53 protein-coding genes, 1 tRNA gene and 1 pseudogene (2 of these 55 cut by a window edge) are annotated in these 55,207 nt (G+C 68.1%); 23 read left to right on the top strand and 32 right to left on the bottom strand.

From position 1 onward, the window contains the following. On the top strand, positions 1–1,232 hold the 3' portion of the coding sequence (gene macB, locus AC07YS_RS14355; RefSeq protein WP_495268270.1) for a macrolide ABC transporter ATP-binding protein/permease MacB. The gene continues 751 nt to the left of window position 1, outside the view; the window shows 1,232 of its 1,983 coding nt (coding positions 752–1,983); its start codon lies beyond the left edge, outside the window; the stop codon is at positions 1,230–1,232. Then, positions 1,225–2,613 carry an efflux transporter outer membrane subunit gene (locus tag AC07YS_RS14360; protein WP_495268271.1) on the top strand — a complete coding sequence of 463 codons (1,389 nt, stop codon included), beginning with the start codon at positions 1,225–1,227 and terminating at the stop codon, positions 2,611–2,613. The genes macB and AC07YS_RS14360 overlap by 8 nt, the downstream gene beginning before the upstream one ends. Before the next feature lie 233 nt (positions 2,614–2,846). Here AC07YS_RS14360 and AC07YS_RS14365 read toward each other — a convergent pair whose 3' ends face one another. Genes AC07YS_RS14365 through AC07YS_RS14380 form a run of 4 tightly spaced genes read right to left on the bottom strand, consistent with a single transcriptional unit; the run spans position 2,847 to position 6,258 of the window. Beyond that, positions 2,847–3,626, bottom strand: coding sequence for a glycosyltransferase family 2 protein (locus AC07YS_RS14365; protein ID WP_495268272.1), 780 nt, complete (start codon positions 3,624–3,626; stop codon positions 2,847–2,849). Beyond that, positions 3,590–4,387: a lysophospholipid acyltransferase family protein gene (locus AC07YS_RS14370; RefSeq protein WP_495268273.1), complete on the bottom strand. Its 798-nt coding sequence runs from the start codon at positions 4,385–4,387 to the stop codon at positions 3,590–3,592. Before AC07YS_RS14370 ends, AC07YS_RS14365 begins: the two co-directional genes overlap by 37 nt. Before the next feature lie 36 nt (positions 4,388–4,423). Next, positions 4,424–5,464 (bottom strand): chorismate transformation FkbO/Hyg5 family protein, encoded by a 1,041-nt coding sequence (locus AC07YS_RS14375; RefSeq protein ID WP_495268274.1) that lies wholly within the window; start codon positions 5,462–5,464, stop codon positions 4,424–4,426. A gap of 2 nt (positions 5,465–5,466) precedes the next feature. Then, positions 5,467–6,258, bottom strand: a complete 792-nt coding sequence (locus AC07YS_RS14380; RefSeq protein ID WP_062470103.1) for a class I SAM-dependent methyltransferase — start codon at positions 6,256–6,258, stop codon at positions 5,467–5,469. Between the two features lie 118 nt (positions 6,259–6,376). Here AC07YS_RS14380 and AC07YS_RS14385 point away from each other — a divergent pair, with 118 nt between their 5' ends. Genes AC07YS_RS14385 through rng form a run of 8 tightly spaced genes read left to right on the top strand, consistent with a single transcriptional unit; the run spans position 6,377 to position 13,329 of the window. Further along, positions 6,377–7,102 carry a YebC/PmpR family DNA-binding transcriptional regulator gene (locus AC07YS_RS14385; RefSeq protein WP_056580425.1) on the top strand — a complete coding sequence of 242 codons (726 nt, stop codon included), beginning with the start codon at positions 6,377–6,379 and terminating at the stop codon, positions 7,100–7,102. A 43-nt stretch (positions 7,103–7,145) separates the two neighbouring features. After that, positions 7,146–8,444: a phosphoribosylamine--glycine ligase gene (gene purD / locus AC07YS_RS14390; RefSeq protein WP_062470106.1), complete on the top strand. Its 1,299-nt coding sequence runs from the start codon at positions 7,146–7,148 to the stop codon at positions 8,442–8,444. Further along, positions 8,444–9,364, top strand: a complete 921-nt coding sequence (gene hemF / locus AC07YS_RS14395) for an oxygen-dependent coproporphyrinogen oxidase (protein WP_495268275.1) — start codon at positions 8,444–8,446, stop codon at positions 9,362–9,364. The genes purD and hemF overlap by 1 nt, the downstream gene beginning before the upstream one ends. Beyond that, entirely contained in the window at positions 9,361–9,993 is a 633-nt protein-coding gene (gene nadD / locus AC07YS_RS14400; protein ID WP_495268276.1) for a nicotinate (nicotinamide) nucleotide adenylyltransferase, read from the top strand. The genes hemF and nadD overlap by 4 nt, the downstream gene beginning before the upstream one ends. Then, positions 9,993–10,688 (top strand): ribosome silencing factor, encoded by a 696-nt coding sequence (gene rsfS, locus AC07YS_RS14405; protein WP_062470113.1) that lies wholly within the window; start codon positions 9,993–9,995, stop codon positions 10,686–10,688. Before nadD ends, rsfS begins: the two co-directional genes overlap by 1 nt. Then, entirely contained in the window at positions 10,685–11,152 is a 468-nt protein-coding gene (gene rlmH, locus AC07YS_RS14410; RefSeq protein WP_070060813.1) for a 23S rRNA (pseudouridine(1915)-N(3))-methyltransferase RlmH, read from the top strand. Before rsfS ends, rlmH begins: the two co-directional genes overlap by 4 nt. Before the next feature lie 40 nt (positions 11,153–11,192). Then, positions 11,193–11,795, top strand: coding sequence for a Maf family protein (locus AC07YS_RS14415; protein WP_139701686.1), 603 nt, complete (start codon positions 11,193–11,195; stop codon positions 11,793–11,795). 7 nt (positions 11,796–11,802) lie between these two features. Continuing rightward, on the top strand, positions 11,803–13,329 hold the full coding sequence (gene rng / locus AC07YS_RS14420; RefSeq protein WP_056580445.1) for a ribonuclease G: 1,527 nt from the start codon (positions 11,803–11,805) through the stop codon (positions 13,327–13,329). 33 nt (positions 13,330–13,362) lie between these two features. Here rng and AC07YS_RS14425 read toward each other — a convergent pair whose 3' ends face one another. From AC07YS_RS14425 to AC07YS_RS14435, 3 genes are all read right to left on the bottom strand, one after another. Next, on the bottom strand, positions 13,363–14,694 hold the full coding sequence (locus AC07YS_RS14425) for an MFS transporter (RefSeq protein ID WP_095745436.1): 1,332 nt from the start codon (positions 14,692–14,694) through the stop codon (positions 13,363–13,365). A gap of 121 nt (positions 14,695–14,815) precedes the next feature. Then, complete coding sequence (kce, locus tag AC07YS_RS14430) at positions 14,816–15,748, bottom strand: 3,5-dioxohexanoate:acetyl-CoA acetone transferase (protein WP_495268277.1); 933 nt, start codon at positions 15,746–15,748, stop codon at positions 14,816–14,818. 51 nt (positions 15,749–15,799) lie between these two features. Next, positions 15,800–16,582 carry an SDR family oxidoreductase gene (locus tag AC07YS_RS14435; protein ID WP_495268278.1) on the bottom strand — a complete coding sequence of 261 codons (783 nt, stop codon included), beginning with the start codon at positions 16,580–16,582 and terminating at the stop codon, positions 15,800–15,802. A gap of 99 nt (positions 16,583–16,681) precedes the next feature. Here AC07YS_RS14435 and AC07YS_RS14440 point away from each other — a divergent pair, with 99 nt between their 5' ends. Continuing rightward, positions 16,682–17,443, top strand: coding sequence for a GntR family transcriptional regulator (locus tag AC07YS_RS14440; protein WP_495268279.1), 762 nt, complete (start codon positions 16,682–16,684; stop codon positions 17,441–17,443). A gap of 3 nt (positions 17,444–17,446) precedes the next feature. On the opposite strand, the gene msbA is transcribed toward AC07YS_RS14440, so the two are convergent. Further along, a complete protein-coding gene (gene msbA, locus AC07YS_RS14445) occupies positions 17,447–19,231 on the bottom strand; it encodes a lipid A export permease/ATP-binding protein MsbA (RefSeq protein WP_495268280.1) in 1,785 nt (594 codons plus the stop codon). A gap of 163 nt (positions 19,232–19,394) precedes the next feature. Between msbA and tolB the strand changes: the two genes are divergently transcribed. The 5 genes and pseudogenes from tolB (at position 19,395) to AC07YS_RS14470 (ending at position 23,029) form a co-directional block, all read left to right on the top strand. Beyond that, the gene (gene tolB / locus AC07YS_RS14450; protein ID WP_095745431.1) at positions 19,395–20,711 is read left to right on the top strand and encodes a Tol-Pal system beta propeller repeat protein TolB; all 1,317 of its coding nucleotides are present in this window, start codon (positions 19,395–19,397) and stop codon (positions 20,709–20,711) included. 36 nt (positions 20,712–20,747) lie between these two features. Continuing rightward, a complete protein-coding gene (gene pal / locus AC07YS_RS14455; RefSeq protein ID WP_062470142.1) occupies positions 20,748–21,266 on the top strand; it encodes a peptidoglycan-associated lipoprotein Pal in 519 nt (172 codons plus the stop codon). Further along, complete coding sequence (gene ybgF, locus AC07YS_RS14460) at positions 21,266–22,018, top strand: tol-pal system protein YbgF (RefSeq protein ID WP_095745430.1); 753 nt, start codon at positions 21,266–21,268, stop codon at positions 22,016–22,018. Before pal ends, ybgF begins: the two co-directional genes overlap by 1 nt. A gap of 63 nt (positions 22,019–22,081) precedes the next feature. After that, a pseudogene (locus AC07YS_RS14465) lies at positions 22,082–22,902 on the top strand (tRNA threonylcarbamoyladenosine dehydratase). Positions 22,903–22,953: 51 nt separating this feature from the next. Further along, positions 22,954–23,029: transfer RNA gene (locus tag AC07YS_RS14470), tRNA-Lys, on the top strand. A 79-nt stretch (positions 23,030–23,108) separates the two neighbouring features. Here AC07YS_RS14470 and AC07YS_RS14475 read toward each other — a convergent pair. Together AC07YS_RS14475 and AC07YS_RS14480 are read right to left on the bottom strand one after the other, a co-directional pair. Continuing rightward, complete coding sequence (locus tag AC07YS_RS14475) at positions 23,109–23,966, bottom strand: type 1 glutamine amidotransferase domain-containing protein (protein WP_495268281.1); 858 nt, start codon at positions 23,964–23,966, stop codon at positions 23,109–23,111. 15 nt (positions 23,967–23,981) lie between these two features. Beyond that, entirely contained in the window at positions 23,982–24,689 is a 708-nt protein-coding gene (locus AC07YS_RS14480) for a type 1 glutamine amidotransferase domain-containing protein (RefSeq protein ID WP_495268282.1), read from the bottom strand. 122 nt (positions 24,690–24,811) lie between these two features. Between AC07YS_RS14480 and AC07YS_RS14485 the strand changes: the two genes are divergently transcribed. Further along, positions 24,812–25,714 (top strand): LysR family transcriptional regulator, encoded by a 903-nt coding sequence (locus AC07YS_RS14485; protein ID WP_495273772.1) that lies wholly within the window; start codon positions 24,812–24,814, stop codon positions 25,712–25,714. A gap of 15 nt (positions 25,715–25,729) precedes the next feature. Here the strand turns inward: AC07YS_RS14485 and AC07YS_RS14490 are convergent, their stop codons facing one another. The 3 genes from AC07YS_RS14490 to AC07YS_RS14500 all read right to left on the bottom strand — a co-directional run bounded on the left by AC07YS_RS14490 (position 25,730) and on the right by AC07YS_RS14500 (position 28,396). Continuing rightward, the gene (locus tag AC07YS_RS14490; protein ID WP_159271705.1) at positions 25,730–26,794 is read right to left on the bottom strand and encodes an asparaginase; all 1,065 of its coding nucleotides are present in this window, start codon (positions 26,792–26,794) and stop codon (positions 25,730–25,732) included. A 102-nt stretch (positions 26,795–26,896) separates the two neighbouring features. Further along, entirely contained in the window at positions 26,897–27,130 is a 234-nt protein-coding gene (locus AC07YS_RS14495) for a hypothetical protein (protein WP_369628980.1), read from the bottom strand. Between the two features lie 540 nt (positions 27,131–27,670). After that, positions 27,671–28,396 carry a helix-turn-helix domain-containing protein gene (locus tag AC07YS_RS14500; protein WP_083259139.1) on the bottom strand — a complete coding sequence of 242 codons (726 nt, stop codon included), beginning with the start codon at positions 28,394–28,396 and terminating at the stop codon, positions 27,671–27,673. Positions 28,397–28,466: 70 nt separating this feature from the next. Here AC07YS_RS14500 and AC07YS_RS14505 point away from each other — a divergent pair, with 70 nt between their 5' ends. Next, positions 28,467–28,697: a helix-turn-helix domain-containing protein gene (locus AC07YS_RS14505; RefSeq protein ID WP_062470169.1), complete on the top strand. Its 231-nt coding sequence runs from the start codon at positions 28,467–28,469 to the stop codon at positions 28,695–28,697. Between the two features lie 16 nt (positions 28,698–28,713). Here AC07YS_RS14505 and AC07YS_RS14510 read toward each other — a convergent pair whose 3' ends face one another. The 11 genes from AC07YS_RS14510 to AC07YS_RS14560 all read right to left on the bottom strand — a co-directional run bounded on the left by AC07YS_RS14510 (position 28,714) and on the right by AC07YS_RS14560 (position 42,150). Continuing rightward, positions 28,714–29,226: a hypothetical protein gene (locus AC07YS_RS14510; RefSeq protein ID WP_495268284.1), complete on the bottom strand. Its 513-nt coding sequence runs from the start codon at positions 29,224–29,226 to the stop codon at positions 28,714–28,716. A gap of 91 nt (positions 29,227–29,317) precedes the next feature. After that, a complete protein-coding gene (locus AC07YS_RS14515; protein WP_495268285.1) occupies positions 29,318–31,321 on the bottom strand; it encodes an ABC-F family ATP-binding cassette domain-containing protein in 2,004 nt (667 codons plus the stop codon). Between the two features lie 141 nt (positions 31,322–31,462). Beyond that, positions 31,463–32,344, bottom strand: coding sequence for a 50S ribosomal protein L3 N(5)-glutamine methyltransferase (gene prmB / locus AC07YS_RS14520; RefSeq protein ID WP_495268286.1), 882 nt, complete (start codon positions 32,342–32,344; stop codon positions 31,463–31,465). Further along, on the bottom strand, positions 32,341–33,528 hold the full coding sequence (dapE, locus tag AC07YS_RS14525; RefSeq protein WP_495268287.1) for a succinyl-diaminopimelate desuccinylase: 1,188 nt from the start codon (positions 33,526–33,528) through the stop codon (positions 32,341–32,343). The genes prmB and dapE overlap by 4 nt, the downstream gene beginning before the upstream one ends. Before the next feature lie 25 nt (positions 33,529–33,553). Beyond that, positions 33,554–34,702 carry a PilT/PilU family type 4a pilus ATPase gene (locus AC07YS_RS14530; protein WP_062470184.1) on the bottom strand — a complete coding sequence of 383 codons (1,149 nt, stop codon included), beginning with the start codon at positions 34,700–34,702 and terminating at the stop codon, positions 33,554–33,556. Between the two features lie 88 nt (positions 34,703–34,790). After that, positions 34,791–35,624, bottom strand: coding sequence for a 2,3,4,5-tetrahydropyridine-2,6-dicarboxylate N-succinyltransferase (gene dapD / locus AC07YS_RS14535; protein WP_095745420.1), 834 nt, complete (start codon positions 35,622–35,624; stop codon positions 34,791–34,793). Positions 35,625–35,672: 48 nt separating this feature from the next. After that, complete coding sequence (dapC, locus tag AC07YS_RS14540; RefSeq protein ID WP_495268288.1) at positions 35,673–36,884, bottom strand: succinyldiaminopimelate transaminase; 1,212 nt, start codon at positions 36,882–36,884, stop codon at positions 35,673–35,675. A gap of 58 nt (positions 36,885–36,942) precedes the next feature. Beyond that, the gene (locus tag AC07YS_RS14545; RefSeq protein ID WP_495268289.1) at positions 36,943–37,938 is read right to left on the bottom strand and encodes a DUF3829 domain-containing protein; all 996 of its coding nucleotides are present in this window, start codon (positions 37,936–37,938) and stop codon (positions 36,943–36,945) included. A gap of 121 nt (positions 37,939–38,059) precedes the next feature. After that, on the bottom strand, positions 38,060–38,707 hold the full coding sequence (locus AC07YS_RS14550) for a LysE family translocator (RefSeq protein WP_062470196.1): 648 nt from the start codon (positions 38,705–38,707) through the stop codon (positions 38,060–38,062). Positions 38,708–38,738: 31 nt separating this feature from the next. Further along, positions 38,739–40,085 carry an amino-acid N-acetyltransferase gene (argA, locus tag AC07YS_RS14555; RefSeq protein WP_062470199.1) on the bottom strand — a complete coding sequence of 449 codons (1,347 nt, stop codon included), beginning with the start codon at positions 40,083–40,085 and terminating at the stop codon, positions 38,739–38,741. Between the two features lie 43 nt (positions 40,086–40,128). After that, entirely contained in the window at positions 40,129–42,150 is a 2,022-nt protein-coding gene (locus AC07YS_RS14560) for an AAA family ATPase (protein ID WP_495268290.1), read from the bottom strand. A 351-nt stretch (positions 42,151–42,501) separates the two neighbouring features. Between AC07YS_RS14560 and hrpA the strand changes: the two genes are divergently transcribed. Continuing rightward, positions 42,502–46,467, top strand: coding sequence for an ATP-dependent RNA helicase HrpA (gene hrpA, locus AC07YS_RS14565; RefSeq protein WP_495268298.1), 3,966 nt, complete (start codon positions 42,502–42,504; stop codon positions 46,465–46,467). A gap of 45 nt (positions 46,468–46,512) precedes the next feature. Here hrpA and AC07YS_RS14570 read toward each other — a convergent pair whose 3' ends face one another. The 8 genes from AC07YS_RS14570 to lptF all read right to left on the bottom strand — a co-directional run bounded on the left by AC07YS_RS14570 (position 46,513) and on the right by lptF (position 52,470). Next, a complete protein-coding gene (locus tag AC07YS_RS14570; protein WP_082817953.1) occupies positions 46,513–46,671 on the bottom strand; it encodes a DUF3309 family protein in 159 nt (52 codons plus the stop codon). Positions 46,672–46,770: 99 nt separating this feature from the next. Then, a complete protein-coding gene (locus tag AC07YS_RS14575; protein WP_307588468.1) occupies positions 46,771–47,220 on the bottom strand; it encodes a DUF3592 domain-containing protein in 450 nt (149 codons plus the stop codon). An 11-nt stretch (positions 47,221–47,231) separates the two neighbouring features. After that, positions 47,232–47,606, bottom strand: a complete 375-nt coding sequence (locus AC07YS_RS14580; RefSeq protein WP_495268291.1) for a rard protein — start codon at positions 47,604–47,606, stop codon at positions 47,232–47,234. 28 nt (positions 47,607–47,634) lie between these two features. Continuing rightward, entirely contained in the window at positions 47,635–48,816 is a 1,182-nt protein-coding gene (locus AC07YS_RS14585; protein WP_495268292.1) for a pyridoxal phosphate-dependent aminotransferase, read from the bottom strand. A gap of 32 nt (positions 48,817–48,848) precedes the next feature. Beyond that, a complete protein-coding gene (locus AC07YS_RS14590) occupies positions 48,849–49,790 on the bottom strand; it encodes a CysB family HTH-type transcriptional regulator (RefSeq protein WP_062470216.1) in 942 nt (313 codons plus the stop codon). 63 nt (positions 49,791–49,853) lie between these two features. Continuing rightward, positions 49,854–50,225, bottom strand: a complete 372-nt coding sequence (locus AC07YS_RS14595) for a sirohydrochlorin chelatase (protein WP_307635757.1) — start codon at positions 50,223–50,225, stop codon at positions 49,854–49,856. Then, complete coding sequence (lptG, locus tag AC07YS_RS14600) at positions 50,222–51,328, bottom strand: LPS export ABC transporter permease LptG (RefSeq protein ID WP_159276862.1); 1,107 nt, start codon at positions 51,326–51,328, stop codon at positions 50,222–50,224. Before lptG ends, AC07YS_RS14595 begins: the two co-directional genes overlap by 4 nt. Then, on the bottom strand, positions 51,325–52,470 hold the full coding sequence (gene lptF / locus AC07YS_RS14605; protein ID WP_062470224.1) for an LPS export ABC transporter permease LptF: 1,146 nt from the start codon (positions 52,468–52,470) through the stop codon (positions 51,325–51,327). Before lptF ends, lptG begins: the two co-directional genes overlap by 4 nt. Positions 52,471–52,491: 21 nt before the next feature. Here lptF and AC07YS_RS14610 point away from each other — a divergent pair, with 21 nt between their 5' ends. The 4 genes from AC07YS_RS14610 to AC07YS_RS14625 form a co-directional block, all read left to right on the top strand. Beyond that, positions 52,492–54,051 carry a leucyl aminopeptidase gene (locus AC07YS_RS14610; protein ID WP_495268293.1) on the top strand — a complete coding sequence of 520 codons (1,560 nt, stop codon included), beginning with the start codon at positions 52,492–52,494 and terminating at the stop codon, positions 54,049–54,051. Continuing rightward, entirely contained in the window at positions 54,048–54,491 is a 444-nt protein-coding gene (locus tag AC07YS_RS14615) for a DNA polymerase III subunit chi (protein ID WP_369628967.1), read from the top strand. The genes AC07YS_RS14610 and AC07YS_RS14615 overlap by 4 nt, the downstream gene beginning before the upstream one ends. Next, the gene (locus tag AC07YS_RS14620) at positions 54,491–54,919 is read left to right on the top strand and encodes a hypothetical protein (RefSeq protein ID WP_139701649.1); all 429 of its coding nucleotides are present in this window, start codon (positions 54,491–54,493) and stop codon (positions 54,917–54,919) included. The genes AC07YS_RS14615 and AC07YS_RS14620 overlap by 1 nt, the downstream gene beginning before the upstream one ends. Positions 54,920–55,055: 136 nt before the next feature. After that, positions 55,056–55,207, top strand: partial view of a branched-chain amino acid ABC transporter substrate-binding protein gene (locus AC07YS_RS14625; RefSeq protein WP_062470234.1) — the beginning only. 1,054 nt of this gene lie beyond the right edge of the window; the window shows 152 of its 1,206 coding nt (coding positions 1–152); its start codon is at positions 55,056–55,058; the stop codon falls past the right edge of the window.

Raw genomic sequence — 55,207 nt, forward strand, 5'->3', positions numbered from 1 at the left:
GCCCCACGCTGGGCATCGCGCGCTTCAGCACCGGCTGGGCGCGTTTCTCCGAAGCCTTCCGCATGGCCTGGCGCTCGATGATGGCGCACCGCATGCGCACGGCGCTGACCATGCTGGGCATCATCATCGGCATCACCTCGGTGGTGTCGATCGTGGCCATCGGGGAGGGCGCCAAGCGCTTCGTGCTGGCCGACATCAAGGCCATCGGCACCAACACGCTCGACATCTACCCGGGCCACGACTTCGGCGACGACAAGGCCGCGAGCATCCGCACGCTGCTGCCGGCTGACCTGCAGGCCATCGCCGCGCAGCCCTACGTGCACAGCGTCACGCCAACCACCATGCGCAGCCTGCGCCTGCGCTACCGCAGCGCCGACGTCAACGGCAACGTGAACGGCGTCAGCGACAACTTCTTCAGCGTGCGCGACATCCAGATGGCCAGCGGCACGGACTTCGACGCCAGCGACGTGCGGCACCAGTCGCAGGTGGTGGTGATCGACCAGAACACGCGGCGCAAGCTCTTTCCCGACGGCACCGACCCGGTCGGCAAGATCATCCTGGTGGGCAGCCTGCCATGCACCGTGATCGGCGTGGCGCAGGAAAAGAAGAGCATGTTCGGCGAGAACAAGTCGCTCAACATCTGGCTGCCCTACAGCACGGGCGCGAGCCGCCTCTTCGGCCAGCAGCACTTCGACAGCATCACCGTGCGCATCCGCGACGACCAACCGACCAAGGCGGCCGAAGAGAGCATCGTGCGGCTGCTCACGCTGCGCCACGGCGGCAAGGACTTCTTCACCTTCAACATGGACAGCATCGTGAAGACGGCCGAGCGCACGAGCCAGTCGCTCACGCTGCTGCTGTCGCTGATCGCGGTGATCTCGCTGGTGGTGGGCGGCATCGGCGTGATGAACATCATGCTGGTGTCGGTGACCGAGCGCACCCGCGAGATCGGCATCCGCATGGCCGTGGGCGCGCGCCAGAGCGACGTGCTGCAGCAATTCCTGACCGAGGCCGTGCTCGTGTGCCTGGTCGGCGGTTTCATCGGCGTGATGCTGTCGTACGGCATCAGCTTTGTGTTCTCGCTGTTCGTGAAGCAATGGCAAATGATCTTTTCGCTCGGGGCCGTGGTGTCGGCCTTTTTGTGTGCGTCGCTCATCGGCGTGCTGTTCGGGTACCTGCCGGCGCGCAACGCCGCGCGGCTCGACCCCATCGAGGCACTGGCCCGTGAGTAGCGCGCGCCTGACCCTGGGGACGCTCGCTATCGCGCTGGCGCTTAGCGGCTGCACGCTGTTCCAACCGGAGCGGCGCGAACAGCGGCCGCTCGGCGTGCCGCAGGCCTGGCAGCAGCAACAGCCCCTGCCGCAGAACGCAGCAGCCGTGCCGCAGGCCCGCTGGTGGACCGCCTTCCACGATGCGCGGCTCGACACCCTGATCGACAGCGCCCTGCGCACCAACAACAACCTCGCCGCCGCCGGCATCCGCGTGCAGCGGGCGCAGCTGCAGGCCGGCCTGGCGAACACCAACCTCACGCCGGGCGTGACGGGGCAACTGGGCACCCAACGCAGCTTCGACCTGAAGCGCGGCGGCGTGGCCGCATCGAGCGCGAGCTCCTTGCTGAGCCTGAGCTACGAAGTTGACCTGTGGGGCCGCCTGTCGGCGCAGCGCAGCGTCGCCGACTGGGAGCTGCAGGCCACCCAGTCCGACCGCGAGGCCACGGCGCTGGCGCTGGTGGGCACCACGGCCGGGCTGTATTGGCAGACCGGCTACCTGAACCACCGCATCGCGCTGAGCGAAGCCGGCATGGCCGATGCACGGCGCATCCAGGCGCTGGTGCGCGCCAAGTACGCGGCAGGCGCCGTGTCCGGGCTCGACGTCGCGCAGGCCGGCCAGAACCTCGCGAGTCAGGAGGCGGCCCACACGCAGCTGCTGCAGCAGCGTGTCGAGGCGCGCAACGCGCTGGCCATCCTGTTCGACATGCCGCCCGACACCCCCAGGGAAGAACCGTCGCAGCTGCCTGACACCGCCTTGCCCGTGATCGATGCCGGACTGCCCGCCAACCTGCTGGGCCGCCGGCCCGACCTGCGCGCCGCGGAGCAGCGCCTGCGGTCCGCGCTGGCGAACGTCGATGCCACGCGCACCAGCTTCTATCCGGTGCTGAGCCTCACGGGTTCGCTGGGCGCGGGGAGCAATGCACTGGGCGAGGTGCTGAAGAACCCGATCGCCACGCTGGGCGCCGGTTTGGTGTTGCCCTTCCTGCAATGGAACACCGCGCGGCTGACCGTCGCCGTGTCGCAGACGCAGTACGAAGAAGCGGTCGTCGGGTTCCGCCAGTCGCTGTACACCGCGCTGTCCGAGGTCGAGAACACGCTGTCGTCGCGCACCCAGCTGCAGGACGAAAGCGTGAAGCTGGCCCTGGCGTTGCAGCAAGCGCAACGCGCGGAAGCCTTGTCGGAAGTGCGCTATCGCGCCGGCGCCACCGCGTTGCAGCCGGTGCTCGATGCCAAGGACAAGCGCCGCGCCGCGGAGGTGTCACTGGCACAGAACCGGCTGAACCAGCTCAACGCCACGATGACGTTGTACAAGGCGCTGGGCGGCGCGGCCACCGTCGAGTAGGAAGAGAGGAGCGGCTCCCAAGCCACGGCAGGTGCCCGGCTGGCGGTGCGGTGTGGGCGGCCCCTCTGTGCCGCCGAGGAGCGCAGCGTTTCGCGGATCAGGGCTCGCAGCTGTTTGAGCGCAGCGAGTTCTGCGAGACCCCGCGAAACGCGAGTACCGCAGGGGAGCCCGAAGGGCCGGCACAGTGGGGCCGACCGCGCCGTACCGCCAGCCGGGCGCCCTTCAAAAGAGGCCTAGGCCTGAAACGGCGGCGCCCCCCGCAGCTTCCGAACAAGCAACCCAGGCAGCCGCAAGACAAACTCCACCATCAACCGCGTGTGCATCCAGGTCAGCAGCACGTTGTCCCGCCCATAGCGAAAGTGCGACACCCCGCCTTCCTCCGCCGTCAGGTACTTCACAGGCGCATCGATGTTCACCGGCTTGACCCCGCGCCAGGCCAGCCGCACGACCGCCTCGGTATCGAAGTCGAAGCGCCGCATCCACGGTTGCCGCGCCATCACAGCGATCAGGTCGACCACCGGGTACACGCGAAAACCGTAGAGCGAATCTCCAACCCCCGCGAACAACGTCTCGAGCTGCGTCCAGCCGTTCGACACCCGCCGCCCGCGCACCCGCAGCAGCGGCGCACTGGCGTCGAACACCGGCCGGCCCAGCACCATCGTCTCGGGCCGCGCCAGCGAGGCTTGCATGAAAGAGGGGATCAGGTCCGCCGGATGCTGCCCGTCGGAATCCATCGTGAGCGCGTGCGTGAAGCCGGCGTCCTTCGCGGCCCGCAAGCCGTGCAGCACTGCCGAGCCCTTGCCCTGGTTCTGCGGCAGCACCCACACGCGCAGGCCCGGATCGCCGGCCGCCATCTGCTGCAGCCGCTCGCCCGTGCCGTCGTCGCTGCCGTCGATCACCACCCACACCGGGTTCCATTGGGCCCGCGCGGCGGCGACCGTCGAGAACAGGCGCTCGCCCGTGTTGTAGCTGGGGATCAGGACAAGGTGGGTGCGCGAGGCGTCTGCTGGCATTCGGGGGACGCGTCGGTGGCGCGCTGCTCCATGTGTTGACGGAAATAGTGCTCCAGCTCGACCTGCAACGCATCGCTGTCCTGCGTTGGTGCAAAGCGCTTGCCCAGCCGCAGCGTGAAGACGATGGGCAGCGGCGGCACGCGCCACAGCGGCCAGCCCTTGCCGAGGTAGGGCGAGTCGGTGTCGATGAACACGGTCTGGATCGGCGCCTGCGCCAGCTTGGCGATCAGCGTGGTGCCGGGGCGGAAGGGGTTCAGCGGCGGCGTCACCGTGCGCGTGCCTTCGGGAAAGATCACGAGCTGGCCGCCCTGGCGCAGGTCGTTGACCGCCAGTCGCACCATCGTGCGGGCCGACCTGTTGCTGATGTAGCGCGCCAGCCGGGCCCCGGCGCCGAGGAAGATGTTGCCCATCAGCTCGGCCTTCATGATGCAGGCGCTGCGCGGCAGCCGCGCCACCAGCAGCAGCGCATCAAGCATGGTCGGGTGGTTGGCCACGAAGATCACGCCGGGTTCGTTGCGCATCGGGTCCAGGCACGAGGCGTCGATGCGCATCATGCCGGTGACCGAGGCGAGCCACCAGAACATCCGGTAGGCAAAGGCGATGGTCATGCGGCCCAGCGCGCGCGCCGGCGCGGCCGGCATCACCGGGTACAGCAGCATGGCGACCAGGTTCCAGACGAGCGAGATCAGGCCGAGGAACAGCAGCAGCGCATAGAGCATCAGCGCGAGCGGGATCGACGTGAGAAGACGCAGCACGTTCATGGGTGGTGTCGGTCGGGCAGGCGAACGGCGGGCCGCTCAGGCGGCCTGCAGCCGGCCGGCGGCGACCGTGTGGGCCTCGATCTCGACCAGCAGATCGCTGCGGCAGATGTCGGCTTCCAGGTACACCGCATGGCGGGCCATCGGCGACTGGGCGCCGAGCGCGGCTTCGATCACCTCGCGCACGGCCTCGGTGTCCGACGGATGCCGCACGTACACCACGCAGTCGAGCGCATCGAGCGAGAAGCGCGCCGTGGTCTGCGCATGGGCGGAGGCGATCACGGCCTCCAGGTTGCGCAGCGTTTCGCGGGCCTGCTCACGCACGTCGCCGTGGTGCACCGTTTCGTGCCCGACGATGCTCGCCGTGCCCGAGATGAAGAGCGCCACCTGGCCGTCGCCGATGTCCGCCAGCGCGGCGCGCGAGAAGGTCGGCGAGCGCGGGCCGTAGGTTTCGGGATAGCGGTAGGCCGACACCTGCCGCGGGTTCTCGACCGGCAGCGGCGCGGCGCGTCCCGCGAGAAAACGGATCGACAGCGCGCCCTGGCGGATGCCCAGCGCGCAAGCAGCCGGCGCGCCCTCGAAGGCGGCGCGGCCGGCTTCGAAGAAAGCCTCTTGCCGGCCGAGGTTGAACTGGCGGTACCGCTCCAGTCCGCCGCCATCGGCGTTGATGCGCGGCAGGTAGTTCCAGATGCGCTGCAGGTGCGGCGTGTAGGCCTGGTCGAGCGTGCGGAACAGGTCGCGGTAGGCGCGCTGTGCAAGCTCGGTCAGGCTCTGGCCCTCAACGGCTTCATCGAGGTCGATGGCGCCCAGCAGCCAGTGCCCGTCGGTGCGCCAGCGCGCAATGCCGGTGGTGCCCGACCGGACCTGGGTGCCGTCGCCCACGTGCCACACATCGGCCATCGCGCCTTGCGGCGACAGCACGCGCGCGTTGACCGTGGGCATCCAGGCGACACCGTGCGGCGTGCCGTAGCCGAGCGCGGCGAAGGGCGCATGGCTGTGCGTGGCCAGCGCAAGGCTGTCCGGCAGCGAGAGGCGCTCCACGCGCAGGGGGGAATGAAGGCGGTCGTCCTGGGGGCGCACGTTCAGCGAACCTCGTCGGCGGTGGATTCGGGCTTGCGGCCGGTGTAGGCAGAGAAGACCCCGAGGCTCGCATGCCGGCGCACGTCGCTGAAGCCGGCGGCGCCCAGTGCCTGCATGACGCGCTCGGGCGGGATGCAGGCCTCGATCGTGTCCCAGTAATAGCGCCACAGCTCCGAGGTGTCGCTGCGGCGGCCGACCACGCGGGCGATCAACGGCACCACGGCGCGCATGTAGCCCTTGAGCAGCGCGGTGGCGATGCGGCCCTCGGGCTTGGTGATCTCGAGCACCACCACGCGCCCGCCCGGGCGCAGCACGCGATGGAACTCGGAAAAGGCGGCGGCCACGTCGCTGATGTGGCGCATGGCGTAGCCCATGCTCACGAAATCGCAGCTGGCGTCGGGCCGGGGCAGGGCCTCGGCGACGCCTTGAATCAATTCGACGCCGGGCAGCCGGACCTGGCCCATCATGCCCACGCTGGGGTCGACGCCGGTGAGCTTGCCGGTGGAGCCGATGAGCTTCAGCGCTTCGCGGGCGACGAGCCCGGTGCCGATGCCCACGTCGAGCACCTGGGCGCCCGCCGTGAGGCCGGCCTGCTTCAGTGCATCGCGCCGGTACGAGGGGCCGGTGCCGAAGGCCAGCACGGCTTCGATGCGGTCGTAGTCCGCGGCCGTGCTGTCGAAGATGCGCCGCAGGAACGCCTGGTGCTCCGCTTCGGTGTTGTAGTACAGCGGCAGCGGGGCGTGCGGCGGCAGGGCGTCGGGATTTCCCGTACCGGCAATGGGCGATGGCGTCATCGAACAATTATCACCAAAAGGTCCGGGCCGAAATCCCGGGCGCCGGGGGAGCGTTGTGTGCGCCGGACAGTAAACTCCACACTTGCTTTGAAAACACACGACAGCGAGAGAGAAAGCCATGGCCGGACATAGCAAGTGGGCAAATATTCAGCACCGCAAGGGCCGCCAGGACGAGAAACGGGGCAAGCTCTGGACCCGCGCCATCCGTGAAATCACGGTGGCGGCACGCGCCGGCGGCGCAGACCTCAGCGCCAACCCCCGGCTGCGGCTGGCGGTCGAAAAGGCCAAGGCGGTCAACCTGCCCATCGACACCGTCAAGCGCAACATCGACAAGGCCACGGGCAACCTCGAAGGCGTCAATTACGAAGAAATTCGTTACGAAGGGTACGGCATCGGCGGCGCGGCGATCATCGTCGACACCATGACCGACAACCGCGTGCGCACCGTGGCCGAAGTGCGCCACGCCTTCTCCAAGCACGGCGGCAACATGGGCACCGAAGGCTCGGTGGCCTTCCAGTTCAAGCACTGTGGCCAGATCATCTTCGCGCCCGGCACCAGCGAGGACAAGGTCATGGAAGTGGCCCTCGAAGCCGGCGCCGAGGACGTGATCACCGACGACGACGGCGCCATCGAGGTGCTCACCGCCATCGGCGACTTCGAGGCCGTGAAAAACGCGCTCGAAGCCGCAGGCCTGAAGCCCGACGCCGCCGAAATCACGATGCGCGCCGAGAACACCGTGGACGTGACCGGCGAAGACGCCGCCAGGATGCAAAAGTTGCTCGACGTGCTCGAGGACCTGGACGACGTGCAGGACGTGTATCACAACGCCGCACTGTCCGACTGAACGAATGAATGATGGATCCACAGCGACAAACGAAAGCCCGCGAATGAAGGTACTGGTGATTGGAGGAGGGGGCCGCGAGCACGCACTGGCGTGGCGGCTGGCGCAGGGCAACCGGGTCAGCCGCGTCTACGTGGCGCCCGGCAACGGCGGCACCGTGAGCGACGAACGCTACGACTGCATCGACATCACCGAACCCGCCGCGTTGCGCGAGTGGGCGATGGCCGAAAAAATCGCGCTGACCGTGGTCGGCCCCGAGGGACCGCTGGCGGCCGGCGTGGTGGACGAGTTCCGCGCGCACGGCCTGCGCATCTTCGGCCCGACGCAGGCGGCTGCGCAGCTCGAAAGCTCCAAGGCCTTCTCGAAGGCCTTCATGAAGCGCCACAAGATCCCGACGGCCGAATACGAGGCCTTCACCGACGCAGCTGCCGCCCATGCGTACATCGACGCCAAGGGCGCACCGATCGTCGTCAAGGCCGACGGCCTGGCCGCCGGCAAGGGCGTGGTGGTTGCCATGACGGCGCAGGAAGCCCATGAGGCCGTCGACTTCATGCTGGTCGACAACAAGTTCGGCGTGTCGCACAACGAAGGCGGCGCACGCGTCGTCATCGAAGAATTTCTGCAAGGCGAAGAAGCCAGCTTCATCGTGATGTGCGACGGCAAGAACGTTGCCGCGCTGGCCACCAGCCAGGACCACAAGCGCCTGCTCGATGGCGACGAAGGCCCGAACACCGGCGGCATGGGCGCGTACTCGCCCGCACCGGTCGTCACGGCCGAGGTGCATGCGCGTGCCATGCGCGAGATCATCCTGCCGACCATCCGCGGCATGGAAAAGGACGGCATTCCGTTCACCGGCTTCCTCTATGCCGGTCTCATGATCGACGCGGCCGGCCAGCCCAAGACGCTCGAATTCAACTGCCGCATGGGCGACCCCGAGACGCAGCCGATCATGATGCGCCTGAAGTCCGACCTGTTCGAGGTGTTCTGGCACGCCACCGACGGCACGCTCGACCAGGTCGAGCTGCAGTGGGACCGGCGCGTGGCGCTGGGCGTGGTGATGGCCGCGCACGGCTACCCGCTGTCGCCGCGCAAGGGCGACCGCATCAGCGGCATCCCGGCCGAGGCGCCCGATGCCGTGGTGTTCCACGCGGGCACCACGCTCGAGAACGGCGAACTCAAGACCAGCGGCGGCCGCGTGCTCTGCGTGACCGTGCTGGCCGACAGCGTCAAGCAGGCGCAGCAGCGCGCCTACGAGGTCGCGGCGCGCGTGCAGTTCGACGGTGCGCAGTACCGCAAGGACATCGGCTACCGCGCCGTCAACGCGCGCAACACGCCCCACGCCTGATGCCAGCCACCCAGCCGAAGGCGGTCGGCGACTACCTGCGCGGACTGCAGCAATCGATCATCTCGGCGATTGAGGCGGCGGACGGCGGCAGCGCGGTGCGCGACGCCTGGCAGAAAGAGCCCGGCGAGCCGCTGCAGGGCAACGGCCTGACCTGCATCCTCGAAGGCGGCGCGCTGTTCGAGCGCGCCGGTGTCGGCTTCTCGCAGGTGCGCGGCGCCAAGCTGCCGCCCTCGGCCACGCAGAACCGCCCCGAGCTCTCGGGCGCGCCGTTCGAGGCCATGGGTGTGTCGCTGGTGTTCCACCCGCGCAATCCTTATGTGCCGATCGTCCACATGAACGTGCGCATGCTGGCCGCGCAGCCTGCGGGCGGCGGCGAGCCCGTGTGCTGGTTCGGCGGTGGCATGGACCTCACGCCGTGCTACGGCTTCGAAGAAGACGCGGTGCATTTCCACGCCGTGTGCCGCGATGCGCTCGCCCCCTTCGGGGCCGACAAGTACCCGCGCTTCAAGACCTGGTGCGACGAGTATTTCTTTTTGAAGCACCGCAACGAGCAGCGCGGCATCGGCGGCATCTTCTTCGACGACTTCGCCGAGGGCGGCATCGAGAACGGCTTTGCGCTGATCCGTTCGGTCGGCGATGCTTTCCTGCAGGCCTACCTGCCGATCGTCGAGCGCCGCCGCGACATGCCGTACGGCGAGCGCGAACGCGAGTTCCAGCTGTACCGGCGCGGGCGCTACGTCGAGTTCAACCTCGTGTGGGACCGTGGCACGCACTTCGGCCTGCAGTCGGGCGGACGCACCGAATCGATCCTGCTGTCGATGCCGCCGCTCGCGAGCTGGGCCTACCGGCAACAGCCCGAAGCGGGCAGCCCCGAAGCCGCGCTGTACAGCGACTTCATCGTGCGCCGGGACTGGGTGTGAGCCCCACCGGTTCCGCTTCGCGCATCGGCGTCTTCGGCGGGGCCTTCGACCCGCCGCACAACGCGCACGTCGCCCTGGCTGAAGCTGCATTGGCACAACTCGACCTGACGGAGTTGCACGTCATTCCCACGGGGCAGGCCTGGCACAAGAGCCGCACGCTCACGCCGAAGGAAGATCGCCTGGCGATGGCGCGGCTGGCCTTCGGCAACCTGCAAGGCAAGGTCGTCATCGACAGCCGCGAGGTGTTGCGCGACGGCCCGACCTACACGCTCGACACGCTGCATGAATTGCAGAAAGAGCAGCCCGGCGCACAGCTCGTGCTGGTGATGGGCGCGGACCAGGCGGCGGCCTTGCCGACCTGGCACGGCTGGCAGGATATACTCGGCATTGCTATCGTTTCTGTAGCGTATCGCGCACTATCGACGGGTGACGTCACTCGTTTTGATCCGAAACAGCTGCCCGGCCTCCCGGCTGGCGCGCGTTTCGAGGCGCTTGAACTGCCTGCCGCCATGGACACCAGCGCCACCGATATCCGGCGGCGTGTGGCGTCGGGTGTGGACATTTCCTCGCTGGTTCCGCCCACGGTTGCACGCTATATTGACCAACACCACCTCTACCGCTCTGCCTGATGACCACTGAAGCCGCCGCCAAAAAAGACATCCAAAAACTCCAGCGAGCCATCATCGATGGTCTCGAAGACGTCAAGGCGCAGGACATCCAGGTATTCGACACGGAGCACCTCTCGCCGCTGTTCGAGCGCGTGATCGTGGCGTCGGGCACCTCCAACCGCCAGACCAAGGCACTCGCTTCGAGCGTGCGCGACGCCGTGCGTGAAGCCGGCTTTGCCAAGCCGCGCACCGAGGGCGAGGAAAACGGCGAGTGGATCATCGTGGACTGCGGCGCGGCCGTGGCGCACATCATGCAGCCCGCCATCCGCCAGTACTACCACCTCGAAGAGATCTGGGGCGACAAGCCGGTGCGCGCCAAGCTCGGCGCCACCAAGCCCGCGCTGGCCACCGCCTCGTCCGTCGTCAAGGGCGCCGAAGAGAAGAAGACGGCCGCTGCTAAGACGCCGAGCCTGCGCCGTTCGAGCGCCGCCAAGACCGCGATCCGCGCAGCCGAGCAGGAAGCCAAGGCCGCCAAGGCGCCGGCGAAGAAGGCCGCATCGAAGACCGCAGGCAAGACCGCCGCCAAGAAGGCCCCCGCGAAGAAGTCCGCCACGGGCACCGCGCGCGTGCCGGTGAAGGTCGTCGGCAAGCCGGCCGCCAAGAAGACCGCTGCGAAGAAGGCGCCGGCCAAGAAGGCACCCGCCCGCCGCGCATGAAGCTGCTGGTGGTCGCCGTCGGGCAGCGCATGCCCGACTGGGCGCAGACTGCCTGGGACGACTACGCCAAGCGCTTCCCGCCCGAGCTCAAGCTCGAGCTGCGCGCCGTCAAGACCGAGCCGCGCGGCTCCAAGACACTCGAAACGCTGTACGCCGCCGAGCGCGAGCGCATCGAGGGCGCCATCGCCCGCGGCATGCGCATCGTCGTGCTCGACGAGCGCGGCACCGCGCTCACCACCAAGGCGCTGGCTGCACGGCTGCAGACCTGGCAGGGCGAGGGCGACGACGTGGCGCTGGTCATCGGTGGCCCCGACGGGCTCGACCCGGCCTTCAAGGCCGCGGCGCACGAACGCATCCGCCTGTCCGACCTGACCCTGCCGCATGCCATGGCGCGCGTGCTGCTGGTCGAGCAGCTCTACCGGGCGTGGTCGGTCAACGCGGGCCATCCGTACCACCGGGAATGACCACGGGGCCGGCGGTGGGGCCCACCTCGGAGACCTGAACTTGCCTGACTTCATCTACCTCGCGTCGCAAAGCCCGCGCCGCGCCCAATTGCTCGGCCAGCTCGGCGTGCGCCACGAACTGCTGCTGGCCGGCGCCGACGAAGACGCGGAGGCGCTCGAGGCCTTGCTGCCGAACGAATCGCCGACCGCCTACGTGCAGCGCGTGACCGCGCTGAAGCTCGACGCCGCCGTCGCGCGCCGCAAGCGCCTGGGCCTGGCCGATGCGCCCGTGCTCTGCGCCGACACCACGGTCGCGCTCGGCCGCACCATCCTCGGCAAGCCCGAGGACGCACGCGACGCCGAGCGCATGCTGGCGCACCTGTCCGGCGCCACGCACCGCGTGCTCACCGCAGTCGCACTGCAGAACGGCCGTCGCCGCCATGCGGCGCTCAGCGTGTCGCGCGTGCGCTTCGCCACGCTCACCAAGAAACAGGTCGCGGCCTACGCCGCCAGCGGCGAGCCGCTCGGCAAGGCCGGCGCCTACGCCATTCAGGGCGCGGCGGCTGCGTTCGTGGAGCACATCAGCGGCTCCTATTCGGGCATCATGGGACTCCCCATGTTCGAGACCGCGCAGCTGCTTCGAGGCGTCGGTTTCAATACTTAAGACATCCATGCAAGACATCCTGATCAACTGGTCTCCGCAGGAGACCCGTGTGGCGCTGGTCGAGCACGGCGCGGTGCAAGAGCTGCACGTCGAGCGCACGCTCGAGCGCGGGCTGGTCGGCAACATCTACCTGGGCAAGGTCTCGCGCGTGCTGCCGGGCATGCAGTCGGCCTTCATCGACATCGGCCTGGAGCGCACCGCCTTCCTGCACGTGGCCGACATCGTCTCGCCGTTCACGCCGGGCTCGCGCCCGAGCGCCACGCCGCCCGAGCGCGACCACCGCAACGGCGGACCGATGGTGCCCATCGAGAAGCAGGTGTTCGAAGGCCAGTCGCTGCTGGTGCAGGTCATCAAGGACCCGATCGGCACCAAGGGCGCGCGGCTGTCCACGCAGATCAGCATCGCGGGTCGGCTGCTGGTGTTCCTGCCGCAGGACAACCACATCGGCGTGTCGCAGAAGATCCCGCCCGATCAGCGCGAGTCGCTGCGCAACCGCATGCTGGCGCTCATCGAAGCGGCCGCGGCCGCCGAGAGCGGCGGCGTGGTGCCTGTGAACACGGGCGGCTTCATCCTGCGCACCAACGGCGAAGACGCGGCCGATGCCGAACTGGCCGAAGACATCGCCTACCTGCGCAAGACCTGGACGCGCATCCGCGAGGCCTCGAGCCGGATGCCGGCCATGTCGCTGCTGCACCAGGACCTGAGCCTGCTGCAGCGCGTGCTGCGCGACATGACGAGCGAAGACACGCAGACCATCCGCATCGACTCGCGCGAGCAGTTCGAGGTGCTGCTGAAGTTCGGCCTCGAATTCATGCCGCAGGCGGCCGGCAAGCTGCAGCACTACAAGGGCGAGCGGCCGATTTTCGACCTGTATTCGGTGGACGAGGAAATCGCGAAGGCACTGGGCCGGCGCGTCGATCTGAAATCGGGCGGCTACCTCGTGGTCGACCAGACCGAGGCGCTGACCACGGTCGACGTGAACACCGGCGGCTTCGTCGGTGCGCGCAACTTCGACGACACCATCTTCAAGACCAACCTGGAGGCCGCGCAGGCGATTGCGCGGCAGCTGCGCCTGCGCAACCTGGGCGGGATCATCATCGTCGACTTCATCGACATGGCACGCGACGACCACCGCGAGCAGGTTCTGGCCGAGTTCCGCAAGCAGCTCGCACGCGACCGCGTGAAGACCACGGCCGGCGGTTTCTCGCAGCTCGGCCTGGTCGAGATGACCCGCAAGCGCACGCGCGAATCGCTGGCCCACATGCTGTGCGAGCCCTGCGTGGCCTGCGGCGGGCAGGGCATCGTGAAGACCGCGCGCAGCGTGGCCTACGACGTGATGCGCGAGATCCTGCGCGAGGCGCGGCAGTTCACGCCGCGCGAGTTCCGCATCGTCTCGTCACCGCAGGTCATCGAGCTGTTCCTCGACGAAGAGAGCCAGCACCTCGCGGGGCTGAGCGACTTCATCGGCAAGCCGATCTCGCTGCAGTCGGAGCCGGCGATCGGGCAGGGGCAGTACGACATCGTGCTGCTCTGAGGGGTGGATGGCGCTGCCCGTTGCAACGACGGGTCAGCGCTTCGATTCCTGGCCTTGCCGCATCCAGACGCTGGCCAGCGCGGCGGCCACCAGCATGCCGGCGATCAGCAGCAGCCCGTTCTTCGTACTGCCCGTGCTCTGCTCGATCCAGCCCATCACCGACGGGCCGATGAAGCCGCCCACGAGGCCGCAGGTGTTGACCAACGCGAGTCCACCTGCCAGCGCCACACCGGCCAGCCGTGACGACGCGAACAGGAAGATCACGGACTGCACCACGAAGAACATCGAGCCCGTGAGGCAGAAGCCGGCCAGCGCGACGGCCGGGCTCGCGAAGGCTGCGATCAGCAAGCCCACCGCCATCGAGACCAACCCGACCAGCAGCAGGAGCCTGCCGCGCTGCGGCGTGACCGCGAGCCGCGGCAGCGCAATGGCGCCGACGGCGGCGGCCACCCAGGGCAGCGAGTTGAGCGCGCCGATCTCCAGCGGCGAGAGCTTGCCGTAGGTGCCGATGATGCTCGGCAGGAAGAAGATCACCGTGTAGATGCTGATCTGGTGGCAGAAGTAGACAAAGATCGCCAGCCAGATCTGCCGGTCGACCAGGCAGGCGCGGAACGACTCGCCGACCTGGCCGTTGGCGACGTCCTCGGCGCGTTCGGCGGCAAGCTGGCGTTCGATGGCCTGTGCCTGCGGGCGCGTGAGCCAGCTGGCGCTGGAGGGGCCGTCGGGCAGCTTGCGCCAGACCACGAAGGCCAGCGCCACGGCGGGCAGGCCTTCGAGCACGAACATCCACTGCCAGCCATGCCAGCCCCACAGGCCGTCCATCTGCAGCAGCGCGCCGCCGACCGGGCCGCTGAGGATGTTCGCGATGCACACGCCGAGCAGGAAGTAGCCCGTGGCGCGTGCGCGGTCCTTGCGACCGAACCAGTAGTTCAGGTACAGCATCACACCCGGGAACAGGCCGGCTTCCGCCGCGCCGAGCAGGATGCGCATCACGTAGAACGAGGTCTCGCCCGTGACGAAGGCCATGCCGGCCGACAGCAGGCCCCAGGTGATCATGATGCGGGCGATCCACCAGCGGGCCCCCACGCGGTGCATCACGAGGTTGCTGGGCACTTCGAGCAGTGCGTAGCTCAGGAAGAACAGCCCGGCGCCCAGCCCGTAGGCGGCCGCCGAGATGCCGATGTCCACGGCCATGTGGCTCTTGGCCAGCGCGATGTTGGTGCGGTCGATGAAGCTGATCACATAGGCCAGCACCAGCAGCGGCATGAGCTTGCGGAAGATCAGCGCATTGAGCGAGGCCTGTTCGTCGACGGCCTGGCGGGCGCGCAGGCCCGGCGGCGTGGCGGGGATGGATGGGTGTTGCATGGGATGTCTCTCTCCTGTCCTGTCGTGTTCTGGCGGAAGGTCGCCGGCGGGCGCCGGCGGGCGTGCAGATGCGGCCCGGTCATGGGCCGGGCCGAGTCGGGTCGGTGGTTCTGGCGCAGGGCTAGAAGTCGACGTTCGCCGCGCCCTTGAGGCCCAGGATCTCGCGGGCTTCGGCGGGTGTCGCGATGTCGATGTTCAGCGCCTCCAGCACGGCGCGGATGCGCAGCACCTGTTCGGCGCTCGACGCGGCGAGCCGGCCCGGGCCGATCCACAGCGAGTCTTCGAGCCCGACGCGCACGTGCGCGCCCATGGCGGCGCCGATGGTGGCCAGCGGCAGCTGGTTGCGGCCGGTGCCGAGGATCGACCATTCGAAGCGGTCGCCGAACAGCCGCGCGGCGGTGCGGCGCATGTGCATCAGGTCTTCGGGGTCGGCGCCGATGCCGCCCAGGATGCCGAAGACCGTCTGCACGAAGACCGGCGCCTGCACCAGCCCGCGGTCCAGGAAGTGCCGCAGGTTGTTGAGGTGGCTCACGTCGTAGCACTCGAACTCGAAGCGCGTGCCGTTGGCGTTGCCGAGCTTCAGGATGTTCTCGATGTCGGCGAAGGTGTTCTTGAAGATCAGGTTGCGGCTGTTCTCCAGGTGCTCGCGCTCCCATTCATGCGCGAAGGACTTGAAGCGCTCCAGCATCGGAAAGAGGCCGAAGTTCATCGAGCCCATGTTGAGCGACGCGAGCTCGGGCTTGAAGGTGGTGGCCGGGCGCATGCGCTCCTCGACGCTCATGTGCGGGCTGCCGCCGGTGGTGATGTTGATCACCGCATCGGTCGCGGCCTTGATCTTCGAGAGGAAGGGGCGGAACAGGTCCGGGTCCTGCGAAGGGCGGCCGTCCTTCGGGTCGCGCGCATGCAGGTGCAGGATCGCGGCGCCGGCGCGGGCGGCTTCGGTGGCGGCTTGCGCAATCTCGTCGGCCGTCACGGGAAGGTGCGGTGACATGCTGGGCGTGTGGATGGCGCCCGTGGGGGCGCAGGTGATGATGGCTTTGGGGCGTTGGGCCATGAGGTGTCCGGAAAGAAGAAGTGGGAAAGAAAGGGAGCGCGAGCGGATGGATCAGCTCAGTGCTTGCGTGTGGCCGTCCACCACGAGCTCCTGGCCCGTGACGCTGGCGGCCAGGTCGCTGGCGGCGAACAGCACCATGTTCGCGATGTCCGTGGCCGTGACCATGCGGCCCAGCGCGGCCTGCGCGGTGTAGGCGCGCGTCACTTCGTCGAGCGGCTTGCCCAGCGCTTCGGCCTTGGCGGCGATCACGGCACGGATGCGCGGACCGTCGACCGCGCCCGGCAGGATCGCGTTGACGCGGATGCCGTCGGGGCCGAGTTCGAGCGCCAGCGTTTTCGTGAAGCCGATGACGGCCCACTTCGAGGCGGAGTAGGGCGAGCGCCCCGGCATGCCCAGGTGCCCGGCGGCCGAGGACAGGTTGATGATGGCGGGCAGGCGGCCCTTGCGCAGGCGCGGCACGGCCAGTCGCACGCAGAGGAACTGGCCGGTGACGTTGACGGCCATCGTGCGTTCCCAGTCGGCGAGCGAGACGGTCTCGACCGGGCCGGTGGGGCCGGCCACGCCGGCGTTGTTCACCAGCACGTCGAGGCCGCCGAGTTCGCGGTCCACGGCCTCGAACAGGCGGGCCACGTCGTCCTCGTTGGACACGTCGGCGACGCAGCGGCCCACCTCGGGCAGTTCACGCGCCAGCTGGTCGAGGCTGGCAGCCTGCACGTCGCAGACGAAGACCTTGGCGCCCGCCGCCACGAAGCTGCGCACGATGTCCAGGCCGATGCCGTTGGCACCGGCGGTGACGAGCACGCGCCGGCCGGCGAGGGAGTTGTTGTTCCACATGCTGAAGAGATCCTTGAGGTCGATTTCGGAATGACGTGGATCGTATATCTGTGATCACAGATAAATCATAGGGAATACCCCGGCCATATACTTCGACGCATGAGCCTCACCGATCTCGTCACCCCCCTGAAGCGCCAGACGCTCAGCGCCAACGTCTACGACCAGTTGCGCGACCTCGTGATGAGCGGGCAGATGATGCCGGGCGAGCAGATTTCATTGCGCAGCGCGGCCGAGGCGCTGGGCGTGAGCGTGATGCCGGTGCGCGAGGCGATGCAGCGCCTGGTGGCCGAGCAGGCGCTCGAACTCACGCCCAGCCGTACCCTGCGCGTGCCCCGGATGACGGCGGCGCAGTTCAAGGAAATCACCACCATCCGCACCAACCTCGAAGGCCTGGCCACGGAGCTGGCGGCCTCGGCGTCGGGCGCGGTGGCGCTGCGCGACATCACGCGCTGGCACGACGAGTTCGCGGCCGAGATGAATGCGGCGAGCCCCGACGGCTCGAAGCTCGTCACCTTCAACAAGGAGTTCCACTTCGCGGTCTATGCCGCGGCCGACATGCCGGTGTTGTTGCAGATGATCGAGGCGCTGTGGCTGCGCATCGGCCCCATCCTCAACTACGACCTGCGGGCCGGCTCGCGCCGCGTGGGGGACAAGGTGGCGATGGCGCACCATGCGGCGCTGCTGGCCGCGCTGAAGCGCCGCGACGGCGCCAAGGCCCGGGCCGCGCTGCAGGGCGACATCGAAAGCGCTGCGGAGTTCATCCTGTCGACGGGCGTGCTGGTGTCCGATGGCACGCTGCCGCCGCAGAACGCGGCGCCGGCGGCGAAGAAGGCGCGCGGCGCGGCAGGCACCGCGCGCTGAGGGTCAGAGCGTCGGGTCCTGCCCCGGTGCCGCGCTGCGCACCGCCAGCGTCTGCAGCCGCGCATAGAGTCCGTCGCTCGCCATGAGCTGCTTGTGGCTGCCTTGCTCGGCGATGCGGCCTTGCTCCATCACGATGATGCGGTCGGCATGCTGGATGGTCGACAGGCGGTGCGCCACGATCAGCGTGGTGCGGCCCTGCATCAGGCGCTGCAGGGCGTCCTGCACCAGCCGTTCCGATTCGGTGTCCAGGGCCGACGTGGCTTCGTCGAGCAGCAGCACGGGCGCGTTCTTGTACAGCGCGCGGGCAATCGCCAGCCGCTGGCGCTGGCCGCCCGACAGCTGCGTGGCGTTGTGGCCCAGCACAGTGTCGATGCCCTGCGGCAGGGTCTCGACGTGCGTGCTCAGGTTGGCCGCCTCGAGGCAGGACTGCACACGCGCGATGTCGATGTCGCCACCCAGCGCCACGTTGGCGGCGAGCGTGTCGTTGAGCATGACCACGTCTTGGCTCACCATCGCGAACTGGGCGCGCAGGCTCTTGAGCTGCCACTCGCTGGTGTCGTGGCCGTCGAGCAGCACTTGGCCGCCGCTGGGCTGCACGAAGCGCGGCAGCAGGTTGACCAGCGTGGTCTTGCCCGAGCCCGAGGGGCCGACGAAGGCCACCACCTGGCCGGGCTCGATGATGAGGTTCACGCCGTCGAGCGCGCGCTGTTCGTCGTCGCCGCGGTAGCTGACCTGCACGTTGCGCAGCTCGATGTGGCCTTGCGCGTGCGCAATGCTGAAGGTGCCCTGCGATTCGGGCGCCACTTCGTCGATAAGGATCAGCCCACGCTCCAGCGCTGCAAGGCCGCGCGTGATCGGCCCGGCCACTTCGGCCAGGCGGCGGATCGGTGCGATCAGCATCAGCATGGCCGTGATGTAGGCGACGAAGCCGCCCACCGTGAAGCCCTGCTTGCCGCTTTGCCAGAGGGCGATCATCACCACCACCGACAGCGCCAGCGAAGCCATCATCTGCGTCAGCGGCGTGGTGGCGGCCTGGGCGATGGTCGATTTCACGGCCAGGCGATTCAGGCGCTGGCTCAGTTGTTCGAAGCGGCGCTCCTGCGCCTGCTCCGCGCCGTGCAGCCGCACCACGCGGTGGGCCAGCACGTTTTCCTCGACCACGTAGGCCAGCTCGTCGGTGGCCTGCTGGCCTTGCTGCGTGAGCTTGTACAGGCGCTTGGAGAACACCTTCATGATCCAGGAGATGCTGGGCACCAGGAAGGCGACGATGAGTGTGAGCTTCCAGTTCAGGTAGACCAGATAGCCCAGCAGCGCGATCAGCGTGAAGCCGTCGCGCGACAGGCCGAGCAGCGCCTGCACCAGCAGCATGGCGCCGGTCTGCACCTCGTACACGACGGTGTTCGACAGCGCACTGGCCGACTGCCGCGCGAACAGCGCCAGCTCGGCGCCGAGCAGCCGTTCGAACAGCACGCGGCGCAGCTTCTGCATGCCTTCGTTGGCGATGCGCGAGAGCGCGTACTGCGAAATGAACTGCGCGATGCCGCGCACGGCGAACAGAAGCAGCACGGCGGCCGGAATGAACCACAGCGGCATCTCGCCGCGCGTGAAGCCCCGGTCGAGCAGCGGCTTGAGCAGGGCGGCCATGAGCGGCTCGGTGAGCGCGGCCAGCAGGGCGCCGATCAGCCCCACGGCCCACCATTGGCGCGAACTGCCGAACCAGGTCATGAGTCGCGCCAGCCGGCGCATGAGGGGAGGGCGGGCGCTCTCGCTGCCGGGGGATGCTTGCATATGGCGGCGGATTTTACGGGGCGGCTCCAGCCGCCTTTCAGAGGCCCTGTAGGACCATATCGCCGGATAAACGTTTTGTGACGGCGTGTCCAAACCAGTGTGTAACATGTGGCCCGTGAAACGCCGGGGAGAAACTTTTTACCCGGAAACCTCTCCGAACCGCATGAACAAGCCGTTGCCAGATCTTTCCCCAACTCCTTCTTCATCGTTGATTGCACGCCGCAGCCTCATCGCGGCCCTTGCTGCCTCTCCCATGCTTCCCGCCATGGCCCAGTTCCGGGTCGAGGTCTCGGGCGTGGGGCTGACGCAGCTGCCGATCGCGCTCGTGCCTTTCCGGGGGCAGGACGCCTCGCCCCAGAAGATTTCCGACATCGTCCAGGCCGACCTCGAACGCAGCGGCCAGTTCCGCGGCGTCGATGCCTCGGGCCAGGCGCTGGACGAGTCCTCGCGCCCCGACCTCGCCCTGTGGCGCCAGCGCACCGCCGATTCGCTCGTGGTGGGCAGCGTGAGCCGGCTGGGCGACGGCCGCTACGACGTGCGCTTCCGCCTGTGGGACGTCGTGAAAGACCGCGACCTCGGCGGCCAGAGCTACACCGTGCCGCAGGGCGACCTGCGCCTGGCGGCCCACCGCATCGCCGACTACGTGTACGAGAAGCTGACCGGCGAGAAGGGCATCTTCTCGACCCGCATCGCCTACGTCACCAAGGGCGGCAGCCGCTACTCGCTGTGGGTGGCCGACGCCGACGGCGAGAACGCACAGGCTGCGCTCGCCAGCCCCGAGCCGATCATCTCGCCCTGCTGGTCGTCCAACGGCCAGCAGCTGGCGTACGTGTCCTTCGAGTCGCGCAAGCCCGTGGTCTACGTGCACAACGTGGCCAGCGGCCAGCGCCGGCTGCTCGCCAACTTCAAGGGCTCCAACAGCGCTCCGGCCTGGGCGCCCGACGGCGGTTCGCTGGCCGTCACGCTCAGCCGCGATGGCGGCTCGCAGCTGTACACCATCCCGGCCAGCGGCGGCGAACCGCGCCGCCTCACCCAGAGCTCGAGCATCGACACCGAGCCGGTGTACTCGGCCGACGGCAGCACGATCTACTTCGTGAGCGACCGCGGCGGTGCGCCCCAGATCTACAAGATGAGCGCCAGCGGCGGCAACCCGACGCGGGTCACCTTCAGCGGCACCTACAACATTTCTCCATCTGTCAGCGGCGATGGCCGGTGGTTGGCCTACATCTCGCGGGTCGGCGGTGCGTTCAAACTCCACGTGATGGAGTTGGCCAGCGGCAATGTCGCCGCGATCACCGACACCACGGCCGACGAGAGCCCGAGCTTCGCACCCAACAGCAAGCTGATCGTCTATGCCACGCACCTGCAGGGCCGCGAGGCGCTCATGACGACCACGCTGGACGGAAAGATCAAGGCCCGCCTCGCGGGTCAGGCGGGAGACATCCGTGAACCGGACTGGGGTCCGTTTCAAAAGCAATAAGCATTGACCAGATAAATTTACTTGAGGAGTTCGCAAATGTTGAAACGTACGATCTATTCGCTCGCCATCGTGGCGCTCATCGCCGGTTGCTCGTCGGGCACCAAGCTCAACGAAACGCCGGTCACCGACCGCAGCGGCACGGCCGGCGGCCAGCAAGGCGGCGCAACCGCCGTGGCCCCGGTGACCATCGACCCGAACGCCAACACGGCGCAAGGTCCGGTCGGCGTGGCACGCATCGTGTACTTCGACTACGACAGCTACACGGTCAAGCCCGAGTTCCAGTCGGTGATCGACGGCCATGCGCGCTTCCTCAAGGGCGCCACGCAACGTCGCATCTCGATCGAAGGCCACACCGACGAGCGCGGCGGCCGCGAGTACAACCTGGCCCTCGGCCAGAAGCGTTCCGAAGCCGTGCGCCGCGCGCTCACGCTGCTGGGCGTGAACGACAGCCAGATCGAAGCCGTGAGCTTCGGCAAGGAAAAGCCCGCAGCCCAAGGCTCGGGTGAAGAAGTGTGGGCGCAGAACCGCCGCGCTGAAATCCGCTACACCCGGTGATGCAACCACGTGCCCTGTGGCGAGGCGCGGCCCTCGCCGCCGCCTTGCTCTGCGCGTCGGCCGGCTCGCAGGCCGCGCTGTTCGAGGACGACGAGGCGCGCCGCGCCATCCTCGACCTGCGCCAGCGCGTCGAAGCCATGCGCCAGCAGACCGACCAGCGTCTGGCCGACGAAAATGGCCAGCTGCGTCGCAGCCTGCTCGACCTGCAAAGCCAGATCGAGCAGATGCGCGGCGAACTGGCACGCATGACCGGCCAGAACGAGCAGCTCACGCGCACGCTGAGCGAAATGCAGTCGCGCCAGACCACCATCGACGACAAGCTCAAGCAGAACGAGCCCTCCAAGGTCTCGATCGACGGGCGCGAGTTCAACGCCGATCCGAAGGAAAAGGCCGACTTCGAAGCAGCCCTGGGCGTCTTCCGCTCGGGCCAGTTCGCCCAGGCCCAGACCGCGTTCGCCGAGTTCGTGAAGCGCTACCCGCAAAGCGGCTACAACGCGTCCGCGCTGTTCTGGCTCGGCAATGCGCAGTACGCCACGCGCAACTACAACGAAGCCATCGCCAATTTCCGCTCGATGCTCTCGCTCGCGCCCGACCATGCCAAGGCGCCCGAAGCCGTGCTGTCGATCGCGAACTGCCAGATCGAACTGAAGGACACGCGCGCCGCACGCCGCACGCTGGAAGACCTGACCAAGGCCTACCCGCAGTCGGAAGCCGCACAGGCCGGCCGCGAGCGTCTGTCGCGCCTGCGTTGATGCAATGACCGTTTCAGCGGAGCTTTCCGCTTGAGCGCTTCACCCGAAGCCTCCTCGCTCCCCATGGCCGCCGCGGATGTCCTCACCGACACCGCGGCGCCTGACTTTGCGCGCCGCTTCGGCGGCCTCGAGCGCCTGTACGGCGTGGCCGGTGCCGCGCGCATCCGCCACGCGCATGTGCTGGTCGTCGGCATCGGCGGCGTGGGCTCGTGGGCGGTCGAGGCGCTGGCGCGCAGCGGGGTGGGGCGCCTGACGCTCATCGACCTCGACCACGTGTCGGAGTCGAACATCAACCGCCAGATCCACGCGCTCGATTCGACCGTCGGGCAGGCCAAGGTCGAAGCCATGCGCGAGCGCATCGCGCAGATCAACCCCGAGTGCCAGGTGCTCGCCATCGACGAGTTCGTCGAGCCCGACAACTGGGCTTCGCTGCTCGAGACCGCGCAGGCCGCCCGCGGGCCGGTCCATGCGGTCATCGATGCCTGCGACCAGGTGAAGGCCAAGCTCGCCATCGCCGCCTGGGCACGCACCGTGTCGCGCAGCACCGCGTTCATCACGGTCGGTGCGGCGGGCGGCAAGCGGCAGGCGCACAAGGTCGACATCGACGACCTGTCGCTCGTCACCCACGACCCGCTGCTGGCCCAGCTTCGCCAGCGGCTGCGCAAGCTGCATGGCGCGCCGCGCGAAGGTCGCAAGATCGGCCTGGCCTGCGTGTTCAGCCGCGAGAGCGTGGCACCGCCCGATGCGTCCTGCCAGATCGACGCGGGCGACGGTTCGCTCAACTGCCACGGCGCTACGGATCGGTGGTCAGCGTGACCGCCACCTTCGGTCAATGTGCGGCAGGCTGGGTGCTCGACGAAATTGCGAGAAACACCACGCTATAATCCAAGGCTTTGCTGGATTCAACGTCGGCAAGAAGCAAGAAAAATGGTTCCGGGACGTTAGCTCAGTTGGTAGAGCAGCGGACTTTTAATCCGTTGGTCACTGGTTCGAATCCAGTACGTCCTACCACCGAGCCATGCGAAATATGAAAAGCCAGCTGTCAATCTGACAGCTGGCTTTTTTCTTGGGTCCGACGCGAGAAAGGCGGTCAGGATGCCGGCTGTTGCCTGAGCCGCTTGAGCAGCTCGCGGCCGACGCCAAGCGCAGACGCCGGGTTCTGTCCGGTGATGAGCTCGCGGTCCATCACCACGTTCGGCATGAACGGCGCCTGGTTGCTGCTGTAGGCGCCCCCGGCCTGCTGCAGCGCGGTCTGCGGGTAGAACTTCATCGTGCCGCCCTGCAGCGCCGCCTTCGCAAGCTCCTCTTCCTGGTTGCTGATCACGGTCATGCGGTAGCCGGCGTAGATCCAGTCCGGTCGCTGCTCGACCGTGCCGCCCGCCGCGAGCCGGTTCGTGAAGCCCTGTGCGTCGGGCAAGGTGGAGAGCAGTGCGATCGGGCCGTGGCACACGAGGGCCGTGGTCTTGTGGCGTGCATGAAAGTCCGCGAGCAGCCGGCCCAGCGCGGGGCTGGTCAGCAGGTCCTGCATGGGCGCATGGCCGCCCGGCACATAGACGGCATCGAAGCGGGCGTAGCCGATCTGCGCCACGCGCGACAGGCTGATCACCGGCGAGTCCGTGCGCGAGGTGAGCTTCAGCTTGTCGAGCAGCGCCTTGTGCTGCTTGAGGGCGGCTTCGTCGCCATCGAAATACATCTTGTCGACCGACGACGCGTCCACGGTGGGCGCGTTGCCCTGCGGCGTGGCGAAGGTCAGCTGGTGGCCGGCGTCGAGCAGCAGCTTCACCGGCTGCATCAGCTCGTTCAGATAGAAGCCGGTGGCGAAGACCTTGCCGTCCTTCAGGTCGAGGTGGTCGGCATCCGACAGCACGACCAGCACGTTGGCAGCCTGCGCGCCGAGCGCGGCCAGGCCGAGGGTCGCGACGGCGGCGAGTTTGTGGAGCGAGTTCATGGACGTTCCTTCCTTTCAGTTCTGGCGCAGCAGCAGTTCGCGCATCGCCGCGCCGACACCCGCGGCCGATTGCGGGTTCTGCCCCGTGACGAGCCGGCCGTCGACCACGACCTGGGCCGTCCAGTCGGGCGCCGGGTGGTGGTGCGCGCCGCGTTGCACGAGCGTGGTGGCCAGCAGGAAGGGCACGGTCTGCGCGAGGCCGACGGCGCGTTCTTCGTCGTCGGTGAAGGCGCTGAGGTTCTTGCCCGCGACCAGGTAGGCGCCGTTGCCCAGCGTCACGTTGACCAGCGCCGCGGGGCCATGGCACACCGCGCCCACCACGCCGCCCGCTTCGTAGACCTCGCGGGTCACGCGCGCTGCGTCGGGGCTGGTTGGAAAGTCCCACATCGCGCCGTGTCCGCCGGCAAAGAAGATCGCGCTGTACTTCGAGGCGTCGACATCGCCCAGGCGCTGCGTGTGGCGCAGGGCCTCGCGAAAGCCGCTGTCGTTCCAGTAGCGCGCATTGATCGCATCGCCGAGGTCGAGGCCATCGACCGGCGGTTCGTCGCCCTGGATGGACGCGAGTTCGAAGGGGATGCCGGCTGCTTCGAGCTCGGCCAGCGGGTGGGTCAGTTCGCCGAGGTAGAAGCCCGTCGGCTCGCCGCCGGTGGCGCCCTTGGTGCCATGGCTGGTGAGCACCATCAGGACGGGGCGGATCGACGGGGCGGTGGTGGTGGAAGTCATCTGTAGCTCCTGGTGAAAAGGGGAAGAGGCAGGGCCCTGCGGCCCTCGAGATCGAATGTATTGATTGCCTCTCCGGCGATAAACTGGCCAGTCAGGAAAACATTTGTTCTTCAGGAGACAAGATGAGCCGCCGATTCAATCACCTCGGGGATGTGGAGACCTTCGTCACCGTGGTCGAGAAGGGCTCGATGACGGCCGGCGCCGTGGCGCTGGCGACGACGGCCTCGGTGCTCAGCCGCGCGATCACGCGCCTGGAGGCGCGGCTGGGCGTGCAGCTGCTGCGCCGCACGACGCGGCGCCTGAGCCTCACCGAGCAGGGGCGGCTGTACCTGGAGCAGTCGCGTGCGGCCTTCGCGCTCATCGACGATGCCGAGCGCGCGATGCAGGGGCAGGGCGACGAGCTCACCGGCAGCGTGCGCCTGAGCGTGCCCACCACCTACGCCCATCACCGGCTGCCGGCGCTGTTGCAGCCTTTCTGCACCCGCCACCCGCAGGTGCGCGTGGAGCTGAACATCACCAACCGCAACGTCGACCTCGTGGCCGAGGGCTACGACCTCGCGATCCGCATGGGCCCGTTGCCCGACAGCGGCCTGGTCGGGCGCAAGCTCGAGGACGCGCCGATGTGCCTGCTGGCCGCGCCGGACTACATCGCGCGCGCAGGCATGCCGGCGCGCATCGGTGACCTCGCGCAGCACGCCTGCCTGCCTTTCGTGATGCCCAGCACCGGCCGCGTGGCGCCGTGGATTCTCCAGGAGGACGGGCGCGACGTGGACTGGACGCCGCACGGCAGCCTCCAGGTGTCGGACGATGTGCTGGGCGTGGTTGCGCTCGCGCTGAGCGGGCTCGGGATCTGTCAGACCTACGACTTCATCGCGCGCCCGCTGTTCGCGCAGGGCCGCGCGGTGGAGGTGCTGGCGCCGGCGTGCGGGCGTTCGCGGCCGGTGTCGGTGATCTATGCGCCGCACCGGCGGCTGTCGTCCGCTTCGCGCGCCCTGATCGATGCGTTGGCCGGCGCGCCGGCCTGACGCGGTGCGCGGGGCTCAGCGGTCGAACGCGGCCTGCAGCTCGGCCTTGCTGGTGACGCCGCGGTGCAGCTGGAGCATGAGCAGCAGGCGTGCCTTCTGCGGGCTCAGGTCGCCGGCCATCACCGCGCCGGCCTCGTCGCTGGTCTTGCCGCCACCCACGAAGCCGTAGACCGGGCGCGTGCGGCCGTTGTGCACGCGCGTGGAGACGACCACCGGCACGCCCTTGGACAGCGCGTACTTGAGCGCCTCGAACATCGAGACGTTCATGTTGCCCATGCCCACCGCCTGCACCACGATGCCCTTGGCGCCCTGGTCGACGGCGTAGCGCATCAGCGAGCCGTCGGCGCCGCCGAACATGGCGACGATTTCCACGCGCGGCATCTCGGCGCTGCCGATGTCGATGTGCTGGCGGCGCAGCGGCGCGCGGGTGAAGACGACCTTGTCGTCCCACACCTCGCCCAGGAAACCGAAGTCGCCCGAATTGAAGGTCTCGACATTGGCGGTGTGCGTCTTGGTGACGTTGCGCGCCGCGTTGATCTGGTTGTTCATCGCCAGCATCACGCCCTTGCCGCGCGCTTCGGGCGTGGTGGCGATGCGGATGGCGTTGAGCAGGTTGCGCGGGCCGTCGAAGTCGGGCGACGAGGCATTGCGCTGCGCGCCGATCAGGATCACCGGCTTGTCGGACTTGACGGTCAGGTCCAGCCAGTAGGCCGTTTCTTCCATGGTGTCGGTGCCGTGCGCGATGACGACGCCGGCCACCTCGGGGCGCGCGAGCGCATCGTCGACCGCCTTGGTCAGGCGCGTCCACCACTTCGCCTCGATGTAGTTGGACGACATGGCCGAGAAGTTGTTGACCTCGATGGTGGCGTACTTGCCGGCATCGGGCACCGTCTGCATCAGGTCGTCGCCCGAGATCGCGGGCACCACGCCCTTGGTGACGGGGTCGATCTTCATCGCGATGGTGCCGCCCGTGGCGATGAACTGCACGACGGGTCGCGCTTGCGTCTGTGCCTGCGCCGACGTGGCCACGGCAGCCAGGCCGATCGTCGCGAGTGCCAGTGTCCTCTTCAGTGTCTTCATGGGTTTCCTTGGCGGTGTGAGGGTGCGCGCCGATGCTACGCGACGGCTGCGCCACACCGTGGACGCCAAGGAAGATGTGCCCCGTCGGGCACGCAGGCAGGGCTACGCCGGGGCGTGCCAGTCTTGCGTGGTCTGCGCTGCGAGGTTCACGGCGCCTTCGTGGCAGGGCTGAACCTCCAGGGGATCGCACGGGCTGCTGATCTGGCGCCCGTCGAACTTGATGCGGATGTGCGAATTGCTCGCGCCGGCGACGGTGCCGAGCCGGCCGCCGCAGATGACGCGGGCTCCTCTTTCGAAGCTGACGCCGTAGCGTTCGCGGATGTCCCTGAGGCTCATGTGATTCCCTTTGTTCCCTGTGCTGACAGTGAACGAATCGTCTCTTGGGCCCGCGTGGTACTGCGTAGGTCGCATTCCGTTACACCGTGTAGGAAAGAAGAGGGGTTGACGGAAGGCGGACGCCTCGGGGCCACTGGCGCGCAGAAATGAAAAAGCCCTCGCGAGGAGGGCTTTTGTCGGAATGTGGTCGTGAACTCTTACGCGGTCCACGCTACGGCAAAGATTCGTTTGCGGAAGTCATTGTTGTTTTTCTCGTCGCTATGACTTCGACGCGCTGGTATGAGATTCAGCTTGCCTGGCCAGGCAAATGCCCGATCGTTTCGGGCAACCGCGAATTATATACCAGAAAGAATCGACCCCATCAAAAGCCGCCGCCCGGCGCGCAGCGGTGCAGGCAAAAAAACAGCCCGCACGAGGGCGGGCTGGAAGGTGACTTGCTGGAGGAGGGAGGATCAGAGGTGCAAGCCACCGGGAGAAACCTCACTGTGCCCGGCGAATCTGTACGCAACCTGACCTCGCGAAAAGAGGCCCTTTGGGCCCTCAGTCTTCGTCTTCCCACTTGCCGATCACGGTGCCCAGCACGGTGAAGGGCACGCGCACGGCTTCGTGCGCGGGGTTCAGCGGCAGCAGCCAGCGGCGGCCCGCGTCTTCCTTGTAGACCTTGAAGGTGACTTCGCCACGGATGTCGTCGTCGAGCTTGGCGACCACGCGTTCGCCGTCGTCGGGCGTGGTGTGCTGCGGGTCGACGAAGACGATCGATCCGGCCGGGTAGCTCTTCAGGTGCCCGTGCGGGGAGGTCATGCTGTCGCCGCGCACGCGCAGCGCGTAGGTGCCGGCGCTGTGGTGCGCGATGCAGGGAATCCAGCGTTCGGCCAGCGTGGGCCGGGGCGGCGATTCGGCGCCGCGCCATTCGCCGGCCTGCTCCCACGAGATCAGCGGCACGGTGCCGGGCGTCTGCGGCGCGAAGGCCGGGCCGACGGGCGCGATGCGGGTGACGCGGTAGGGGCCGGGCGGCTCGTGGGCGTTGTCGCGTGCCAGGCGGATCTGCACCTCGTCCCACGGGGCCGGGCCGTCGCCGGTGTCGAGCCAGTTGGGGTCGGCGCGGTAGGCGCGTGCCAGGGCGAGCACGCTCATCGACCGGCTGGTGTCGCCACGCTCGATCTTCGAGATGCTCGACTGCTTGACGCCCGAAGCGGCCTCGGCCTGCTTCTGCGTCATCTTGGCGAATTTGCGTGCGGCCAGGGCACGTGAAGCAATAGTCTCCATGGGGTGGAGATTCAAGCGCAGATGAATATTCGTATTGGACTCTAAAATAGGAAAAAAAGGGAGGATCGATATGAAGCCACGCGAATTGGTGCAGGCGCTGCGAGCGCTCGGATTGACGCAAAAGCAGATCCAGGAACGCACGGGCATTCCGCAGCCCACGGTCAGCAAGATCGGGCTGGGGCGGGTGAGCGACGTGATGTCGCGCCACTACGTCGCGCTGCTGGCCGCCTACGAGCAGCGCATGAAGGAAGAGGCGCTGCGGCCGGCCCCGCACTATGGGCCGCCGCCAGCTGGCGACTGACCCGGAAGTGGCCGGATCAGGCCGGCTTGAGTCGTTCGGCGGGCTCGGGCGGCGTCAGGGCCAGCGTGGTGCTCACGCGCACGCAGTCCTTGATGTGCTGTTCGCCCAGCGCGCGCAGCGCGGCATAGCCGAGCGCGGCCGACACCACCTGCCCGGCGATGGGCACGTACTTGGTGGCCTGCTTGGCGGTGAGGCGGATGCCGGCGTGCCGGGCCAGCTTCATGAGCAGCTCGCGCGTGACGAGCCGCCCCACGAGCAGGGCGCCGAGCGTGGTCGCGGCTTTCTGGATGCGCTCGCGCTGGTGCGGCGCAAGCTTTTCGACCTGGGTGACCGAGAGCCCGAACTCGGCGCTGATCTGCGGCACGAGGCGCGACAGCAGCGCCGCGTCGGCCATCCAGTCGACGCCGGGCAGTGGCACGGCGCTGGCAGCGGCGGCTATGAGGGCCTTGCGGCCGATCAGGCGCCGGCTGCGGTGGATGGCCGCGATGAGTTTTTCATCGCCCCGGGCGAGTTCGATCGAAGAAGGCATGCAGCGTGGCTCCTTGGCGGGTTCCCTGACCTTGCCATGCTACCCGGCCCGCGCAGGCTGGCTGATTGCCAGCCGCGCGCGGCCAAAGGGTTTAGGCGGCCAGCGCTTCGAGCTGGTCGGACAGCGCCAGCCAGCGTTCTTCGAGCTGCGCGATCTCCTCGTTGAGCGCCTTCAGCCGCTTGCCGGCCTCGGCGATCTCGGCGGGCGGCAGCGGTTCGGCCAACTTGGCTTCGAGCGTGCTGCGCTCGGTGCTGGCCGCGGCCATGCGCTCGTCGATCTTCGCGATCTCCTTCTTCAGCGGCTTGGCCTGCTCGCTGCGCTGCTGGCGCTCCTGGGCGTCCTGCTTGCGCTGCTCGGGGGTGTTGCTGCTCTTCACTGGCGCTGCCGCTGCGGCGGCTGCAGCAGCCGCCGCCACGGCGTCCGCTTCGCGCACGGCCACCTTGGCCTCTTCGCGCAGGCGCTTGGACTCGTCGAGCAGGTAGCGCTGGTAGTCGTCCAGGTCGCCGTCGAAGTCGGTGACAACGCCGCGGCCCACGAGCCAGAACTCGTCGCACACCGAGCGCAGCAGCGCACGGTCGTGGCTCACCAGCATCAGCGTGCCTTCGAACTCGTTGAGCGCCACGGCCAGGGCCTCGCGGGTGGCCAGGTCCAGGTGGTTGGTGGGCTCGTCCAGCAGCAGCAGGTTGGGGCGCTGCCAGACCATCATCGCGAGCACGAGGCGGGCCTTTTCGCCGCCGCTCATGGTGCCCACCGGCTGCTTGACCATGTCGCCGCTGAAGTTGAAGCTGCCCAGGAAACCGCGCAGGGCCTGCTCGCCCGTGGCTTCCTTGGCATTGCTGCCCAGCTCGCGTGCCATGCGCACCATGTGCTCCAGCGGGTTGTCCTGCGGGCGCAGCACGTCGAGTTCCTGCTGCGCGAAGTAGCCGATGTTCAGGCCCTTGCCTTCGGTGACCTGGCCGGCCAGTGCGCCCATTTCGCGCGCAATGGTCTTCACTAGCGTCGACTTGCCCTGGCCGTTGGCGCCCAGGATGCCGATGCGCTGGCCCGCCAGCACCGAGCGGCTGACGCCGCGCAGGATGGTCTTGGGCGCCTCGCCTTCAACCTCGTAGCCGAAGCTGGCGTTGTCGATCGACAGCATCGGGTTCGGGATGTTGCCCGGCTCCTTGAACTCGAAGGTGAAGTCGGCTTCGGCCAGCAGCGGCGCCACCTTTTCCATGCGCTCCAGCGCCTTGACGCGGCTTTGCGCCTGCTTGGCCTTGCTGGCCTTGGCCTTGAAGCGGTCGATGAACTTCTGCAGGTGGGCGATCTTGTCCTGCTGCTTGCTGAAGGCCACCTGCTGCTGCTCCATCTGCAGCGCGCGCATGTCCTCGAACTTGCTGTAGTTGCCGCCGTAGCGCGTGAGCTGGGCGTTGGCGATGTGCAGCGTGACGTCGGTCACGGCGTCGAGAAACTCGCGGTCGTGGCTGATGACGATCATGGTGCCGGGGTACTTCTGCAGCCAGGCTTCGAGCCACACCAGGGCGTCCAAGTCCAGGTGGTTGGTCGGTTCGTCGAGCAGCAGCAGGTCGCTCGGGCACATCAGCGCGCGGGCCAGCTGCAGGCGCATGCGCCAGCCGCCCGAGAAGCTGTTGACGGGCTCGTCGAGCTCGTGCGACTTGAAGCCCAGCCCCAGCACCAGCGCCTGTGCGCGCGGCACGGCGTCGTGCTCGCCGGCATCGGCCAGGTCGGTGTAGGCGTGGGCCAGCTCCATGCCGATGTCGGCGTCGTCGGGGTTCTCGGCGTAGGCGGCCTCGATGGCGGCCAGCGTGGCGCGCAGCTCGGTCAGGCGGGTGTCGCCGCCGACCACGAAGTCGGTGGCCGACTCCTCGGTCTCGGGCATGTCCTGCGCGACCTGGGCCATGCGCCACTGCTTGGGAATGTAGAAATCGCCGCCGTCTTCGTGCAGCGTGCCGTTGAACAGCGCGAACAGCGACGACTTGCCGGCGCCGTTTCGTCCCACCAGGCCGACCTTTTCGCCGGGGTTGAGATTGACGGTGGCGCCGTCGAGCAGTTTCTTGGCGCTGCGGCGAAGAATGACGTTTTTGAGAGTGATCATGAGTGAGGAACCGTAGGGGCGATTATCCCGCCCGGCCTTCGGCGACCCGGCGCGAAGGGGCAAAGGCGGACATCGCCCGATGAAAGGGGGCGCAGCCCGGAGGCTGCGTGCAAGGCGGTGAAGCGGGGGCGGCGGGCGTCGCTAACGCACGCCGGCGCCGGCCAGTAGCGCCGTCCGGGTGACCAGCAGCACCTGGTCTTCGCCGGCCGAGGTTTCGAGCCAGACCACCTCGAGCTGCGGAAACGCCGCCTCGAAGTAGTCGCGCTCGTTGCCGATTTCCAATACCAGCACGGCCTGCTCGCTCATGCGGGCGGGCGCGTCGGTGAACAGCTGGCGCACGAAATCCATGCCGTCGGTGCCGCCGGCCAGCGCCAGTTCGGGCTCGGCGCGGTATTCGGCGGGCAGCGCAGCCATGCTGGCGCTGTTCACGTAGGGCGGGTTGCACAGCACGAGGTCGTACGTACCGGGCACGTTCTTCAGGCCGTCCGATTCGATCAACTTGACGCGGGCGTCGAGCGCGTGGCGCGTGACGTTGATGGCGGCCACTTCGAGCGCTTGCACCGACAGGTCGGCCGCATCGACCGTCACGTCCGGGTAGGTGAGCGCCGCGAGCACTGCGAGGCTGCCGTTGCCGGTGCACAGGTCGAGCACGCGTTGCGTGTGTTCGCCCAGCCAGTAGTCGATGCTGCCGTCGGCGATGAGCTCGGCAATGAAGCTGCGCGGCACGATGGCGCGCTCGTCCACGTAGAAGGGCACGCCCTGCAGCCACGCTTCTTTCGTGAGGTAGGCGGCGGGCTTGCGCGTGGCAATGCGCTCGTCGATGAGGGCGGCCACCTTGGCGGCGTCGGCCGGCGACACGGGGGTGTCGGCCACGGCGTCGATGTCGTCCAGCGGCTGCTTCAGGCGCCACAGCACGAGCCAGGCGGCTTCGTCGAAGGCGTTGGCGGTGCCATGGCCGAAGGCCACGCTGGCGTCTTCGAGCCGCTTGGCGCCGGCTTCGATGAGTTCGATGACGGTGCTCATCGGGCGCCTTGCGCAAGCGCCGCGTCGAGCCCGCGCAGCGTGCGCAGGTAGATGTTCTTCAGCGTCTCGATCTCGGCGACGTCGATGTGCTCGTCGATCTTGTGGATGCTGGCGTTCACCGGGCCGCACTCGACGACCTGCTTGCAGATCTTGGCGATGAAGCGCGCGTCGCTGGTGCCACCGCTGGTCGACAGCTCGGTGTCCAGGCCGGTTTCTTCGCGGATCGCCGCCTGCACGGCCGTGACGAGTTCGCCGGGCGTGGTCAGGAAGGGCAGGCCGCCGACGGTCCAGGCCAGCGTGTGGTCGACGCCGTGCGCGTCGAGCACGGCGTGCACACGCTGCTGCAGCGATTCGGGCGTCGATTCGGTCGAGAAGCGGAAGTTGAAGTCGATCACCGCGCTGCCCGGAATGACGTTGCTCGCGCCGGTGCCCGAATGGAAATTGCTGATCTGCCAGCTGGTGGGCTGGAAGTAGGGGTTGCTTTGCGCGTCCCAGCCACCGGCGGCGTTGATCGCCACCAGTTCGGCCAGCGCGGGCGCCACCGCGTGCACCGGGTTTTTGGCCAGGTGCGGGTAGGCGATGTGGCCCTGCACGCCGTTCACCGTGAGCTTGCCGCTCATGGTGCCGCGGCGGCCGTTCTTGATCATGTCGCCGCAGCGCGTGACCGAGGTGGGCTCGCCGACGATGCAGTAGTCGATGGTTTCACCGCGCGCGGCCAGCGCGTTGCAGACGATCACGGTGCCGTCGACGCCCGGGCCTTCCTCGTCGCTGGTCAGCAGCAGCGCCAGCGTGAGGGTCGGGTCGGGCTCGCCCTGCAGGAATTCTTCGATGGAGGTCACGAAGGCCGCGACCGAGGTCTTCATGTCGCAGGCGCCGCGGCCGTAGAGCTTGCCGTCGCGGTGCGTGGGCGTGAAGGGGTGGCTGCTCCACTGGTCGAGCGGGCCAGTGGGCACCACGTCGGTGTGGCCGGCGAAGACCAGCGTCTTCGTGGCCTTGCCGTTGGTGGGGCGGCGCACGGCCCAGAGGTTGGTGACCCGGAAATCGGCCGGGCCGCTCTCGATGGTTTCCAGCGTGAAGCCCAGCGCGGCGAGGCGTTCGCCCAGGATCTGTTGGCAACCCGCGTCGTCGGGGGTGACGGAAGGGCGCGAGATCAGTTGTTCGGCGAGCTGGAGCGTACGGGACATCGAGGGAGCGGGGATTAAGGGGCGGTCAGAACTTCACGTCGAGCGTGATGTCGGTGAAAGTCGGTTCGTCGAGCTGGTCGGTCAGGTCGCGATCCTCGGCCTGCTTCTTGGGCGCGTCGCGGTTCTGCAGGCGCCACATCAGGTTGGTGGGCGAGTCGGCGTTGGCCAGGCCTTCTTCGCGGGTCACGCGTTCCTCGGTGATGAGGCGCGCGATGTCTTCCTCGAAGGTCTGCGAGCCTTCGGCCATCGACTGCTCCATGGCCTCCTTGACGCCGGAGAAGTCGCCCTTTTCGATCAGGTCGGCCACCAGCGCGGTGTTCAGCATCACTTCGAGCGCGGGCACGCGCCCGCCGGCCGGCGTGCGCAGCAGGCGCTGCGACACCACGGCGCGCAGCGCCGAGCCCAGGTCGCCCAGCAGGGTGGGGCGCACCTCGACCGGGAAGAAGCTCAGGATGCGGTTCAGCGCGCGGTAGCTGTTGTTGGCGTGCAGCGTGGCCACGCACAGGTGGCCCGACTGCGCGTAGGCGATGGCGGCCGTCATGGTGTCGCGGTCGCGGATTTCGCCGATCTGGATCACGTCGGGCGCCTGGCGCAGCGCGTTCTTCAGGGCCACCTGCAGCGAGGTGGTGTCGCTGCCCACATCGCGCTGGTTCACCAGCGATTTCTTGTTGGTGTAGGTGAACTCGATCGGCTCCTCGACCGTGAGGATGTGGCCGCTGGCGTGCTCGTTGCGGTAGTCGAGCATCGAGGCCAGCGTGGTCGTCTTGCCCGCGCCGGTGGCGCCCACCATCAGGATCAGCCCGCGCTTTTCCATGATGAGCGACTTCAGGATGTCGGGCAGGTTCAGGTCGTCGAAGCTGGGGATGACCGAGGCGATGTGCCGCACCACCACCGCGTAGCTGCCGCGCTGGCGCATGGCGCTGATGCGGTAGTTGCCGGCGCCTTCGAGGGCGACGGCCATGTTGAGTTCGCCCGTGTTTTCCAGTTCCTGGATGCGGGCTTCGGGCACCACTTCCGACAGCAGCGCCAGCGGCGCGGTCGGCGGCAGCACCTGCGCATTGATGGGCAGGCAGTTGCCGTTGATGCGGATCATCACCGGGGAGTGGGCCGAGAGGTAGATGTCGGAGGCCTTGCGCTCGGCCATCAAACGAAGAATCCGTTCCATCATGTTCATCGGTCTCTCTCCTCGGTGCTGTTTTTTTCTCAGGGAAGAAGCGAACCGGCCGCGCACGTTGAAGCAGGCGGCCGGTGGTGGGTGCGTTTTAGTCGCGCAGCAGGTCGTTCAGGCTGGTCTTGGAGCGCGTTTGCGCGTCGACCGTCTTCACGATGACCGCAGCGTAGGTGCTGTAGTCCTGGCCCGACTTGGTCTTCTTGGGCAGGCTGCCGCTGATGACCACGCTGCCGGCGGGCACGCGGCCGTACGAGATCTCGCCGGTGTCGCGGTTGAAGATGGGGGTGCTCTGGCCCAGGTACACGCCCATGCCCAGCACCGAGTTCTCTTCGACGATCACGCCTTCGACGACTTCGGAGCGCGCGCCGATGAAGCAGTTGTCTTCGATGATGGTCGGGTTGGCTTGCAGCGGCTCGAGCACGCCGCCCAGGCCCACGCCGCCCGACAGGTGCACGTTGGCACCGACCTGCGCGCACGAACCGACGGTGGCCCAGGTGTCGACCATGGAGCCTTCGCCCACGTAGGCGCCGATGTTCACGTACGAGGGCATCAGGATCGCGCCCTTGGCGATGAAGCTGCCGCGGCGGGCCACGGCCGGCGGCACGATGCGCACGCCCGATTCCTTCAGCTCGGCGGCCGACAGGTGCGAGAACTTGGTCGGCACCTTGTCGTAGAAGCCCAGCGAGCCGGCCTGGATCTGCTCGTTGTCCTTCAGGCGGAACGACAGCAGCACGGCCTTCTTGATCCACTGGTGCACGGTCCACTGGCCCACGCCCTGGCGGGTGGCGACGCGCAGCTTGCCGTTGTTCAGCTCGGTGATCACGTGCTCGACGGCGTCGCGCACTTCGGCGGGGGCGGCGGTGATCGAGATGTTGGCGCGGTCTTCCCACGCGGCGTCGATGATTTGTTGCAGTTGCTGTGTCATGGAGAGAGTCTCGGGTGAAAAAGGGCAGGGAAGCGGGGCGACAGGGGGTCAGCGGCGGCCGTCTTTGACGAACCGGACGATGCGCTGGGCGGCCTCGACGCACTCGGCCGTTTCGGCCACCAGCGCCATGCGGATGCGACCGCGGCCCGGGTTGGCGCTGTGGTCGGTGTCGCGCGCCAGATAGCTCCCCGGCAGAACCGTGACATTGTATTGAGCGTAGAGCGCGCGGGCGAAGGCTTCGTCGTCGCCAGTCCACACTTCGGGCACGCCGGCCCAGAGGTAGAAGCTGGCGTCGGGCAGGCGCACGTCGAGCACGGGTTCGAGCAGCGGCGTGACGGCGGCGAACTTGGCGCGGTACTGGGCGCGGTTGTCGACCACGTGCGACTCGTCGCCCCAGGCCGCGATGCTGGCGGCGGCCACGGCGCCGCTCATGGCGCTGCCGTGATACGTGCGGTAGAGCAAAAAGCCCTTGATGAGCGCCGCGTCGCCGGCCACGAAGCCGCTGCGCAGGCCGGGCACGTTGCTACGCTTGGACAGCGAGGTGAGCGCGATGAGGTTCTTGAAGTCGGGGCGGCCGAGCTTCATCGAGGCTTCCAGGCCGCTCAGCGGGGGCTCGTCGCGGAAGTAGATCTCGCTGTAGCACTCGTCGGCGGCGATCACGAAGCCGTGGCGGTCGGACAGCGCGAAGAGCTTCTTCCACTCGTCCAGAGACATCACCGCGCCCGTGGGATTGCCCGGCGAGCAGACGAACACGAGCTGGGTGCGGGCCCAGACCTCGTCGGGCACGCTGTCCCAGTCGACGGCGAAGTTGCGCGCGGGCACGCTGGGCACGTAGTACGGCTCGGCGCCCGAGAGCAGGGCCGCGCCCTCGTAGATTTGATAGAACGGGTTGGGCGACATCACCACCGGCTTCGGGTGGGCGCTGGCGTCGACCACGGTCTGGGCGAGCGAGAACAGCGCCTCGCGCGAGCCGTTGACCGGCAGCACCTGGGTGGCCGGGTCGAGCGTCAGGCTGTAGCGGCGATGCAGCCAATGGGTGAAGGCGGTGCGCAGTTTCAGCTCGCCGGCAGTGGCCGGGTAGGCGGCAAGGGCGCCGAGACCGGCGCTCAAGGCGTCCTTGATGAAGGCCGGCGTGGCGTGCTTGGGCTCGCCGATGCCCAGGCTGATGGGGGCGAATTCGGGGGCGGGCGTGACGCCCGCGAACAGCTGCTTCAGCCGCTCGAACGGGTACGGCTGCAATTTGGCAAGCAAGGGATTCATGCCCCGGATTATCGGCGACGGGCCGGGCGGCCCGCACGCCCCGTGCCCCTTGGCCCGCTCAGCAAAGCGGGCGGTTGAACTGGCCGATCATGTTGGCGAAGTTCTGGTTGTAGCGGTGGGCCGCGTCGACGATGGCCGAGCGGCCCATGCGGGCCATCGCACCGGTTTCCTTGCGCTTGAACACGCCGTCCTTGGCGTCCTTGATCACCGAGCGCGACTGGCCGATGAACTCGTTGATCTGCAGCATGCCGCCGCTGCAGCTCTTGCCGTTCTGGGTCGACTGCTCGCTGGTTTTCTTGCTCCAGCCTGCGGCCGAGTCGGCCACCAGCGCCAGCGAGGCCTCGAAGGCCGCCAGTGCCTGCGGGTCGTTGGGCGCGGCGAACAGCGCCATGGCGTCGGCGTGGTTGAGCTTGCCGTGGTAGATCAGGCCGGCGCGGTAGTAGGCGGCGGTGTCCTTGGGCGCCTTCTCGAAGGCTTCCCTGGTGAGCGCCCGGTCGCGGGCGCTCAGGCCCTTGTCGAAGGCGGCTTCGGCCTGCGCGACGGTGGTGAGCGCGGCCAGGTAGTCGGCGCTCATCTGGCGGGCCTTGTCGCCGTTGTCGGCGAGGTAACCCTTGGAATTGGCGTAGTCGTTCAGCTCGCGGCTCAGGGGCGACAGCACCTTGAGCGCGGCCGAGAAGGCTTTGGCCGATTCGTCGATCTCGGGCAGCGGCGCGGCGATGGCGGCGGCGGCATCGAGCTTCTTCGCCGAGCGGTCGACCAGGATGTCGTTCTGGATGCGCAGGCTGGTGAGCGGCGCCTTGGCCTGCAGCAGCGGCACCTGGCCGGTCACGTAGCTTTCGCGGGCTTCCTGGAACGAGGTGCGCAGGTTGTTCGAGACGTCGACGTAGAGGTTGTACTTCTCGACGAGCTGCTGCTGGTCGTTGCCGGCCGGGGCGGCTGGCTTGGCTTCGGCGGAAGCGGGCGGGGCCGTCTTGTCCGCCTTGTCGCCGCAGCCCGCGACGAGCGCCGACACGGCGACGAGGGTGGCACCCAGCAGGGCTTGGTAGTTCTTCATTCTTTCATTTCCTCCATTGAAAAAAACAGCACGGGCAGGCCGCTGTATGGCGGCTTGCCGGAAAAACATCGTGGGGAGGAGCGCCGCTGCCTGAGGACAGCGGTCGAGGGGGCGGGATGGGTCAGACGGCGGTGGCCGCGCTGCGCCGGTAGAAGGCGAGCGAGCCCGCCAGCGCCAGCAGCATGCCGCCGCAGGCGCGGTCGATCCAGCGCGTGGCCGACACCGTGAGCAGCCGGATCGCACGGGCGCCGACGAAGGCGTAGGCCAGCATCACCGCCATGTCCAGCCCCGCGAAGATCAGCGCAATGATCAGGTACTGCGGCGCCTGCGCGGCAGTCGGGTCGATGAACTGCGGCAGCAGCGCCGAACAGAAGATGTAGCCCTTGGGGTTGGTCACCGCCACGAGGAACGACTTGAAGAAGATGCGCCGGCTTTCGACCGCCGTGACGGTGGCCGCGGCGTCCGCGCTCGGCAGCTGGAAGCCGCCCTGGGAGCGCAGCATGCGCAGCCCGAGCCAGGCCAGGTAGACCGCGCCCACCCACTTCAGCATCGAGAACCAGAACTCCGAAGCCGCCAGCAGCGCGCCCAGGCCGAGCGCCACGGCGCCGACCAGCACGAAGTCGGACAGCACCGCGCCGAGCATGCCCGGCAGCGCCCGTCGCACGCCGTGGCGCGAGCCGTTGCTCAGGGCCAGCAGCACCGTGGGGCCGGGCGTGGCGATGGCGGCGAAGGCCACGATGGCGAACAGCAGGGCGGTGGCGAGCGTCATCGGGGCGTCTTTCTGCGGATGGGTTTCTTCTTCAGATCTTCTTGACCAGCACCTGGCTCTTGCGGTCCCAGTTGTACTTGCGCTTGCGTGCCTCGGGCAGCCAGTCGGGGTTGACCTGCTGGAAGCCGCGCTTGAGGAACCAGTGCATCGTGACCGTGGTGAGCACGAAGATGCTTTCCAGGCCCATGGCCTTGGCGCGGTGCTCGATGCGCTTGAGGATGCGCTCGCCGTCGCCCTGCGACTGCGACTGCGGCGACACCGTGAGCGCGGCCATCTCGGCGGTCTTCGCCTCGGGGTAGGGATACAGCGCCGCGCAGCCGAAGATCACGCCGTCGTGCTCGATGACCGTGTAGTGGCCCACGTCGCGTTCGATCTCGGTGCGGTCACGCTTGACCAGCGTGCCGTCGCGCTCGAAGGGCTCGATGAGCTGCAGGATGCCGCCGATGTCGTCCACCGTGGCTTCGCGCAGGCTTTCGAGCTTTTCGTCGATGACCATGGTGCCGACGCCGTCGTGCACGTAGATCTCGAGCAGCAGCGAGCCGTCGAGCGCGAACGGCAGGATGTGGTTGCGTTCCACGCCGCCCTTGCAGGCCTTCACGCAGTGCTGCAGGTAGAAGGCGGTGTCGGTCGGCTTCTGCGCGGGCGGCAGCGAGGCCAGCAGCTTCTCGGCGGCGGCCAGCGGCAGCTCGGTGTCGATCGGGTTGTCCTCGCTCTCGGGCAGCTCGCTGTCCACGCGGATGCCCGGCACTTCGGTCAGGAAGATCAGCTTGTCGGCCTGGATCGAGATGGCCACGCTGGTCGCCACTTCTTCCATCGTCAGGTTGAAGGCCTCGCCGGTCGGCGAGAAGCCGAAGGGCGACATCAGCACCATCGCGCCGAAGTCGAGCGTGCGGCGGATGCCGGCCGCGTCCACCTTGCGCACCAGGCCCGAATGCTTGAAGTCCACCCCGTCGACCACGCCCACGGGGCGCGCGGTGATGAAGTTGCCCGAGATCACGCGCACCGTCGAGCCGGCCATGGGCGTGTTGGGCAGGCCCTGGCTGAAGGCGGCCTCGATCTCGTAGCGCAGCTGGCCCGCGGCCTCCTGCGCCGAGTCGAGCGCCACGGCGTCGGTGATGCGGATGCCGTGCGAGTACTTCGCCTCGTGGCCCTTGGCCGCCAGCTGCTCGTTGACCTGCGGGCGGAAGCCGTGCACCAGCACGATCTTGACGCCCATGCTCTGGATCAGGGCCAGGTCCTGCGCGATGTTCTGCAGCTTGCCCGCCGCGATGGCCTCACCCGCCAGCGCGACCACGAAGGTCTTGCCGCGGTGCGTGTGGATGTAGGGCGCGACCGAGCGGAACCAGGGCACGAAGGTGAAATTGAAGACGGTGGACATGGGGCGTGATTGTGCATTCTTGGCAAGGTTTTGGTGCAGCGCGTCATGCCAGGGCGCGCAGCAGCCGGCCGGCCCCGGCCGCGGCGGGCGTGCCGCGGGCCTTGAAGGCCTCGAGCTGGTCGGCGTAGGCGTCCAGCGGCTCCACCGCCGCCTCGGCCGCGCCCGCCGGCGCGGCCGGCGCCAGCGGCAGGCCGAGCAGTCCGGCGAGCTCGTCCGGTGCGATCGAACCGTGCGCCATCAGCGCATCGACCACCGCCATGAAGGCGGTGGCGTGCGCTTCGAGCAGGCCCAGCGCGCGGGTGTGTTCGCGCGCCAGGATGGCCTCGATCTCGCGGTTGGTGGCGGCCACGTCGGTGTTCAGGTTGTCGTTCGAATCGGTCGTCACGTCGGTGCGGCTCCAGCGGGTGCCGAAGCCCAGGTGGCGCACGTGGCGCGCCGCCGTCGCGGTCGCCTGCATCAGGTCGCGCTCGGCGCCGGTGGTGCAGCCCGATTCCCCGAACACCAGCCGCTCGGCCGCGCGACCCGCCAGGCTCACGCAGACGCTGTCCAGCAGGTTGCGCTTGGACCAGGCCTTGCGCTTGACGTAGCTGTTGTAGCCGCCCTCGAACGAGGCCACGTTGATGCGGATCTCCTGCGGCGCGCGGCCGAAGAGCAGGGCGTACACCAGGCCGTGGCCGGCCTCGTGCACCGCGAGCAGCGCACGGAAGTCGGCGTTGGCGCGCTGCTTGAGCCGGTTCAGCTCCAGCGCCACCGGGAACTCGCGCCGTGCCAGCCGGAAGCGCGCGACCAGGCGCGGGCCGCCGGGCGTGACCTCGCCGGGGTCGAGCATCAGCCAGACCGGCTCGCTGCCGTGCGCACCCTGTTCGAGCGCCCACAGCGCGGCGTTGACCAGCGTCGCGCTCAGGATCGCGTGGATCGACGAGAACAGCGGCCGCGTGCCCTGCGCCGGGAACACGGCGTTGGCGTAGATCTGCTCGTACACGCTCGCGTCGAGCACGAAGCGCACGCCCGAGCTTTCCTGGATCTCGCTCACGTAGCGGTCGCAGATCGACAGGATCAGGCGCACGTAGGTGGCGCGGCTGAACGAGGGGTAGATCACGTGGTTGTTGCCCAGCCGCGCGACCTGCTCCGGCTTGAAGCGCTCGGCCAGCGCCTTCTTCACGTCGATGAGCGAGAGCTTCTTCGTCAGCGCGTGGAAGATGTCGGCGTCGGTGTCGCAGTCTTCCACCCGCTTGGCGGTCTCGGCGTACATCTCGTCGAGGTTGCCCGAGACGAAGACCAGCAGCTTGGAGTAGTCGGTCTCCCAGTTGTCCTGCGACGCGCGGAAGGCGCGCAGCCGCGCCTGGATCTCGTCGGGCTTCCAGGTCATGATGTCGAGCAGCGACTCGCGCAGCTTCAGGCAGCGCTTGAACTCCTGCGCTTCCCAGGGCGAGAGCTGCAGGCGGCGCTTGCGCTTGGTCTTGCCAGCCTTGGCGCCGTCGTCCTCTTCGTCTTCATCGTCGTCATCGGTGCGGCGGTCCTGGTCGTACTCGGCCCAGGCCAGCGACGACTCGATCTCGCTGAGCACCGACAGCGACGGCGGCAGGCGGCCGTCCGAGAGCAGCGCCCACACGTCCTGGTAGCGCTCCACGCGCGCTTCCTTGCCGCTGGCGTCCACGGTGCGAAAACGCTGGAACTCGTCGAGCACGAGGATGCCGGGCGCACCCTCGGCGATGCCCGACTCGGCCAGCATGGCCGAGATCGAGCCGGCGGTGCGGTGGCCCGAGCCGTGGCTGAAGCCGTCCATCTGCACTTCGATGAAGCGGTCGTAGAAGCCCAGGTGCTGCGCCAGGCGCCGCACGAGTTGGGTCTTGCCGGTGCCGGTCAGGCCCCACAGGCAGATGACGACCGGGCGGCTGATGAGCTGCGGCAGCACGTACCAGGCGCGCAGCGAATCGATCACGCGATCGATGATCTCGTCGATGCCGAACAGCTCGGCCTTCAGCGAATGGGCGATGGCCTGCAGGTGGCGCGTGCGCTCGGCCAGCGTGGTGTGCAGGTCACGGGAAATGTCTGGATGCGACATGAGGTTCTTTTTTCTTCGAATGATTCGGGACACGGAAACAGGAATGCGGCCGCTGCTCCACGCGAGATGCGAGGAGGGCGGTGGTGCAGGCGCTGTGCGGGTCAGGCTGGCGCGCTTCGACCGAAGTGAAGCGCGAGCGGTGGGCGTTCAGTTCCGCGAAGGAAGCTGAAGCCGGCGCGCGGGCTTCGTCAGGCCGGGCGGGTCGCCTTGACCCCGCCGCGTGCAAGGACGCGGCTTGCGCAGCGGATGCGCATCGAAAGGGGGGCAAGGAAGGAGGTCATGGCCGCGATCGTAACGGCGGCATGCGGTAGAGTAAAGAGTCTTTACGAAATTTTCTGCGCCACCTGCTGCATGCGACCTCGCTGTGGATGCCATGCAACAGCGCCGGGGCCCCGCGATAATTGGCGGTTTGCCCGCCTGCCGCCGCGCGCAACGACCGACGACTGCCTTGCCTTGACGACCCTCACACCTCCCGCCCCCCTGCGCATCGAGTTTCCCGAATCGCTCCCGGTCTCCGGCCGGCGCGAGGAGATCATGGCCGCCATTGCGGCGCACCAGGTCGTGATCGTCTGCGGCGAAACGGGCTCGGGCAAGACCACGCAGCTGCCGAAGATCGCGCTGGCGCTCGGGCGCGGCAAGCTCAATGCGGAGCCCGGCAAGGGCCGCCTCATCGGCCACACGCAGCCGCGGCGCATCGCCGCCAGCTCGGTCGCCAAGCGCATCGCCGAAGAGCTGAAGACGCCGCTGGGCGACGTGGTCGGCTTCAAGGTGCGTTTTCAAGACCGGCTGAGCCGCGACGCCTCGGTGAAGCTGATGACCGACGGCATCCTGCTGGCCGAGACGCAGACCGATCCGCTGCTCAAGGCCTACGACACGCTCATCATCGACGAGGCCCACGAGCGCTCGCTGAACATCGACTTCCTCTTGGGCTACCTGCGCGAGATCCTTCCGCGCCGGCCTGACCTGAAGGTGATCGTCACCTCGGCCACCATCGATGCCGACCGCTTCGCGCAGCACTTCGCTTCGGCCAAGGGTCCCGCGCCGACGATCATGGTGTCGGGCCGCACCTTCCCGGTCGAGCAGCGCTACCGCCCGTTCGAGGAGTCGCGCGAACACGACCTGAACGACGCGATCGCCGACGCGGTCGACGAGCTCTGGCGCGACCCGCACAACGCGGGCGACATCCTGATCTTCCTGCCCGGCGAACGCGAAATCCGCGAGGCGGCCGACCACCTGCGCCGCCACGTCAGCCACCAGCCGCTGTTCCGCAACGCCGAGGTGCTGCCGCTGTTCGCCCGGCTCTCGGGCCCCGAGCAGGACCGCATCTTCGAAAGCCACCACGGCCGGCGCATCGTGCTGGCCACCAACGTGGCCGAGACCTCGCTCACCGTGCCGGGCATCCGCTACGTGATCGACACCGGCACGGCGCGCGTCAAGCGCTACAGCTTCCGCAGCAAGGTCGAGCAGCTGCTGGTCGAGCCGATCAGCCAGGCGGCGGCCAACCAGCGCGCCGGCCGATGCGGTCGCGTGGCGAACGGCATCTGCATCCGCCTGTACGACGAGAAGGACTTTGCGGGCCGCTCGCGCTTCACCGATCCGGAAATCTTGCGTTCGTCGCTCGCGGGCGTGATCCTGCGCATGAAGTCGCTGCGGCTGGGCGACGTGGCGCGCTTTCCGTTCCTTGAAGCGCCGTCGCCGCGCGCGATTGCCGACGGCTACCAGCTGCTGAACGAGCTGGGCGCGGTCGACGACGCCAACGAACTCACGGCCACCGGCGCCGAGCTGGCCAAGCTGCCGCTCGATCCGCGCGTGGGCCGCATGATTCTGGAAGCCCGCACGCGCGGCGCGCTCGAAGAAGTGCTCATCATCGCCTCCGCGCTCAGCGTGCAGGACGTGCGCGACCGCCCGATGGACGCGCAGCAGCAGGCCGACCAGGCGCACTCGAAGTTCGACGACGAGAAGAGCGAGTTCAGCGGCTACCTGCGGCTGTGGAAGTGGATCGCCGACGCGCGCGGCGGCCACGGTGACACGCACAAGCTCAGCAACCGCCAGTACGAGCAGCTGCTGCGCCAGAACTTCATCAACATCCGCCGCGTGCGCGAATGGCGCGACATCCATTCGCAGCTGCTCACGGTGGTCACCGAGCACAAGTGGCGCATCAACGCCACGCCGGCCGGCTACGAGCCGCTGCACCTGTCGATGCTCGCGGGCCTGCTGGGCAACGTGGGCTGGAAGCTCGAGGACGACGAGGCCTACCTCGGCGCGCGCGGCATCAAGTTCTACAAGCACCCCGGCGCGCACCTGAAGAAGAAGCCGGGGCGCTGGATCGTCGCGGCTGAACTGGTCGAGACCACGCGGCTGTTCGGGCGCGGCATCGCCAACATCGAGCCGCAGTGGCTCGAGCAGGTGGCGGAGCATCTGCTGAAGAAACAGCTGCTTGATCCGCACTGGGAGAAGAAGGGCGCGCAGGTCTCGGCGCTGGAGCGCGCGACACTGTACGGCCTGGTGGTCTACAGCGGGCGGCGCGTCGATTTCACCAAGGTCGATCCGGTCTCGGCGCGCGAGATCTTCATCCGCGAAGCGCTGGTCGGTGGCCAGTGGGAAAGCAAGTTCCCGTTCCTCACGGCCAATCGCAAGCTGGTGCGCGAGGTCGAAGGCCTGGAGCACAAGGCGCGCCGCCAGGACGTGCTGGTCGACGACGAACTGATCTTCGCCTTCTACGACGCGCAGCTGCCGGCCGACGTGGCCAGCGGCATCACCTTCGAGAACTGGTACCGCCACGCGTCGAAGGACCAGCCGCGCCTGCTGTACCTCACGCGCGACGAGCTCATGCGCCACCAGGCGGCCGGCATCACGACGCAGTCGTTCCCGCCCACGCTGCGCCTGGGCGGTGTCGATTGCGCCGCGAGCTACCTGCACGAACCGGGCGACGCGAAGGACGGCCTCACGGTCAGCGTGCCGCTGTTCGTGCTCAACCAGGTGAACGAAGAGCGCTGCGAGTGGCTGGTGACCGGCATGCTCAAGGACAAGATCCAGGCGCTGCTCAAGAGCCTGCCGCAGCGCCCGCGCTCGCGCCTCGTGCCGCTGCCCGAGTCGGCCACCAAGCTGGCGGAGGAGCTGTCGGCGCCCGAACTCTTCGGCACCGGCTCGCTGACCGACGTGCTGCTCAAGCGCGTGCGCGACCTCACGAGCATCGACGTGAAGCGCGCCGACTTCAAGCTCGACATGCTGCCGCCGCACCTGTTCATGAACCTGCGCATCGTCGACGAGCACGGCCGCCAGCTGGGCATGGGCCGCAACCTCGGCGCGCTGAAGGCGGAGCTGGGCGCGCAGGCGCGCGGTGCCTTCCAGGCGCTCGCAGGGCTCAACGTGAAGGCGTCGCCAGCGCCCAAGGCTGCGCCTGCGAACGGGGGGCAGTCCCCGGCGAAGAGCGCCGCGCCCGAGAAGGCGGCACCCACGCTGCCCGCCGGCCAGCGCTATACGAGCTGGACCTTCGGCGAGCTGCCCGAGCTGATGGAAGTGCGGCGCGGTTCGCAGTCGCTCATCGGTTTCCCGGCGCTGCGCGACGAAGGCGATGCCGTGACCATCGAGGTGTTCGACGAGCCCGCCGTGGCGGCCGCCAAGCACCGCGCCGGCCTGCGCCGCCTGTTCGCGTTGCAGCTGAAGGACGCGCTCAAGTACCTCGAGAAGAACATCCCCGACCTGCAGAAGATGTCGGTGGCCTTCATGCCGCTGGGCACGTCGGAAGAACTGCGCACGCAGATCATCGACGTGGCGATCGACCGCGCCTTCCTGCAGGAGCCGCTGCCCACCGATGAGTTCGCCTTCAAGAAGCGGCTCGAAGAAGGGCGCGGGCGGCTCACGCTGATCGCCAACGAGGTGGCGCGGCTCGCGGGCGTCATCCTCGTGGAGTACGCGGCCGCCGCGCGCAAGATCAAGGACACGAAGGTCCAGCCCGAGGCGGTGCAGGACGCGGCGCAGCAGCTGCAGAAGCTCGTGGGCAAGCGCTTCATCGCCGACGCACCGTGGACGCAGCTGCAGCACTTCGCGCGCTACCTCAAGGCCATCGTGCTGCGCCTGGACAAGCTACGTGCCGACCCCGCGCGCGACACGGCCAAGCTGGCCGAGCTGAAGCCGCAGGAGCAGCGCTACTGGCGCCTCGTGGCCGAGCGCAAGGGCGTGGTGGACGAGCGCATGCTCGAATTCCGCTGGCTGCTCGAGGAGCTGCGCGTGAGCTTCTTCGCGCAGGAGCTGCGCACGCCGCAACCGGTGAGCGTGAAGCGGCTCGACAAGGCCTGGGCGCAGCTTCAGGCGTAAAAAAAGCCCGCGGCGACGCGGGCTTTTTTCATGATGGCGCGGGCGCTATATGCGGCCCATGAGCACGAGGATCACCAGGACCAGCACCACGAGCCCGAGGCCGCCGCTGGGTCCGTAGCCCCAGGACCGGCTGTAACCCCAGCTCGGCAGCGCGCCGATCAGCAGCAGGATCAGGACGATCAGCAGAATGAACGAGAGGGACATGTTTTTTCTCCTGGGACGTTGTTGTCACGAGCCTCCATGCTCGTCGTCCCGGGGCGCCGCGAGCGCCGGAGAGCCGCCCCTGACGCGGTCAGGACTGTCCTACCGTGGGCGTCGGCGCTTTACCGGTGCGCCTGCCAGCAGGAAGTGCATGGCCACGCCCACGGCCAGGAAGATGGCGCCCAGCCCGCCGACGATGGCGGCGCCGCCCCACAGGTCGAAGAAGCCGTCGAGCCGGGCGTCCTGCGGGTTCGCGGGGTTGAAGAACACGCCGACGACTTCGCCCTTGTCGTACGCAGGCGGGTTGCTGCTGCTCGACGGCGAGAACTCGACGATCGCGCCTGACGGCAGGGTGAAGCGCACCAGCGGGCGCCACGTCGGCGAATTGCTGCGGCTCGAACTTCCCGCGGACTGCAGCGCGATCACCTCGCCCTGCGCCTTGCCGGCCGATGCGATGAACTTCGTGGTGTTCTGGTAGAGCAGCCAGCCGCCGAGGAGCATGAGCGCGCCGACGAGCGTGAAGATGCGCGTGATGAGGCGGGTGGGGTTCATTCGGGCGGCTTTCAGTTGCGCATCCACTCGGCCGACAAGGTGCCCACGGCGGCCAGCACCAGGCTCGACACCAGGAAGGCCGCGGCCCCCAGCGTGGCCAGCAAGGCCTGTCGCCAGGGGCGCGTGCGAAAGAGATAGACCGGAATGCCCAGCAGCGGAAAGATGCCTGCGAGCAGCGCCGAGCGACCAGGCGCGGGCACGCCGCGCGCGAGGCCGTCGGCCCGGCACCACGTGTAGCACAGCGCCGAGATGAGGAACACATGCGCCACGTCCAGCGCGGTGTAGTCCTTGCCGCGCAGCGGCGGCAGGAACGCGTCGGCGATGCCCACCACGAGGAACGAGAGGGCCAGGGCCAGCAGGATCCAGCGCGGCCGGTTCATCGTCATCGCTGCACCCGGAGCGTGGCCGCCGGCGTCAGAGCTTCGCGAGGCGGTCGAGCGCGGCGAGCAGCGTCTCGTCCTTCTTGGCGAAGCAGAAGCGCACCACGCGCTGGTCGAAGCCGTCGCCGTAGAAGGCCGACAGCGGGATCGCCGCCACGCCGATCTCGCGCGTGAGCCAGAGGCAGAAGTCGGCCTCCGACAGGTCGCTCACGGCCGAGATGTCCACGCACTGGAAGTAGCTGCCTTCGCTGCGCAGCAGCTTGAAGCGGGTCTTCTCGGCCAGGCCGGCCGCGAACAGGTCGCGCTTGCGCTGGTAGAAGGCCGGCAGCTCCAGGTAGGGCTCGGGCCGCGCCATGTACTGCGCGAGTGCGTGCTGCATCGGCGTGTTCACCGTGAACACGTTGAACTGGTGCACCTTGCGGAACTCGGCCATCAGCGGCGCGGGCGCGGCCACGAAGCCGACCTTCCAGCCGGTGACGTGGTAGGTCTTGCCGAAGCTGCTGACGATGAAGCTGCGCGCCGCCAGGCCGGGGAAGCGCGCCACGCTTTCATGGCGTGCGTCGTCGAACACCATGTGTTCGTAGACCTCGTCGCTGATCACGAACACGTCGGTGGGCGCAAGCAGCTCTTCGAGCTGTCGCATCTCGGCCTCGGTCCAGACCGTGGCGCTCGGGTTGTGCGGCGTGTTGATGATGATCGCGCGCGTCTTCGGCGTGAGCGCGGCGGCGATCTTGTCGAAGTCGGGGCGGAAGGTGCCGGGCACGAGCGGCACGCGCACGACCTTGCCACCGGCCAGGTCGATGTTGGGCACGTAGCTGTCGTAGCAGGGCTCCAGCACGATCACTTCGTCGCCGGGGCGCACGAGGGCCAGGATGGCGGTGATGATCGCCTGCGTGGCGCCGGCCGTGACCGTGATCTCGGTCGCGGCGCTGTAGCTGCGGCCGTAGAGCGCTTCGATCTTGGCGGCGATGGCGTCGCGCAGCGACGGAATGCCCGGCATCGGCGGGTACTGGTTGTGGCCAGCCGCCATGGCGGCGGTCACGTCTTCGAGCAGCTTCGGATCGCAGTGGAAATCGGGGAAGCCCTGGCCGAGGTTCACGGCGTTCTTCTCGGCCGCGAGCGTGGACATCACGGTAAAGATGGTGGTGCCGACAGCCGGCAGCTTGGTGGTGATCTCGGGCGTGCGGGGAGAAGACGAAGGGGTGGCGGTGCTCATGGTCGGTCGTCGCGGGGAGAAAGGCTGGAGGATCAGAGTTCGTAGTCTTGTTGGTGGCCGCTCAGGGCCTTCGCGATCAGGTTGCGGTCGAGCCGGTCGCTCAGCAGCTCGGCGAACTTGAAGACGAAGTTGCGCAGGTAGGCGCTGCGCTTGAAGGCGACGCGCGCAATGTTCTGGCCGAACACGTGGCCCATCGGGCGCACCACGAGGTCGGCATTCGACTCGTCGCGCACGGCCATCTCGGCCACGATGCCCACGCCGAGCCCGAGGCGCACGTAGGTCTTGATCACGTCGGAATCGATGGCCTCGAGTGCGATGCGCGGCGTGAGCTTCTTCTGCGCAAACGCATGGTCGATGCGCGTGCGGCCGGTGAACGACGGGTGGTACGTGATGATCGGCTCGCTCGCGAGGTCTTCGAGCGACACGCGCTCCTTGGCCGCCAGCGGGTGGTCCTTGGGCAGCACCAGCACATGCTGCCACTCGTAGCAGGGCAGCGTGACCAGCTCGGCATAGCCGTCGAGCGATTCGGTGGCGATGCCGATCTCGGCGATCTCGTCGATCACCATGCGCGCCACCTGGTCGGGCGAGCCCTGGTGCAGGCTCACGTTGACCTTCGGGTAGGCCTCGCGCAGGTTGGCCACGGGCACCGGCAGCACATAGCGCGCCTGCGTGTGGGTGGTGGCGATGGAGAGGGTGCCGCTGTCCTGTGCACTGAACTGTTCGCCGATGCGTTTGAGGTTGCCCACCTCGCGCATGATGAGCTCGATGCTCGCGATGACGTGCTGGCCGGGTTCGGTGATGCGCTTCAGGCGCTTGCCGTGGCGGGCGAAGATCTCGACGCCGAGCTCTTCCTCGAGTTCGATGATCGCCTTGGAGACGCCGGGCTGCGAGGTGTGGAGCGCCTTGGCCGCCTCGGTGAGGTTCAGGTTGCGCCGCACGGCTTCCTGAACAAACTTGAACTGGTGCAGATTCATATCAAATTCCGTCTTATTGCGGAATTCATTATGCCTTTGAAGTCTATAAAAATGACCGGGACTTCAGGATTTGATGGCAATCCGGGCCAGCAAAGCGACCAGTTCGGGCGATTCACCCACGATCGGGGCCAGCGAGAAGGCCACGGCGGGCCAGCGCTGGCGCAGGGCGTCGAGTTGCAGCGGCAGGTCTTCGCGGGCGTGCTTGCCCATGCCCAGGAACAGCGGCACCACGTGCACCGCGGTGGCGCCATCGGCGATCAGGGCGGCGGCGGCGGTTGGCAGGTCGGGGGCTGCCAGTTCCATGTAGGCGCAGCTCACGCGCACCGTGGGGTCATCTTCGCGCATGCGGGCGGCGACCGCCTCGATGGGCTCGCGCCAGCGCGCGTCGCGCGAGCCGTGCGCGAGCAGCACCGTGCCCGGCACCTGCGTGGTCATCGCCTCAGGACCAGCCAGCTGAAGGCTGTGAGAGACAGCACCGAATAGATCAGCCCCGGCGCCGCCGCCGTGAGCCAGGGCGACCAGTTGCTCAGGTTGCCCAGGTAGCCGAACACGTTGTTCAGCAGGAAGAAGCTGATGCCGATCATCACGCCGCCGAACACGTAGGTCGTGATGCCGGCCTGGCGGAAGTGCAGGTAGGCGAAGGGCAGGGCGAGCACCACCATCACCAGGCACGAGAGTGGATAGAACACCTTGCGCCAGAACTCGATCTCGTAGCGCTGCGCGGTCTGGCCGTTGGCGTTCAGGTGCCGGATGTAGTCGAACAGGTCGATGGTGCTCATGCGGTCGGGCCGCAGCAGCGCGACCGACACCATTTCGGCGGTGAGCGAGGTGGGCCAGTCCATCTTCTCGACATGGGTGGTCGTGATGCGGGCCTTGTCGGCGGTGCGGGTTTCGTAGTCCTGCTGCTCGACCTCGGAGAGCACCCACTTGTCGTCGAGGATGCGGGCCGACTTGGCCATGAGCTGCTTGCTCACGTAGCCGTTGCCGTCGAACTCGAAGATGCGCGTGTTCTGCAGCGAGCCGTCGCGCGAAATCGACAGCACGTTGACCGCGTACGACGTGTCGCCGCGCTTTTCCTTCAGCCAGGCGCCGGTGTTGCCCACCAGTGAGTAGGTGCCCTGGTAGCGCGACTTGAGCAGCTGCCCGGTGCGTCCCGACAGCGGCGCGATGTAGTCGCCGATGGCAAAGGTGAGCACCACGAAGCCCAGCCCCAGCAGCAGCAGCGTGCGCAGCGCGCGCCACGGGCCCAGGCCGCTGGTGCGCAGGATGGTGTATTCGGAGCTTTGCGCCAGCCGCGCCATCACGAAGATGCAACCGATCAGCACCGTGATCGGCAGCAGCTCGTACAGATGGCTGGGCACCAGCAGCAGCACGTAGATCAGCGCCTGCACCGGGCCGTAGGCCAGGCTTTCGGGCTTGCCCACGGACTGCAGCTCGTCGACGAAGTCGAAGAAGAAGAACAGGCTCAGGAAGCCGAGCGTCACGAAGGCCACGGCCTTCAGTGCCTCGACGTAGATCAGTCGGCGGATGGTTTTCACGAGGTCGGGTCGATCCGGGAAGGCGGTACGGCCGGCAGGGCGCCGGCCGTGGCGGCGCTGGCGCGGGCCTGTCGGCGGGCCGACCAGTTGTTGTTGCGCAGCGTGAGCCAGGCCGTGGCGAAGAGGAAGACGCCGCCGTGCAACAGCAGCATGAAGGAGCCCATGCCGTAGCGGCCCGAGCTGATCCAGCTCTGGCCCAGGTTCAGCAGGTTGTAGTAGACGACGAAGGCGAACAGCGCGAACACCAGGTTGCCGCTGCGTCCCACGCGCGGGTTGACGCTGGACACCGTTAACGCCAGCAGCACGAAGTTGATGGCGGCCAGCAGCATGCCGAAGCGCCAGCCCAGCTCGCCCAGGCTGGCATCGCTGCGGTCGCGCAGCAGCGAGAGCGTGGAACGGGCGCGCGTGGGCGTGCTGTCGCCGGTGGCGTTCGAGCTGCCGCCGGCGCGCGTGCCGTAGGTCTTGAACTCGCTGATCTTCAGGCCCGATTCGGTGAACAGCGGGCGCTCCAGGCGCTGGCCGTTGCTCAGCAGCAGGAAGCGGTGGTTGTCGATGTCCTCGATGCGGCCGCTGCGCGCCGAGGTGGTGATCTGCAGCCCGCGCTCGACGGCCCAGATGAACACGTTGGTGGCGGTGGCGCCGTCGGGCGTGTCCTTGTCGATGAAGAACACGCGCAGCCGGCCCGAGGACTCGCGGAACTCACCCGGCGTGACGCGCTCGATGTCGCTGCGCTGCTCGTACTGCTGGCGCATGCCGATGGTCTGCGAGTTGGCCCAGGGCCAGCCCACCAGCGCCATGGCTGCGATGAGCAGCAGCACAGGCCAGGCGAAGCGGAACAGCGGCTGGACGAAATCGGCCAGGCCGCGCCCGCTGGAGAACCAGATCACCATTTCGCTGTCGCGGTACATGCGCGAGAGCGTGCCGACGATGGCGATGAACAGGCTCAGGCTCAGGATGGTCGGCATGTAGCCGAGCACCGTGTACGCCATCACGAGGAAGACCTCCTGCGGGTTCACGCTGCCCTTGGACGCCAGCCCGAGCGTACGGATGAGCATCATGGTCATCACGATGGTGACCAGGACGACGAGGGTCGCTCCGAAGCTGCGCGACAGCTCCTTGCGTAGGGAAGAATGGAATAACATCGTTCGAGGAAAAAAAGGATTATGGACTTTCAACTCAAGACCCTCACCGTCGCCCAGGCCGCCGCCGAGAAATCCGACCTCCTCATCGTGCTCGTCGGCAGCGCTCTCCCCACCGCCAAAGACCCCGTTTCCGTGCTCGCCGCCAGCGCCCGCAAGGCCGGCGACCTGCCCGACAAGGCCGGCAAGCTGCTCGCGCTGTACCGCCCCGAGACCGTGGTGCCCTCGCGCGTGCTGCTGGCCGCCATCGGCGACGGCAAGGCCACCTCGGTGCGCAGCGCCGTGAGCGCGGCGGTTGCCGCCGCCAAGGCCAATGGCCCCAAGCGCGTCGTGATCGTCTTCGCGCAGCCAGCCGACGCCGCCGCGGTGGCTGCCGCCGTCACGGCCGCGGCCGATGCCAGCTATGTCTACACCACGACCAAGTCGAAGGCCGAGCCGCGCAGCATCCGCCACCTGACGCTGGCAGTGTCCGAGGCCGCTAGCCCCGCTGTCACCAAGGCCTTCGACGACGCCCGCGCCACGGTCGCTGGCATCGAGCTGGCCAAGGAATGGGGCAACCGTCCCGCCAACCACGCCACGCCCACGCTGCTGGCCGAAGCCGCCAAGGGTCTGGCGAAGCTGCCGCGCATCAAGTGCGAAGTGCTGGGCCCGAAGGAAGTCGAGAAGCTCGGCATGGGCGCGTTCGCCGCCGTGGCCCAGGGCTCGGCCGAACCGCTGCGCTTCATCGTGCTGCGCTACCAGGGCGGCGCGAAAGACGAAGCACCCGTGGTGCTCGTCGGCAAGGGCATCACCTTCGACACCGGCGGCGTCTCGCTCAAGCCCGCGGCCGAGATGGACGAAATGAAGTTCGACATGTGCGGCGCCGCCAGCGTGCTCGGCACCTTCCGCGCGCTCGGCGCGATCCAGCCGGCGATCAACGTGGTCGGCCTGATCCCTTCGTGCGAGAACATGAACGACGGCAAGGCCGTCAAGCCCGGCGACGTGGTCACCAGCATGAGCGGGCAGACCATCGAGATCCTGAACACCGACGCCGAAGGCCGTTTGATCCTGTGCGACGCGCTCACGTATGCCAAGCGCTTCGACCCGGCCGCCGTGATCGACATCGCGACGCTCACAGGCGCCTGCGTGGTGGCTTTGGGCGGCGTGCGCAGCGGCCTGTTCGCCAGCGACGAGTCGCTGGCCTCCGCGCTCGAATCGGCCGGCGAGGCCTCGCAAGACCGCTGCTGGCGCCTGCCTCTGGACGACGACTACGCCGAAGGCCTCAAGAGCAACTTCGCCGACGTGGCCAACATCGCCGGGCGTGCCGGCGGCGCGATCACCGCGGCCAAGTTCCTGCAGCGCTTCACGGCCGACTACGCCTGGGCGCATCTGGACATCGCAGGCACGGCCTGGAAGAGCGGGGCGGCCAAGGGCTCGACCGGCCGGCCCGTCGGCCTGCTGGTGTCGTACCTGACGAACCGCGCGGGCAGCAGCAACGCCGCTGCCACCGCACCGAAGGCCGGGAAGGCCGCCAAGCCCGTGAAGAAGGCCGCGTCGCCCAAGGCCCCGGCCAAGCCGGCCCGAAAGGCCCGGTCCGCGCAGTGACCGACATCGGCTTTCACTACAACGCGCCCGACAAGCTCACCTACGCTTGCCGGCTGGTTCGCAAGGCCGTGAACACACGCGGCCTGCGCGTGGTGGTGGTGGGCGATGCGCGCGCGCTCGACACGGTCGATGCCGCGCTCTGGCAGCTGTCGCCGGTCGACTTCGTCGCGCACTGCCGCGCCGATGCGCCGGCCCATGTGGTGGCGCGATCGCCCGTCATCCTGTGCGCCGAAGGTGCGGACGCGGCCTCGCTGCCGCACCGCGAGATGCTGGTCAACCTGGGCCTCGAGGTGCCGGCCGGCTTCGAGCGCTTCGAACGCATGATCGACATCGTGAGCGACGAGGCCAACGACCGGCAGGTCGGCCGCACACGCTGGCGCCACTACGCCGACCGGGGCTACACGATCCAGCCGCACGATTTCGCAAGGAGCGCTTCCTGATGGCCAGCACGCTGCGCACGCCACCCCGGTTCGTCCCGACGCTGACGACCGTGCTCGAGATCCCGGCCGAGCCCGTGCCGGTCGCCGAGACGGTGCGACCCACGGGTGCACCGGTGTCGCAGCCCCCGCCGCCGGACCCTGCGAGCGCCGTGGCGTTGCCGCCGTCGGTGTCGCTCACGCCGGCCGAAATCGTCAGCCTCGAAGAGCAATTGCTGCACCGCGTGCTGCAGCGCGTCGACCTGTCGCTGGAGGAGCGATTGAGCGACGCCGTGTCAGCTGCCGTTCAGCATCAGCTCGACGAAATGGTGCCGCGTCTGCGCGGCGAAATCGAGGCCGTGCTGCGCGCGCTCGTCATCGAATCCATGGCCGCTGAACTCTGTGAAAACACAGGGGAAAACACAGGGTCTACGCCAACTTCCGGCGCATAAATCCTCGGCTAAACTGCGCCGCAGGTCGGAATGGCGTGAGGGTGCCGCTGGTCTGCGGCGCGAAACTTGCGAGGTCTGAACGCCCGGATCGAACGACCGGTTTTTATATCTTTTCATCCAAGTTCTGGAGGTTCTCATGCAATTGAAATGGACTGCGGTCGCACTGGCTGCACTCACGCTCGTGGCTTGCGGCAAGAAGGAAGAAGCTGCTGCTCCGGCGGCACCGGCACCCACGGCTGCGGCTCCGGCCCCTGCTGCGCCTCCGGCTGATGCCCTGGTCGTCAAGAT

It is taken from the genome of Variovorax sp. GW458-11-26-14-LB1 (assembly GCF_059423965.1).

Excerpts from the sequence above, each read along its gene's own strand:
- AC07YS_RS14365 (WP_495268272.1), bottom strand. The coding sequence starts at position 3,626 with ATGCCAGCAGACGCCTCGCGCACCCACCTTGTCCTGATCCCCAGCTAC.
- AC07YS_RS14370 (WP_495268273.1), bottom strand. The coding sequence starts at position 4,387 with ATGAACGTGCTGCGTCTTCTCACGTCGATCCCGCTCGCGCTGATGCTC.
- AC07YS_RS14380 (WP_062470103.1), bottom strand. The coding sequence starts at position 6,258 with ATGACGCCATCGCCCATTGCCGGTACGGGAAATCCCGACGCCCTGCCG.
- AC07YS_RS14385 (WP_056580425.1), top strand. The coding sequence starts at position 6,377 with ATGGCCGGACATAGCAAGTGGGCAAATATTCAGCACCGCAAGGGCCGC.
- purD (WP_062470106.1), top strand. The coding sequence starts at position 7,146 with ATGAAGGTACTGGTGATTGGAGGAGGGGGCCGCGAGCACGCACTGGCG.
- hemF (WP_495268275.1), top strand. The coding sequence starts at position 8,444 with ATGCCAGCCACCCAGCCGAAGGCGGTCGGCGACTACCTGCGCGGACTG.
- rsfS (WP_062470113.1), top strand. The coding sequence starts at position 9,993 with ATGACCACTGAAGCCGCCGCCAAAAAAGACATCCAAAAACTCCAGCGA.
- rlmH (WP_070060813.1), top strand. The coding sequence starts at position 10,685 with ATGAAGCTGCTGGTGGTCGCCGTCGGGCAGCGCATGCCCGACTGGGCG.
- rng (WP_056580445.1), top strand. The coding sequence starts at position 11,803 with ATGCAAGACATCCTGATCAACTGGTCTCCGCAGGAGACCCGTGTGGCG.
- AC07YS_RS14425 (WP_095745436.1), bottom strand. The coding sequence starts at position 14,694 with ATGCAACACCCATCCATCCCCGCCACGCCGCCGGGCCTGCGCGCCCGC.
- kce (WP_495268277.1), bottom strand. The coding sequence starts at position 15,748 with ATGGCCCAACGCCCCAAAGCCATCATCACCTGCGCCCCCACGGGCGCC.
- AC07YS_RS14435 (WP_495268278.1), bottom strand. The coding sequence starts at position 16,582 with ATGTGGAACAACAACTCCCTCGCCGGCCGGCGCGTGCTCGTCACCGCC.
- AC07YS_RS14440 (WP_495268279.1), top strand. The coding sequence starts at position 16,682 with ATGAGCCTCACCGATCTCGTCACCCCCCTGAAGCGCCAGACGCTCAGC.
- msbA (WP_495268280.1), bottom strand. The coding sequence starts at position 19,231 with ATGCAAGCATCCCCCGGCAGCGAGAGCGCCCGCCCTCCCCTCATGCGC.
- tolB (WP_095745431.1), top strand. The coding sequence starts at position 19,395 with ATGAACAAGCCGTTGCCAGATCTTTCCCCAACTCCTTCTTCATCGTTG.
- pal (WP_062470142.1), top strand. The coding sequence starts at position 20,748 with ATGTTGAAACGTACGATCTATTCGCTCGCCATCGTGGCGCTCATCGCC.
- ybgF (WP_095745430.1), top strand. The coding sequence starts at position 21,266 with ATGCAACCACGTGCCCTGTGGCGAGGCGCGGCCCTCGCCGCCGCCTTG.
- AC07YS_RS14475 (WP_495268281.1), bottom strand. The coding sequence starts at position 23,966 with ATGAACTCGCTCCACAAACTCGCCGCCGTCGCGACCCTCGGCCTGGCC.
- AC07YS_RS14480 (WP_495268282.1), bottom strand. The coding sequence starts at position 24,689 with ATGACTTCCACCACCACCGCCCCGTCGATCCGCCCCGTCCTGATGGTG.
- AC07YS_RS14485 (WP_495273772.1), top strand. The coding sequence starts at position 24,812 with ATGAGCCGCCGATTCAATCACCTCGGGGATGTGGAGACCTTCGTCACC.
- AC07YS_RS14490 (WP_159271705.1), bottom strand. The coding sequence starts at position 26,794 with ATGAAGACACTGAAGAGGACACTGGCACTCGCGACGATCGGCCTGGCT.
- AC07YS_RS14495 (WP_369628980.1), bottom strand. The coding sequence starts at position 27,130 with ATGAGCCTCAGGGACATCCGCGAACGCTACGGCGTCAGCTTCGAAAGA.
- AC07YS_RS14500 (WP_083259139.1), bottom strand. The coding sequence starts at position 28,396 with ATGGAGACTATTGCTTCACGTGCCCTGGCCGCACGCAAATTCGCCAAG.
- AC07YS_RS14505 (WP_062470169.1), top strand. The coding sequence starts at position 28,467 with ATGAAGCCACGCGAATTGGTGCAGGCGCTGCGAGCGCTCGGATTGACG.
- AC07YS_RS14510 (WP_495268284.1), bottom strand. The coding sequence starts at position 29,226 with ATGCCTTCTTCGATCGAACTCGCCCGGGGCGATGAAAAACTCATCGCG.
- AC07YS_RS14515 (WP_495268285.1), bottom strand. The coding sequence starts at position 31,321 with ATGATCACTCTCAAAAACGTCATTCTTCGCCGCAGCGCCAAGAAACTG.
- prmB (WP_495268286.1), bottom strand. The coding sequence starts at position 32,344 with ATGAGCACCGTCATCGAACTCATCGAAGCCGGCGCCAAGCGGCTCGAA.
- dapE (WP_495268287.1), bottom strand. The coding sequence starts at position 33,528 with ATGTCCCGTACGCTCCAGCTCGCCGAACAACTGATCTCGCGCCCTTCC.
- AC07YS_RS14530 (WP_062470184.1), bottom strand. The coding sequence starts at position 34,702 with ATGAACATGATGGAACGGATTCTTCGTTTGATGGCCGAGCGCAAGGCC.
- dapD (WP_095745420.1), bottom strand. The coding sequence starts at position 35,624 with ATGACACAGCAACTGCAACAAATCATCGACGCCGCGTGGGAAGACCGC.
- dapC (WP_495268288.1), bottom strand. The coding sequence starts at position 36,884 with ATGAATCCCTTGCTTGCCAAATTGCAGCCGTACCCGTTCGAGCGGCTG.
- AC07YS_RS14545 (WP_495268289.1), bottom strand. The coding sequence starts at position 37,938 with ATGAAGAACTACCAAGCCCTGCTGGGTGCCACCCTCGTCGCCGTGTCG.
- AC07YS_RS14550 (WP_062470196.1), bottom strand. The coding sequence starts at position 38,707 with ATGACGCTCGCCACCGCCCTGCTGTTCGCCATCGTGGCCTTCGCCGCC.
- argA (WP_062470199.1), bottom strand. The coding sequence starts at position 40,085 with ATGTCCACCGTCTTCAATTTCACCTTCGTGCCCTGGTTCCGCTCGGTC.
- AC07YS_RS14560 (WP_495268290.1), bottom strand. The coding sequence starts at position 42,150 with ATGTCGCATCCAGACATTTCCCGTGACCTGCACACCACGCTGGCCGAG.
- hrpA (WP_495268298.1), top strand. The coding sequence starts at position 42,502 with ATGCGACCTCGCTGTGGATGCCATGCAACAGCGCCGGGGCCCCGCGAT.
- AC07YS_RS14570 (WP_082817953.1), bottom strand. The coding sequence starts at position 46,671 with ATGTCCCTCTCGTTCATTCTGCTGATCGTCCTGATCCTGCTGCTGATC.
- AC07YS_RS14575 (WP_307588468.1), bottom strand. The coding sequence starts at position 47,220 with ATGAACCCCACCCGCCTCATCACGCGCATCTTCACGCTCGTCGGCGCG.
- AC07YS_RS14580 (WP_495268291.1), bottom strand. The coding sequence starts at position 47,606 with ATGACGATGAACCGGCCGCGCTGGATCCTGCTGGCCCTGGCCCTCTCG.
- AC07YS_RS14585 (WP_495268292.1), bottom strand. The coding sequence starts at position 48,816 with ATGAGCACCGCCACCCCTTCGTCTTCTCCCCGCACGCCCGAGATCACC.
- AC07YS_RS14590 (WP_062470216.1), bottom strand. The coding sequence starts at position 49,790 with ATGAATCTGCACCAGTTCAAGTTTGTTCAGGAAGCCGTGCGGCGCAAC.
- AC07YS_RS14595 (WP_307635757.1), bottom strand. The coding sequence starts at position 50,225 with ATGACCACGCAGGTGCCGGGCACGGTGCTGCTCGCGCACGGCTCGCGC.
- lptF (WP_062470224.1), bottom strand. The coding sequence starts at position 52,470 with ATGTTATTCCATTCTTCCCTACGCAAGGAGCTGTCGCGCAGCTTCGGA.
- AC07YS_RS14610 (WP_495268293.1), top strand. The coding sequence starts at position 52,492 with ATGGACTTTCAACTCAAGACCCTCACCGTCGCCCAGGCCGCCGCCGAG.
- AC07YS_RS14620 (WP_139701649.1), top strand. The coding sequence starts at position 54,491 with ATGGCCAGCACGCTGCGCACGCCACCCCGGTTCGTCCCGACGCTGACG.